Annotated in this window: 49 protein-coding genes (2 of these 49 running past the window's edge); 20 read left to right on the plus strand and 29 right to left on the minus strand. The window is 40.5% G+C overall.

The features are described 5' to 3' along the window. A protein-coding gene (locus tag J8M01_RS08065) for a S9 family peptidase (protein WP_211057655.1) crosses the window boundary here: on the minus strand, positions 1 to 973 show its 5' end (the start). 1,199 nt of this gene lie to the left of the window's left edge; 973 of the gene's 2,172 nt are visible here — the first part of the coding sequence; its start codon is at positions 971 to 973; the stop codon falls past the left edge of the window. 237 nt (positions 974 to 1,210) lie between these two features. Between J8M01_RS08065 and J8M01_RS08070 the strand changes: the two genes are divergently transcribed. Further along, entirely contained in the window at positions 1,211 to 1,681 is a 471-nt protein-coding gene (locus J8M01_RS08070) for a nuclear transport factor 2 family protein (RefSeq protein WP_211057656.1), read from the plus strand. A gap of 22 nt (positions 1,682 to 1,703) precedes the next feature. On the opposite strand, the gene J8M01_RS08075 is transcribed toward J8M01_RS08070, so the two are convergent. After that, entirely contained in the window at positions 1,704 to 2,282 is a 579-nt protein-coding gene (locus tag J8M01_RS08075) for a MarR family transcriptional regulator (protein ID WP_210995214.1), read from the minus strand. Positions 2,283 to 2,396: 114 nt separating this feature from the next. On the opposite strand from J8M01_RS08075, the gene J8M01_RS08080 reads away from it, so the two are divergent. After that, on the plus strand, positions 2,397 to 2,987 hold the full coding sequence (locus J8M01_RS08080) for a carboxymuconolactone decarboxylase family protein (protein WP_192509770.1): 591 nt from the start codon (positions 2,397 to 2,399) through the stop codon (positions 2,985 to 2,987). 163 nt (positions 2,988 to 3,150) lie between these two features. Here J8M01_RS08080 and ltaE read toward each other — a convergent pair whose 3' ends face one another. Together ltaE and J8M01_RS08090 are read right to left on the minus strand one after the other, a co-directional pair. Continuing rightward, positions 3,151 to 4,161, minus strand: a complete 1,011-nt coding sequence (ltaE, locus tag J8M01_RS08085) for a low-specificity L-threonine aldolase (RefSeq protein WP_348771885.1) — start codon at positions 4,159 to 4,161, stop codon at positions 3,151 to 3,153. A gap of 531 nt (positions 4,162 to 4,692) precedes the next feature. Beyond that, positions 4,693 to 5,565: a hypothetical protein gene (locus J8M01_RS08090; RefSeq protein ID WP_211057657.1), complete on the minus strand. Its 873-nt coding sequence runs from the start codon at positions 5,563 to 5,565 to the stop codon at positions 4,693 to 4,695. 212 nt (positions 5,566 to 5,777) lie between these two features. On the opposite strand from J8M01_RS08090, the gene J8M01_RS08095 reads away from it, so the two are divergent. After that, on the plus strand, positions 5,778 to 6,191 hold the full coding sequence (locus tag J8M01_RS08095) for a VOC family protein (RefSeq protein WP_210995211.1): 414 nt from the start codon (positions 5,778 to 5,780) through the stop codon (positions 6,189 to 6,191). Positions 6,192 to 6,262: 71 nt separating this feature from the next. Here J8M01_RS08095 and J8M01_RS08100 read toward each other — a convergent pair whose 3' ends face one another. From J8M01_RS08100 to J8M01_RS08115, 4 genes are all read right to left on the minus strand, one after another. Then, positions 6,263 to 6,934 carry a type 1 glutamine amidotransferase domain-containing protein gene (locus J8M01_RS08100; protein ID WP_210995210.1) on the minus strand — a complete coding sequence of 224 codons (672 nt, stop codon included), beginning with the start codon at positions 6,932 to 6,934 and terminating at the stop codon, positions 6,263 to 6,265. Between the two features lie 207 nt (positions 6,935 to 7,141). Beyond that, the gene (locus J8M01_RS08105; RefSeq protein WP_211057658.1) at positions 7,142 to 8,464 is read right to left on the minus strand and encodes an amidohydrolase family protein; all 1,323 of its coding nucleotides are present in this window, start codon (positions 8,462 to 8,464) and stop codon (positions 7,142 to 7,144) included. A 189-nt stretch (positions 8,465 to 8,653) separates the two neighbouring features. Continuing rightward, positions 8,654 to 10,066, minus strand: coding sequence for an alanine/glycine:cation symporter family protein (locus tag J8M01_RS08110; protein WP_210995208.1), 1,413 nt, complete (start codon positions 10,064 to 10,066; stop codon positions 8,654 to 8,656). Between the two features lie 187 nt (positions 10,067 to 10,253). Then, complete coding sequence (locus J8M01_RS08115) at positions 10,254 to 11,171, minus strand: arginine deiminase-related protein (RefSeq protein ID WP_211057659.1); 918 nt, start codon at positions 11,169 to 11,171, stop codon at positions 10,254 to 10,256. Positions 11,172 to 11,440: 269 nt separating this feature from the next. Here J8M01_RS08115 and J8M01_RS08120 point away from each other — a divergent pair, with 269 nt between their 5' ends. Continuing rightward, positions 11,441 to 11,872: an Lrp/AsnC family transcriptional regulator gene (locus tag J8M01_RS08120; RefSeq protein ID WP_192509761.1), complete on the plus strand. Its 432-nt coding sequence runs from the start codon at positions 11,441 to 11,443 to the stop codon at positions 11,870 to 11,872. Positions 11,873 to 11,934: 62 nt separating this feature from the next. Here the strand turns inward: J8M01_RS08120 and J8M01_RS08125 are convergent, their stop codons facing one another. The 3 genes from J8M01_RS08125 to J8M01_RS08135 all read right to left on the minus strand — a co-directional run bounded on the left by J8M01_RS08125 (position 11,935) and on the right by J8M01_RS08135 (position 14,048). Then, positions 11,935 to 12,414 (minus strand): VOC family protein, encoded by a 480-nt coding sequence (locus tag J8M01_RS08125; protein WP_210995206.1) that lies wholly within the window; start codon positions 12,412 to 12,414, stop codon positions 11,935 to 11,937. 2 nt (positions 12,415 to 12,416) lie between these two features. After that, a complete protein-coding gene (locus J8M01_RS08130; RefSeq protein ID WP_211057693.1) occupies positions 12,417 to 13,283 on the minus strand; it encodes a DUF417 family protein in 867 nt (288 codons plus the stop codon). Between the two features lie 108 nt (positions 13,284 to 13,391). After that, complete coding sequence (locus J8M01_RS08135) at positions 13,392 to 14,048, minus strand: GNAT family N-acetyltransferase (protein ID WP_192509759.1); 657 nt, start codon at positions 14,046 to 14,048, stop codon at positions 13,392 to 13,394. 286 nt (positions 14,049 to 14,334) lie between these two features. Here J8M01_RS08135 and J8M01_RS08140 point away from each other — a divergent pair, with 286 nt between their 5' ends. Together J8M01_RS08140 and J8M01_RS08145 are read left to right on the plus strand one after the other, a co-directional pair. Continuing rightward, a complete protein-coding gene (locus J8M01_RS08140) occupies positions 14,335 to 15,690 on the plus strand; it encodes a hypothetical protein (RefSeq protein WP_211057660.1) in 1,356 nt (451 codons plus the stop codon). Between the two features lie 209 nt (positions 15,691 to 15,899). Beyond that, a complete protein-coding gene (locus tag J8M01_RS08145; RefSeq protein WP_211057661.1) occupies positions 15,900 to 25,361 on the plus strand; it encodes an Ig-like domain-containing protein in 9,462 nt (3,153 codons plus the stop codon). A 362-nt stretch (positions 25,362 to 25,723) separates the two neighbouring features. Here the strand turns inward: J8M01_RS08145 and J8M01_RS08150 are convergent, their stop codons facing one another. The 4 genes from J8M01_RS08150 to J8M01_RS08165 form a co-directional block, all read right to left on the minus strand. After that, positions 25,724 to 25,975, minus strand: a complete 252-nt coding sequence (locus J8M01_RS08150; RefSeq protein WP_192509756.1) for a DUF2999 domain-containing protein — start codon at positions 25,973 to 25,975, stop codon at positions 25,724 to 25,726. A gap of 130 nt (positions 25,976 to 26,105) precedes the next feature. Continuing rightward, positions 26,106 to 26,735: a LysE family translocator gene (locus J8M01_RS08155; RefSeq protein WP_247671063.1), complete on the minus strand. Its 630-nt coding sequence runs from the start codon at positions 26,733 to 26,735 to the stop codon at positions 26,106 to 26,108. Then, positions 26,719 to 27,759, minus strand: a complete 1,041-nt coding sequence (locus J8M01_RS08160; RefSeq protein ID WP_211057662.1) for a S41 family peptidase — start codon at positions 27,757 to 27,759, stop codon at positions 26,719 to 26,721. Before J8M01_RS08160 ends, J8M01_RS08155 begins: the two co-directional genes overlap by 17 nt. A gap of 379 nt (positions 27,760 to 28,138) precedes the next feature. Beyond that, positions 28,139 to 28,720: a GNAT family protein gene (locus J8M01_RS08165; RefSeq protein WP_192509754.1), complete on the minus strand. Its 582-nt coding sequence runs from the start codon at positions 28,718 to 28,720 to the stop codon at positions 28,139 to 28,141. Between the two features lie 155 nt (positions 28,721 to 28,875). Between J8M01_RS08165 and J8M01_RS08170 the strand changes: the two genes are divergently transcribed. Then, complete coding sequence (locus J8M01_RS08170) at positions 28,876 to 29,883, plus strand: hypothetical protein (protein WP_211057663.1); 1,008 nt, start codon at positions 28,876 to 28,878, stop codon at positions 29,881 to 29,883. A gap of 134 nt (positions 29,884 to 30,017) precedes the next feature. Here the strand turns inward: J8M01_RS08170 and J8M01_RS08175 are convergent, their stop codons facing one another. Further along, positions 30,018 to 31,970, minus strand: a complete 1,953-nt coding sequence (locus J8M01_RS08175; protein WP_247671070.1) for an alpha-amylase family protein — start codon at positions 31,968 to 31,970, stop codon at positions 30,018 to 30,020. A 186-nt stretch (positions 31,971 to 32,156) separates the two neighbouring features. Then, on the minus strand, positions 32,157 to 32,498 hold the full coding sequence (locus tag J8M01_RS08180) for a helix-turn-helix domain-containing protein (RefSeq protein ID WP_192509751.1): 342 nt from the start codon (positions 32,496 to 32,498) through the stop codon (positions 32,157 to 32,159). A gap of 121 nt (positions 32,499 to 32,619) precedes the next feature. Here J8M01_RS08180 and J8M01_RS08185 point away from each other — a divergent pair, with 121 nt between their 5' ends. Both J8M01_RS08185 and J8M01_RS08190 read left to right on the plus strand, forming a co-directional pair. Continuing rightward, positions 32,620 to 33,384: an SDR family oxidoreductase gene (locus tag J8M01_RS08185; protein WP_211057665.1), complete on the plus strand. Its 765-nt coding sequence runs from the start codon at positions 32,620 to 32,622 to the stop codon at positions 33,382 to 33,384. An 8-nt stretch (positions 33,385 to 33,392) separates the two neighbouring features. After that, a complete protein-coding gene (locus J8M01_RS08190; RefSeq protein ID WP_211057666.1) occupies positions 33,393 to 34,061 on the plus strand; it encodes a cupin domain-containing protein in 669 nt (222 codons plus the stop codon). A gap of 298 nt (positions 34,062 to 34,359) precedes the next feature. Here J8M01_RS08190 and J8M01_RS08195 read toward each other — a convergent pair whose 3' ends face one another. Then, positions 34,360 to 34,557, minus strand: a complete 198-nt coding sequence (locus tag J8M01_RS08195; RefSeq protein ID WP_211057694.1) for a hypothetical protein — start codon at positions 34,555 to 34,557, stop codon at positions 34,360 to 34,362. On the opposite strand from J8M01_RS08195, the gene J8M01_RS08200 reads away from it, so the two are divergent. After that, the gene (locus J8M01_RS08200) at positions 34,509 to 35,417 is read left to right on the plus strand and encodes a histone deacetylase (protein ID WP_192509748.1); all 909 of its coding nucleotides are present in this window, start codon (positions 34,509 to 34,511) and stop codon (positions 35,415 to 35,417) included. The genes J8M01_RS08195 and J8M01_RS08200 overlap by 49 nt on opposite strands. Positions 35,418 to 35,453: 36 nt before the next feature. Here J8M01_RS08200 and J8M01_RS08205 read toward each other — a convergent pair whose 3' ends face one another. Continuing rightward, positions 35,454 to 36,188, minus strand: coding sequence for a transporter substrate-binding domain-containing protein (locus tag J8M01_RS08205; RefSeq protein WP_348772730.1), 735 nt, complete (start codon positions 36,186 to 36,188; stop codon positions 35,454 to 35,456). Positions 36,189 to 36,317: 129 nt separating this feature from the next. On the opposite strand from J8M01_RS08205, the gene J8M01_RS08210 reads away from it, so the two are divergent. Then, positions 36,318 to 37,175: a tetratricopeptide repeat protein gene (locus J8M01_RS08210; RefSeq protein ID WP_192509746.1), complete on the plus strand. Its 858-nt coding sequence runs from the start codon at positions 36,318 to 36,320 to the stop codon at positions 37,173 to 37,175. A 110-nt stretch (positions 37,176 to 37,285) separates the two neighbouring features. Here the strand turns inward: J8M01_RS08210 and J8M01_RS08215 are convergent, their stop codons facing one another. From J8M01_RS08215 to J8M01_RS08240, 6 genes are all read right to left on the minus strand, one after another. Further along, positions 37,286 to 37,603, minus strand: a complete 318-nt coding sequence (locus tag J8M01_RS08215; RefSeq protein WP_192509745.1) for a hypothetical protein — start codon at positions 37,601 to 37,603, stop codon at positions 37,286 to 37,288. A gap of 31 nt (positions 37,604 to 37,634) precedes the next feature. Then, complete coding sequence (locus J8M01_RS08220; RefSeq protein WP_225738541.1) at positions 37,635 to 37,997, minus strand: nuclear transport factor 2 family protein; 363 nt, start codon at positions 37,995 to 37,997, stop codon at positions 37,635 to 37,637. A 156-nt stretch (positions 37,998 to 38,153) separates the two neighbouring features. Further along, positions 38,154 to 38,894 (minus strand): ferredoxin--NADP reductase, encoded by a 741-nt coding sequence (locus J8M01_RS08225; protein WP_211057667.1) that lies wholly within the window; start codon positions 38,892 to 38,894, stop codon positions 38,154 to 38,156. A 56-nt stretch (positions 38,895 to 38,950) separates the two neighbouring features. Continuing rightward, on the minus strand, positions 38,951 to 39,934 hold the full coding sequence (locus J8M01_RS08230; RefSeq protein ID WP_211057668.1) for a hypothetical protein: 984 nt from the start codon (positions 39,932 to 39,934) through the stop codon (positions 38,951 to 38,953). A 242-nt stretch (positions 39,935 to 40,176) separates the two neighbouring features. Beyond that, positions 40,177 to 40,878: a purine-nucleoside phosphorylase gene (deoD, locus tag J8M01_RS08235; protein ID WP_192509741.1), complete on the minus strand. Its 702-nt coding sequence runs from the start codon at positions 40,876 to 40,878 to the stop codon at positions 40,177 to 40,179. Positions 40,879 to 40,893: 15 nt separating this feature from the next. Beyond that, a complete protein-coding gene (locus J8M01_RS08240) occupies positions 40,894 to 42,108 on the minus strand; it encodes a phosphopentomutase (protein WP_211057669.1) in 1,215 nt (404 codons plus the stop codon). Between the two features lie 305 nt (positions 42,109 to 42,413). Here J8M01_RS08240 and udk point away from each other — a divergent pair, with 305 nt between their 5' ends. Then, positions 42,414 to 43,043 carry a uridine kinase gene (gene udk / locus J8M01_RS08245; protein WP_192509739.1) on the plus strand — a complete coding sequence of 210 codons (630 nt, stop codon included), beginning with the start codon at positions 42,414 to 42,416 and terminating at the stop codon, positions 43,041 to 43,043. Between the two features lie 16 nt (positions 43,044 to 43,059). Further along, positions 43,060 to 44,283 (plus strand): NupC/NupG family nucleoside CNT transporter, encoded by a 1,224-nt coding sequence (locus J8M01_RS08250; RefSeq protein ID WP_192509738.1) that lies wholly within the window; start codon positions 43,060 to 43,062, stop codon positions 44,281 to 44,283. Positions 44,284 to 44,404: 121 nt separating this feature from the next. Here the strand turns inward: J8M01_RS08250 and J8M01_RS08255 are convergent, their stop codons facing one another. Next, positions 44,405 to 45,295, minus strand: coding sequence for a DMT family transporter (locus tag J8M01_RS08255; protein ID WP_211057670.1), 891 nt, complete (start codon positions 45,293 to 45,295; stop codon positions 44,405 to 44,407). Between the two features lie 689 nt (positions 45,296 to 45,984). Here J8M01_RS08255 and J8M01_RS08260 point away from each other — a divergent pair. Beyond that, entirely contained in the window at positions 45,985 to 46,260 is a 276-nt protein-coding gene (locus J8M01_RS08260; protein ID WP_211057671.1) for a hypothetical protein, read from the plus strand. 8 nt (positions 46,261 to 46,268) lie between these two features. Here J8M01_RS08260 and J8M01_RS08265 read toward each other — a convergent pair whose 3' ends face one another. After that, entirely contained in the window at positions 46,269 to 47,468 is a 1,200-nt protein-coding gene (locus tag J8M01_RS08265; protein ID WP_348772731.1) for an RsmB/NOP family class I SAM-dependent RNA methyltransferase, read from the minus strand. 185 nt (positions 47,469 to 47,653) lie between these two features. Between J8M01_RS08265 and J8M01_RS08270 the strand changes: the two genes are divergently transcribed. Continuing rightward, positions 47,654 to 49,033, plus strand: coding sequence for a VCBS repeat-containing protein (locus J8M01_RS08270; RefSeq protein ID WP_211057672.1), 1,380 nt, complete (start codon positions 47,654 to 47,656; stop codon positions 49,031 to 49,033). 52 nt (positions 49,034 to 49,085) lie between these two features. Here the strand turns inward: J8M01_RS08270 and J8M01_RS08275 are convergent, their stop codons facing one another. Beyond that, complete coding sequence (locus J8M01_RS08275) at positions 49,086 to 50,531, minus strand: chitinase (protein WP_211057673.1); 1,446 nt, start codon at positions 50,529 to 50,531, stop codon at positions 49,086 to 49,088. Positions 50,532 to 50,817: 286 nt separating this feature from the next. Between J8M01_RS08275 and J8M01_RS08280 the strand changes: the two genes are divergently transcribed. The 5 genes from J8M01_RS08280 (at position 50,818) to J8M01_RS08300 (ending at position 56,249) form a co-directional block, all read left to right on the plus strand. Beyond that, positions 50,818 to 51,375, plus strand: a complete 558-nt coding sequence (locus tag J8M01_RS08280) for a GNAT family N-acetyltransferase (RefSeq protein ID WP_211057674.1) — start codon at positions 50,818 to 50,820, stop codon at positions 51,373 to 51,375. Between the two features lie 15 nt (positions 51,376 to 51,390). Beyond that, a complete protein-coding gene (locus J8M01_RS08285; protein ID WP_211057675.1) occupies positions 51,391 to 52,725 on the plus strand; it encodes an FAD-dependent oxidoreductase in 1,335 nt (444 codons plus the stop codon). A gap of 260 nt (positions 52,726 to 52,985) precedes the next feature. Further along, complete coding sequence (locus J8M01_RS08290; protein ID WP_211057676.1) at positions 52,986 to 54,107, plus strand: PAS domain-containing sensor histidine kinase; 1,122 nt, start codon at positions 52,986 to 52,988, stop codon at positions 54,105 to 54,107. After that, the gene (locus tag J8M01_RS08295; RefSeq protein WP_211057677.1) at positions 54,104 to 54,520 is read left to right on the plus strand and encodes a response regulator; all 417 of its coding nucleotides are present in this window, start codon (positions 54,104 to 54,106) and stop codon (positions 54,518 to 54,520) included. The genes J8M01_RS08290 and J8M01_RS08295 overlap by 4 nt, the downstream gene beginning before the upstream one ends. 7 nt (positions 54,521 to 54,527) lie before the next feature. Beyond that, positions 54,528 to 56,249 (plus strand): GGDEF domain-containing response regulator, encoded by a 1,722-nt coding sequence (locus J8M01_RS08300; RefSeq protein WP_192509729.1) that lies wholly within the window; start codon positions 54,528 to 54,530, stop codon positions 56,247 to 56,249. Here the strand turns inward: J8M01_RS08300 and J8M01_RS08305 are convergent. Next, positions 56,233 to 57,671: the 3' portion of a diguanylate cyclase gene (locus J8M01_RS08305; RefSeq protein WP_211057678.1), read on the minus strand. The gene runs 1,528 nt beyond the window's last position; only the last 1,439 of its 2,967 coding nucleotides appear in the window; its start codon lies off the right edge, out of view; it ends in the stop codon at positions 56,233 to 56,235. The genes J8M01_RS08300 and J8M01_RS08305 overlap by 17 nt on opposite strands.

Below are 57,671 nucleotides of genomic sequence, written 5' to 3' on the forward strand. Positions count from 1 at the left end.
TCGTCGAAATATAAAACCAGTCTTTTAATTTTGCAATACTATACTCAAGCCCTTTCTCTCTCTCAATGAAGCGCTGAGGCTGTGCTTTGGCATTATTCGCATCAATAATTGATACACCTTTAGATTCAGTGCTTGAATGGTGAATGTATACATACTCCCCACCTTTACTTTTACTTATGTACGTATAATAAGTATTGTCTTTTTCATTATATACCAACTCATCTGCGCTTTGCGGTGTACCGAGTGTATGCCTGAATACCTGAGTACCAAGTAACGAAACGGGATCTTTTTTCACATAGTAGAGCGTTTTATCATCATTGCCCCACACAACCCCACCCTGGACACCGGTAAGTTCGTCGCTAAGTGTATTACCAGTCACCAAGTTTTTTACCCGAATCGTATAGATACGCCGGCTTAACGTATCTTCTGAATAGGCCAATAGGTCACCATTTGTGCTGATTGAAAAGTCCGCTATATTATAATAATTGTGACCTTGCGCATGTATGTTCATATCAAACAGTAACTTCGCATCCTTTCCCGACACGTTGTCACTTCTATAGAGTGACGGGTACTCTTGCTCACCGAGTGTTTCTGTAAAATAGAAGAATTTACCGTCTTTCACCGGTACTGAACGCTTATCCTTAACCATGCGGCTTTTTATTTCATTGAATAGTGTATTTTGTAGCGCTTGTGTCGAATTTAAGATTGAATCACTATAAGTATTCTCACGCTCTAAATGAGCAAGTACTTTTGGATCACTGCGAGAATCATCTCGTAACCAATGGTAATTATCTTGCATCACATAGCCATGAATTTTAGTCTCATGTGCTATTTTTTTCGCAATAGGAGGTGCAACCGCAGTCACGCTATCATTTGCTTTTGATACAGTGTGAGAAACGGTAGAACTCTCACAGCCCGTAAGCGCTAATACGATACTTGACGATATAAAGCTGGTAAGAATAAGCTTTTTCATATTCCTTTACTCTTTTTATTATAAATTAGATAGATTAGTAATATACCGTAGACTTAACCATATGTCCTGCCAGCAATCTAAAATATGATGTTCCCTATCTCATCGACTTAGAAACGATAGCCTTATTCCATTTTAAAATATGATGATATTTCACATTTCATCTATTCTTTTACGATATTCTGATCTGTATTGGCGATATAATTCGTTGATATTCCATATTTAACTGTAAGGAAAGTCATGCTTAGAACTTTATTCATATGTTCCTTAGCCATAGTGCTGGGTGGATGCCAAATTAGTCAAAAAGACATAAATGTCACACTCTGTGAAGACGTACTCATGAAGTACCCCCAGTACAGAGATAAAGGCCCAGTGCGTGATTATCAAGCACTGTTCACAGAGGATGCGACCTTTGCGGTACCAAAATTAAATATCTCATTACAAGGAAGTGACGCCATTGCTAGCCGTGTCAGAAGCGCCCTTATCACAAAGAAAAGTATTCATATGATCACCAGTATGAATATTACACCTAGTTCAAAAAATAGTCTCACTGCTCAGTCTCATTTTATTTTATACCTTACTAGCCTTGAAGACCGCACTCAGCCTATGAAGGTCTTTAACGGCCGTTATGAAGACCAATTAGTTATAAAGTCAGGTCAATGCTATATACAACGAAGAAATGTGTTAATAGATCGGGTTGATACCCTTTAATCACTACACATTATGAGGTGGTTCATGAGGTGGTTCTTTTGTGCCAACGGATCACCTCTTTTTGATCTCTGGTAATGGTTTTTCCTTGTGCTTCGATGTCTTTTGCAGTGTCAGCCAAAACTTGTTCTGCTTGCAGCTCCAGTTTTTCTAATAGCAGTAATAGCGTCATTTGCTCTTCGCTGGTTAAATTGGCTGTTAAACGGGTTGTTCTTTGTTCAAGATGACAAGTGATTTTTTTATAAACATCAGTGCCTAAGTCGCTTAATTTGACCAATTTAGACCGTTGATTTTCCGTTTTTTTCTCTTCATCTAAATAGTGTAATTTTAATAAGCAATTAATTGCTCGATTAACCGAGTAAGGATCTAACCTAGATTGATAGGCAATATCTGCAGCATTAATCGGTCCATAAGAGCCAATATTCAAAAGTACTCTTATCTCTCGCGTTTCTAATTCAGTAAACTGTTTAATAGCAGCATCTCTATCAATGGCCAACAAATTACTTGCCACTGCAACTCGATACGGTAAGTGATTATATAAATCATATGGCTTTGTAATACCTGCATTTAATGTAAATGCCGCTTTTCGCATTTTATTGCTCATTTAAAACCCTTTTACACCAAAATTACTCACACTGTAACTTTGCTAGACAAAATCACCAAGACACCTTACTATTTATGTTGCATATGCAACATAAAAACAAAACAGGATCTTATTATGGCGTTAGTTACCCCCCTTTCACAAGATGAAAACCAAGAAGTGCGTGAGTTAGCTAAGTTTTTTAATGAAACGCTAGGGTTTTGCCCAAACAGTGTTTTAACCATGCAAATTCGCCCCGCTATTGCAAAAGCATTTATCACCTTGAATATGGCCGTAATGGAAAACGGCGGCAGAGTCACTGCTGAACAAAAACGACTTATTGGCTATATCACCAGTGCCAATACAGGTTGTAGATACTGTGAGGCACACACAATACTAGCCGCAAAGCGCTACGGTGGTTCAGAAGAGCGACTAAATAATATTTGGCAATTCCGAGAAAGTGAGCTGTATACAAGTGCAGAGAAAGCCGCTTTTGAATTCGCACTCGCCGCATCCAGTGTGCCTAATGCTGTTGATAATATTATTGAAGCTGAATTGAAAAAGTACTGGGATGAAGGCGAAATTGTTGAAATTTTGGGTGTTATTTCACTCTTTGGTTATTTAAACCGCTGGAATGATACCATGGCGACTACCTTAGAGACAGGCGCTATTTCAGCAGGGAAAACATATTTAACACACAATGATTGGCAGGTGAACAAACACCAATAATATTTCAATGATGTAAGTCTTCGACCTCTATGTATGCGGCAGTCGGTGTGCCGTCTAACGACGGAAAATACAACTGAGTCGCACGCTTTGGGGATTTGCTCCCAACTCGTGCGACTATCACAACTCATATCGAATTAACACAACCCTGCGTATTATGTCTAAATCAAGTTAGATATTTTTTAAGATGTGTTATCAATGTATCAATATCTTCTCGTGTAATGTCCTTATGCGTAACAAGTCGCATGCCTATGTATGCTGAAGTTATCAAAATCCCTTGGTCAGCGAGCGACTGCGTTACAAAATTCATGTCAACGTGCGCTGCAACATCAACATAAACAATATTTGTTTCTACTTTATAAGCTTCAGTGCTTAAACCCGAAATACCATTAATTTCACGTGCCAAATACCCTGCATTATCGTGATCTTCAATCAACCGCTCAACGTTATTCATCAATGCAAACTGACCCGCAGCCGCCAAGATACCAGCCTGGCGCATACCGCCCCCAAGCATCTTTCTAATTCGTCGAGCTTTAGCAATAAATGTTTTATTACCCAATAACACGGACCCTATTGGTGCACCTAGTCCTTTTGATAAACACACGGTCATTGAATCAAAATGCTGACTAATTTCTTTAATATCAACTTTTAAAGCAGTCGCTGCATTGTACACTCGCGCCCCATCTAAATGTAGGATGAGCTGGTTTTGTTGACAAAACTCTTGTGCTTGTTTCAAATAATCAAGGCTTAAAACTTTACCGCCAATGGTATTTTCCAAACTCAACACCTTTGTTCGTGCAAAATGAAAATCGTCAGCCTTAATCGCGCTGGATAGCTTATTAAAACATAGGCTGCCATCCGCTTCATTTTCAATCGGTTGCGGCTGAATAGAGCCTAATACGGCGGCACCACCGGCCTCATATTTGTAATTGTGCGCATTTTGCCCACATAAATACTCATCACCTCGCTCACAATGAGCCATCAGTGCCAAAAGATTAGCTTGTGTACCAGAGCTAGAAAACAATGCAGCCTCAAAGCCGTGACGTTTAGCGGCGTATGCCTCTAACGCATTAACAGTAGGGTCATCTCCATAAACATCATCCCCCAGCTCTGCGTCAAACATGGCTTTTTTCATTGCTTTACATGGTCTTGTCACTGTATCTGAGCGAAAATCTATATTCACAATCATTCCCCGTATTTTTCCAAACGAGTTCTCAAAAAACTCAATCTATTAATATCTAATAATTCGTTATACTTTTCTTATGGGTTTTAACAGACTATTGGTGCAAAAGAGCCTTTTTCGAATGCCCGCTGATATCAAACCCTTTGATATATCATCCATATCGCGTTTTATACGTGAATATCAGTCACCGAATTCAGCTCTGACAATAGCTGTTTCTAACCAGTAACCCAACACAATATCCACTGCGCGAACCTATGCTTCGGCCAACTGTTTTGGCTTTGCTAGCGCTTGTTCACTCTGCGTAACCGGTTTATTAAGCCGCACTTAAATATCAAAAATTCACTCCGCAGTTACACACTCAGCCTTTCTAAAAGCCACAATACCCTCAACGATTGCGGACTTCCTCAATGATGTACTGCCCGCACCCGAGTCCGTGATTTCATTCTTCAATGTATGTTTAACATCAACGAATTACAAGTTGCTAGCTTCATACCAGCCATTCTTTTCCCGCTTTCAGCTGAAATTTTACACCGTATTTATCGCTTTTTTTGTATGCTGAACTACATAATAGGGAAGTAATATGACGAAACACTGCGAGGTAATGTAAACTGCCCAATTGATATATCTAACTTGTGGAAAAAAGCCCTCTCCCTGTGCACCATAAATCCAATATTGACCGATAATTGCATCTGCTAATGCCGCGAGCAATAAGCCACACACCACACACCATAAACCAGTCGACATGTTTTTTACACCGACTGAATAAATCATCATCATTGCACTGACCGCCACAGCTGTAATAACAATCGAATGTAAAGCCGTTAGCACCGAAATATATAAACCTGTTTCGGGTAAATACATAGACATAAAAGCGCTTCCACCTACCACGATTGCAACAATAGCCAATATGTACAATTTAAAATGATGGCCTATATGATATAAACCAGAATGGCTATGGATTACACTTTCTTGAGTTTTTTTTCTACTTAATGCTTCGAAATGATTTATCGCGGAAAAAACTGCCATTATTAACAATATGTACCCAGGTGCAAAAAACCACACAGAATCAGCAAGGTAATCGTGCTTAATGATTTCACCATGACGATAAAATTGCTCTCGAAGGTTAAAGTTAATCACATCTCCTACCATACATAAACTCAACGAGGCTAAGCTAAAGTTTGCAATTTTACGCAGTTTTTTACTATCCGACTGCAAATAAACCCAACGCCTTATCATCACACTTACAAACAGCAATAACATTAACGTCGTTATTTCAAAGCCAAATACTAAGTGTCGACCATCACCAACCACACTCCACTGACCAAATAAAGCACCGACTGTATCTATCATTGCAATACACCAAGCAACTATTAGTACTAAACCCACAAAAATCAGCATATCCCTACCTTATTTCACTTTTCACCGTCTACACACAAAATTAGTACTTTACCTTAAGTTAACTTGAGGTATTAAAGTAACCCTAAGCATTAAATCAACCCAAGGAAAAATCAATGAATAACATCAAGCGGCTAAACGACAATACATCGAGCTTTATGCAAAAGCTACAACACCTCATTGTTTCAACAATGAAAAATAAATAAGGACAACCCATGCATTTAGAACATATTAATTTAGTTGTCAGTGATTTACCTCGTGCTTTGGCGTTTTACCAAGCCGCCTTTCCACATTGGAGAGTCAGATGTTCTGGGTCTGGCGACTGGAACGGTCAACCCAGAAATTGGCTACATTTGGGTGACGATAATAATTACATTGCACTCAGCGACCATGGCGCCACTAAAGGACGAGACTTAAGCGGATATCAAGTGGGGTTAGCTCATTTTGCCTATGTCGTAAATAACTTAGATCACTTGGTAACACGGATGAATGCTGCTGGGTTTAATGTCGACTCAGGCAGCAATACTCACCCTTACAGAAAAAATGCCTACTTTATCGACCCTGATGGTTTTGAAATAGAGTTCGTCGAATATAGCAGTGATTTACCCAATGAACGAAATAGCGATTAACTGTTCAGTCGAATGCAAAAGCAGAAACAAGAGCCAGAGTACGGCTATTCTGGCTCATAATAACAAGCAGCTTACGATAAATACTTCACGAGCACTTCACCCACTGCATGCGCACTCGCTGGGTTTTGCCCCGTTATAACCCGCTTATCTTCAACAACAAATGACTGCCACGGCTGCTTTTTACTATACTGCACCGCATTACGTGCTAGCGCATCCTCGAGTAAAAATGGAATATCATCAATTGTGCCAAAATCCACTTCTTCTTCGCGCGTAAACCCTGTCACAGACACTGACGAAAGCAATGACTCTCCATTGCTCAAAGTAATAGGTAATAAGCCAGCTGGCCCATGACAAACCGAGGCTATTATTCCGCCACTTTCATAATGTTGGGCACTTATTGCAGCAACCGTTTTATCTTCAAATAAATCACTTAATAACCCAAACCCACCTGGGTAGAAAATAGCATCGTATGCGTTGATATCAATTTCACTTGCCGTCAATGTATTGTCAACTTTGCTATTAAACTGGTTATTATTTAAAATCTGCTGGTTTACTTCGTCACCATCTGGTTCGACACCATACAGAGGCGCACTCCCGCCCTTAATTGAGGCTATGTCATATTCAATACCTGCAGCCAATAACGCGCTCACAACATGAGTTAACTCTGGTGCGTATGTCCCATTAGCTTGTGCTGTACTACCAAGTGTTGCGTGGTTCGTGACAAATATCATTACTTTTTTCATTGTTTGTTCTCGTTAATCATTTAAATAGCGGCTTGCTAGCAAGTGTTGCGTGGTTCGTGACAAATATCATTACTTTTTTCATTGTTTGTTCTCGTTAATCATTTAAATAGCGGCTTGCTAGCAAGTGTAGACGAAAAAACAGTATCGATAATATAGGTTAAGCGCAAAGCACTTTTGCTATACAGCAACAATCGCTTTAATCAGGCACTATTCTTTATATACAATACCCGCCTTCATAACAAATGGCACTTGCTGTAATGCCCGAATATCGTGCTCGGGGTTTTTATTCAGAGCAATAATATCTGCATTCATTCCCGTATTTAAGCGACCTAAATTATGCTCTTGACCCAATAACTTTGCAGCCGACACGGTTGCACTCACCAGCACTTGCTTTTCAGACATACCATATGCAACCATGAGCTCAGCTTCTTTAGCATTAGTTCCGTGACGTGATACACCCGAGTCTGTACCAAAGGCAATATTAATTTTGTGTTTTAAAGCTTTCTGAAAAGCTTCTTTCATCACAGGTGCTACTTGCTTTACTTTATCAACAATGGCTGCAGGCATTTTCGGGTTACTTTTGGCTTCTTCGGTCACGGTCGCTCCAGCCAATAAAGTAGGCACTAAATAGGTACCATGTTGTTTAAACAACTCAATTGACGCTTTGTTGAGATAAGAGCCATGTTCAATGGAGTTAACGCCCGCCTTAATTGCGGCATTGATCCCCTCGGTACCATGCGCATGTGCTGTTACTTTGCGGCCTAAACTATGTGCCGTTGTCACAATCGCAGCAAGTTCATCATCTGTTAATTGCTGTTTAACACCTGCTGCTGTATTACTTAAGACTCCCCCCGTCGCTGTAACTTTAATAACATCAGCACCACTTTTTACAACCGAACGCACCGCCCGACGACAATCGTCCGCACCATTACATATACCTAATCCGCCAGTCACCAGTTGGTTGATGTCATGGCGGTAGCCATGTAAATCACCATGACCACCCGTAGCTGATATAAAATCCCCAGCAGCAAAAATTCTTGGACCAATTATTCGGTGATTATCTACCGCACGTTTTAATGCGAATATCACTTTATGCGGCCCACCTAAATCCCGTACCGATGTAAAACCCGCTTCCAGTGTATTCGACAAGTTAGGAATAGCACGAAGTGCTTGATCGGTCGCATATTCAGTGACCCACTGGTGTGGGTTTGCTGCTGGGTTGCGTTCAAAAGCCAGATGTACATGCATATCTATTAGTCCAGGCATGACATATTTGTCTTTTAAGTCATATACTTTTGCATTTGGCGCATTGAGTGACTGGGGCGTACGGTAACCATCGTATACAGCAGCAACTTTACCACTGTCGATCACCAGAGTTTGCTTCGAACGTGAAGGCTCTAATGGGTCAATAAGCGCTTGCCCAGCATAAATAATGGTGTCAACGTTCGCATTAACACAACTTGACACAATTAACACACTGACGGTGAGTAAGTGCTTAATAGTCTGTTTAGTTCTTTTTGTTTTTTTCATCAATAATCAACTGAAACGCTCGAAGAGTAACCATTTGATAACATAACTTGAAGAGCAATGACATAAAATATGCGACTATTTCACAAGCGTGCTCGTTAAAAGTAAAAGCATGCTGTATATATGCTCATTAAACTTCCAAGCTAAAATCTATAATCTGTCTTGTTTCAGATTCGATATCCACACTCCCTCTTACTCTTTTGACCAAACTCCTAGTTCACACTTTCCTTGCACGTTAACCTCAGCGTCACTGAATTTGGGCTCTTTTCCTTGCGCTCGCTGTTTATGATAATCCTTATTGACCGCAATCACGGTTGGGGTCAATTGAACAATGGCAAAAATATTCACTAACGTCATTAAGCCCAAAGCCATATCAGCTAAGCTCCACACTTCTTTTAACGTTGCGGTTGCGCCCCAGAGCATCATTAATAAATACAACGATGTATACAGCCCACGACCCACTCTATTATCTAACTTAAACAGGTGTAAGTTACTTTCTGCGTAAGCAAAATTAGCCACAACAGACGTAAATGCAAATAATGTAATGGCTGCGGCAACAAAATACACGCCACCTGTAGCAAGGTGTGCGGTCATGGCGCTTTGTGTCAAACGGATCCCTTCCATTTCTCCACTGATGTTAATATCGGCCAATAAAATGATCACCGCTGTACAACTACACAACACAATAGTATCTAAAAAAACCCCTAACATTTGAATATAGCCTTGGGTTACAGGGTGATTCGGCACTGGACTAGCGCTACCAGATGCATGGGGAACACTGCCTGCTCCGGCTTCGTTTGAATATAACCCTCTCTGTATGCCATTTTTTATCGCAGCGCCCATTGCGCCTGCACCAGCCTCTTGTAAGCCGAACGCCGAGAGTATTATCTCTTTGAGCATCGCAGGCACGTCGCTGATATTCACCGCGGTAATAATCACAGCCATAGAAACGAATAGAATGCCCATAATTGGTACTACTCGCTCGGCAAACCTTGCGATTGCTTTCAGCCCGCCAAGAATAATAGATCCAGCCAGTATGGTGATCACTATACCTGAATATAGTTCGGGTATATCAAATGCGAAACGCAGCGCATCCGTAATTGTATTCGTCTGCATCGCACTAAAACTAAAGCCATAACCTAAAAATAAACACACAGCAAAGCTCACGGCTAACCAGCGCTTGTTCAACCCCAGTTGAATATAATAAGCAGGTCCCCCTCTAAACTCACCTTGACTATCTCTGACCTTATACACTTGCCCGAGTACGCTTTCCGCAAACCCAGTGGCCATACCCAGTATCGCAATCACCCACATCCAAAAAATGGCACCACTGCCACCCAATGATATTGCAACGGCAACCCCAGCTAAATTACCAGTGCCAACCCGAGCTGAAAGCCCTGTACAAAGCGCTTGAAATGAACTTATACCTTCTTTTTCAGCCTTATTACTGCCTCGTAGCAAAGAAAACATATGACGAAACTGGCGAATTTGTATCACGTTTAGTTTGTATGAAAACCATACACCGGCAAAGAGTAAGACATAAATCAATACTTGACCGTGTCCCCACAAAACACCATTCACTGTACCTACAAATTGTTCAAACATAATGCCCTCTTTGTTAACGCTATTTCATACGTGTTATAATAGTTATCCCAAGGTTCTGCATTTCTGAATTAAAGTTCTATCTTCACCTTATTATTGTTATATCACATGCGCTCATACTCAGGTCAAATTGCAATATACATGCAACACTTAACAATGAGAGAGCGGCTAACAAAATTTTACATCCACCTTAATTAAATTTCTTACTTGGTAAATGCACACCAGCAACCATACACCTAACAGAGCCACCTGCAGATTCTACCGTTGAGATATCAAATGGTAATAATTCCACAAACTCTTCAAGTACTTCGATTTGTTCTAAGCTCAATGCTGAAAATGCCGTTTGTGATAATGCTAATATCTTATTGTTTCGCCCTTGTAGCTCTATGGCGTTTCCACAGAACTGATTGACTTGCGTATTACTTAATTTAATCACTTTTAAGTTATTATTACGAAAATGCGCGAGTAGCCTTGGTTGCTGGTGCTTTGGTACCATATCTAGTCCAACCATCACGAATTGATCCGCAACACACATCACCACATTAGTATGATAAACGGGTACTTTATTTACGTCATATGCATTAAAAATGACAGGCTCAACCGCTAACTCCGTACATACCTGTTCAACGAGTTCTCGGTTACTTCTTTTTGATTCAACCACATAAGCAGCACTATTATTATGATCTAGTACCATCGAACCCGTGCCTTCTAAAAACACCTCTCGGTTGACTCTATTACTATAGTCAATCGTTTGCTTTACTTCATAGTGTTCTGAGAGGTAATCTAAAACATCTTGACGGATCTCTAAGCGGCGGTTTTCTGCATACATAGGATACACAACCACTGAACCATTACTATGGGTCGAAAACCAATTATTAGGGAACACTGAGTCTGGTGTTTTATCCGATTCGTCTTCAAACAAATGTACCATCACGCCCGCAGCCATTAACTGTTCAGCAACACGTGTAACCTCAAGATAGGCTTGTTTAGCCACATCACGACCCTTTGTACATATTTGGAAAGTATTATCCATCATGGTTTGAGGGTTTGACGTAAAATGATGAGGTCTCATCATCACTACTGCATTCGGTGCATGTACTTTATTCATATTAAAACTCCTGTTCCGACCAAATCGTTAACTTTCGTATACTGATGCAGAACACCATTATTAACTCTTTGAAACTTAAGCTGCCTTATCACACTTTCAGACAATGCAGTGACTCTTCGTCACGCTAGAGTGATTATCTTAGCGTGATCAATTGCTATAAGAAATGGCAATAAAATGCACAAATAATAATATTTTTATACAAATTGCTAGATATAAATACAAAAAGTGCTAATTTGATCACCTACTCACATAAAATATAGCGACGAATCATGACGCCATATATTTACGACTCTCTTGATAAACAATTGATCATTGCCTTAAGAAATAATGGCAGAGCAAGCATATCTGAGCTGGCAAGCCAGCTAAAAGTGTCGAGGGGCACTATACAAAATCGCTTAGATAGACTAATTGGCAGTGGTGCGATTTTAGGCTTTACGATTCGCATGCATGAACAACTTGAAACAGATTCAATTAAAGCCATTATGATGATAGAAGTCGTAGGCAAGTCTACGAGCCAGGTTGTTCAGCAACTTAAAGGGATCCCCGCACTTGTTAAAATACATACAACGAACGGGGCTTGGGATCTGATTGCTGAAATGAATACACCTAACCTAACAGAATTCGATAGAATACTGCGGCAAGTACGGGAGTTGGAAGGAGTATTAAATAGTGAAACAAGCATAATGCTTACAAGTATGTAGTAACCATTATGCATATTCAATAATAAAGATAACCGTGCATATGTCGCAGCGCTAATAAAGCGTTATTTGCCACTACGAACAATAAACTCAAGCCTATTTCCACTGGGTTCACGGATCATCATATGTTGGGTTGGCCCTTTACCTAAAAGCTCTGGCGCAAATTCTATTTTCATATTTTTTAATGTTTTAAAACGTTCATGTAACGCATTTAATTGGGCAACTGAGCCTACATTAAATGCTAGATGATGTAGCCCTACATTATTTTTGCGGTTAAACGGTTGCATTGATAAAGGTGCTACTACCTGCCAAAGTGTAACCATAACATGCTCATTAGATAAAAAATAAGCGGGGTAAGTTGTGTCATGTCCATTGACCTTAAAACCTAACTGGTCGACAAAAAACGCTTTAGACAGCTCAAGGTCAGATACCGTTAACCCTACATGATTAACGCCGCCAATCGCTATCGGATCACTCTTTGCAAATACTGCTCCGGTAAAAAAATTTAAACCGATCAATACTATCAATATTAAGTTTGTCTTCATTGTTACGCCTCAACTTGCTGTGGCACAAATATCGATTTATCCAAGCTGATACTGTATTGTGTGATAACAGCAAGGTTGCCAATAAACCATAAATCCTTAATCACAAATTGCCCTAAACCGCTTAAAAGTGTTGCAGAACTGAACGCACCTTCTGCCGTTAATAAGAAGGTTTGCGTCATAACAAACACCGCACCGGCCCCAACCACCGCTATAAATACAACTCGAGGGGCTTTCATCCAGATCGCAAAACCCAAAACAGTGGCAAACAACACATCATAAGCCCCTATTGCATTTGACGCACCTTGCACAGTAAATATGGCATATAACCAAGACATAAAGGGTGATGTTTCAACCAATGAAACAATGCCATTTGCTTCAAATTCAAAAAACTTCATCGCTCCTATCCAGTACAAAACTAACGCGACAGGTAAAAAATTCAACAATGCATGTTGACGAAGACTCATTGCATCATATTTGCATAGGTACACAGCAAGCGGGAGCAACGCCGCATATTTTATTATTCCCTGGCCAGAACCAATAATAGGAAAGCCACCAAGGCTCGCTATCCAGCGTGTTTCGCTAAATAGTGTGAACAAAGGGACTAACGCAAGAATAGCAACAATGGTGAGCAATACACTGCGTAAAACGGGCTCTCTCGCAGCAAAAATAACTAATAGTGCACCGACTAGAAACACAATTCCGGTCAAAATGCTTAACAATGGCGTATCAACCCACTCAGTCAACAAATAAAAGTTAAATGTATGTGTAATGGCATTCGCATTGCTACCCAAAAAGAATGAAAACCCCAATAGGGTAAAGCTAATTAATAATGTAATACGCACTATATTACTGGTTTGATTGTTCGTCATCATCGACCTCGGCATCTAATTAATAACCAAAAGACCGAGATTGTGATAATTACTATTCAATAGTTATTAATTTAGTCTCAAATTAATACTTAAAATGTCATTTGACGATTAACCTACCACACTCATTAGCAGTGTAGCAGCAGGAAATAAACCTTTACTACTCCCCATATTAGTCATAGATTTAATCCAAAACATCAATGGCTTGGCAGTTTCTTGTTCATCACCATGCTCTCGCCAATCCATAATACAAATATGATTTGCCAGTGGTTTATAACCAAAGTGCTGCCACATGCCATCTAGTGGTTGATATGAATGAGGTCTTTTCAAATGATTTGCTTCACGTACAACAGTCGCTAGCGCAATATAATTGTAAGAACACAATTGGCTAACAAACTGCTCTGCCAATTTAAACATTGTCGTTGCATAACCATTGCCACGATAACGTGGATACATTAAAACCTCGCTAAAATAGAATGTCGAGGCCAATGGGTACATGCTATTAACAAACGGACGTCGCACAGCCGGTTGTTCATGGGCCAAAGGTAATCCTGTTAATCCTCCAACAATTTTTCCTTGGTCTTTCATTACCACCATAAAACTTTGCTTGGTATTCGCAAATTTACGAAGGTACTCAACTTCATAACTTACACATCCGCCATATAAGTATGGATATTCAGCAAAAATGTCGATCCTGAGCCGCGCAATTTCATCAATTGCATTCGTAATCTCATCGCCTGTTAATATGTCGAATGTATGCTGTGTCATAGCCTGTTACTCTGATGATTTTTCTCTATCATAAAATGTAAATGTGGAATAACTATGGACTAAAACAGGCGAATGAAGTTTGCGCGTGACCTTTTGATAAGTCACGAGTGTTTAGTGAAATAAATAAACACATTTATGAACTTTTTCATTTTTATTCCTCATATACTGCCTTAATCAGTTTCTATTAATTCATATAAAACAAAAATTTATACTATTGAATTAAGCAAAACATTTGCGGTACAATCTGTACCGTTATTATGGAATTTAATTTTTCAAAGGATATGAGATGAAACGACTCACACTCGTGTGTGCGGTAAGTACTGCCTGTTTATTAACTGCCTGTGGCGACTCGTCAAAGAGTAATATCAATGATACTAACTCGTCTACTAATACAACAATACCTGTAAACGCGGCCCCATCACCAACCCCGGTTTCTAAATACGGCATCAGTTTTAATACAGTAATTGAAAATGACTGTGGCGTTGCGCCTATTGCAAGTAGCTTAGTTTTTCATAACGAGCAAGGTCAAGCCATTGAAACACCAGTGATAAAACCAGACGGTCTGTTTCAATATAGTAGACCTGCTGATACCCATTATATTTCTATCATTGCAACGCAAACTGATAGCAATAATGAAAAGCAAACTGAAATCATCACCATCAATAATGTGGACGATATCGCGAGTGACTTAGCATTGGGCACAGTGACCTTTAAAGGGTATCAAAGCTGTGACTGTGACGCTGTGAATTTTGATGTTAGTGAATTAGCCGTAACCAATTCAGACTACACATTAACTGGGTTTTCTGACAATATCATTTTAGCAAATAGTCCAGCGGAATTAACACTTTGTGCAAACTCACTACAAGAGAAACTCCTATTTATTAAAAATGCTAATACAGGTGATGTACGTGGCGGGATGTTTTCACTCACTGACGGTAATCACATTGTACAAAGCGATGCTGACTTCACCTCAACAGGCGTCGTAGTCAATACGACACAACACACACAAGCCAACGAATACGTTTTAATATCAACCAACCCTGCCGATCTTGTTACGCGAGAGCAATCTAGATACGCACGATTCTCCGATACACCACTGTATATTTTCCCGGATATTGTTAAACAAAATTACATCACCTCATATTTAGAGCAAACCTCATCTCAAGCGGGCATATCCGTGACGATTGCATCATTTGTCACCAATACAATTGATGATACTGGCACCTATAACACACTTTCCCACATTCAAGGCTCTTATGAGCTGGCCGCAGCATTTGCTGAATTTGGTAACTCATTTAATGACGCCTCACAATCTGTAACATATGACTTTGGTAATGCTGATCAAAGAATAAATGAAGTCACGGTTACCCTGAGGTGGCAAGACCAATTTAATGGTAATGTCAGCTGGGCAGTCAGGGGCAAGACGCAAGCAAACATTGCTGCCGATTTATCATTTGGTAACTACCTCAATGAAAGTACCGCACAACTCAGTAACCCGTCACTGAGCGTGACACTCGCCGCTCACCAATTTAACGGTGATTTTGCCACACTACAAAGGCTAAGAACCGAACCGCTATCAAGCAATGAAATAAGAGACTTGCTCGCACAGTCAGCCTTTTTAAACATTACAGCAAGCCAATGACTCATTTGCGTGGTTAAACACCCCCGACTTTGAAAAAGTATTTTAGGCACACTGACTTATTCGACATAAGCCATTGTGTCTTCTTTCATACAAATAATTATAAAAACAGTGTACTAGGTTACGTACCCTGCACTAACAAGCTTTGATTTAACACCATGGAGTACTGATTTAATCACCCAGTACGCATTGAAGTAATAGAAAGGACTATTATGACTATAAAACGATGGGAGTGGTTAGCTGCTCTATTTGCTCGACCTTACGCATTTACTTATGCGAAGACAAAAAATAAAGTTAATACCACTATACCGACTTTACTGGCTGCTCTGTGCGTGCTTTTTTTTACTCAATCAGCAAAAGCGATAGAATGCCACAATGTATATGTAGAGGGGTTTCAACTCCGATGCGCAAACTACTCAATGGTTAACAATAACCTTTTTAGTGTGACATACCATCAAGCAGACTCCTCTTCTAACACAGCTCAATTAGTCTATGTTAGTAACCCAGGTTACATCGTTGAGGAAGTCCCTCAGTACGTTACCAAAGGTGAGACGTATACCCTTACTAATAACTTATCCACCCAATCTCCAAAACAAACCATTACAATTACGTGGAGGGAAGGGAGCACAAATGGCTTTGACGTACCTATTTTAAGTCATAATCCAAATACCGACGCCGAGTTCCATTTAAGTAGTAAACAATTACATATAAATGATTATCAAGGCCTCGACGTTATCAGTGAGGCTCCATATCATAGTATAAGGCTCGAAGACAACGCATACGATAATCACCTATTTAAATTAGAGTATGGCTCACGTATCCGATTCAATGATCAACCAAATATCACACTTGGAGAGTATAAAATTAGTGTGACATTTGAGAATCTCAATGAGCCTTCTCTTAATGTAACAAAACAATTTACCATTGAAGTAGTTGATCATGTGACACTCTCTGGTCGACCCAAGAGCAGCGTTTATCAAAACCAAACATATAGTTTTAGCCCGACAATTAGTCACTCAGATCACCTTGACCCAAACGAGTACAGTTTTCATATTGAAAACAAACCCACCTGGGCCACATTCGATACCAGACTGGGGATGTTACAAGGTACTCCGACAGAAGATGATCTCGGTGCTACTGAAGAGATCCATATTTATGTTACCGATGGTAAAGCGCGTTATTTGGTCGAGCCTTTTACAATCACTGTGCTCCCATTTAATTACTCGCAAAAAGTCAATTACTTACACTATAATAGCCTTTATACTGGCAGGGAGTTTTCGCTATTTCCACATCATATCGAAAATACAGACAACGACCCTTTAACATATCAGTTATTAAAAGCGCCACAATGGATGGAAGTTAACCCTGCCTCTGGCGAACTGTTTGGTATTCCTGAAGCGAATAGCGATATAGACCTACTTGAAACAGAAACGATTGACGTGACTATTGCGGTGTCTGACGGTGAAAATACCTACCAAACATCTCACACACTCTATATTACCAAACTAGACGATGCAGAACTCATACTGCCGTTAACAGGCAACCTCTCTTATTCATCAAGCACGTACAACTTTGATATCGATGAAAGCCAGGGGTTATTAAGTCATTTTAACATCAGTAATGAGCTAAAAGATCGACTTTCAGTCACAGTTATCAATGCTGACCTCCTCTGTCAGAACCATGGTCTTCTCGTAGGAAGTAATGGCGTAATTATTTTGAATAACTACTCTAACAACACATTCACGTGTCAATTTCAGTTTATCATTCAGGACTTTAATCAGGCATCAAAAGTACATACCGCGAATCTTACTTTTACTCCTGGTTCAGTGCCACCGCTCATCAACTGGGATAGCGTATTTATAGAGGAAGACCAAACAACGACCATAGATGTCCTTGCCAATGACGTTATAGGTGATAAATCTTCGGCGAAAAGTACATTAAAAATAACTTCGGCACCTCAGCTAGGTGATGCAGAGGTGATTGATGGCCAGATTAAATATACTCCACACCCAAATATGTTTGGCCAAGACACCTTAAGCTATAGTTTTGATAGCCCATTTCATGGTGTCACTGGTCCAGTAACTATTGATATTAATTTCAATAACGACGTACCGACAGTGACGCCCCATACAGCTCAATTAATTGAAGATGACGTATCACAGTCAATTTCATTACGCGCTTTAGCTTCTGACATAGAAGACGGCGTACCCGCAGGTGCTATTAGTATTATCAGTTCGCCAACAAAAGGCGCTATGAGCTTTAACTTACAAGATGAGTCTATTGTTTATACGCCAAGAGCAAATGAAACCGGTATTGATACACTTTCATTCACAGTAACAGATAACTTTGGTGCCGTATCTGAGCCTGGTATTATCACATTTGATATCGAGGCCGTTAATGATACACCCATCGCCCAAAGCGATACGTTAAACACACTTGAAGATACGGTTAAAGAACTCAATATTTTAGAAAACGACTCTGATATTGAAGATGAAACGTTTACCGCCGAAAACATCACCCTTGAAGATCAAGGCCAAGGTGCTGGCATCTATCCGCTTGCGAATGTAACCGTCACTCCTGCGGGCAACCTCTTGGTTAACCCAACACCTAATGCAAGTGGCACGTTTTCATTTACCTATATGGTCACTGATAGTGGTGGTAATACCTCACAACCCGCCACCGTCAATGTACTCATTGAGGCAGTAAATGACGTACCAAGCGCAGACTCTAAAAAAGTCGAGGCTATTGAAGAGCAGCCAATAGCCATAACGTTAACAGCAAGCGACATCGAGCAATCTCCTTTAACGTACAAAATTATTTCTGTGCCAAAAAGTGGTAACCTGACAATTATTAATGATGTGGTAACTTATACGGGCAACCTAAACTTTTCTGGTGCTGATAGCTTTACCTACGCGGCATTTGACCAAACTTCATGGTCAACACCAGCCACCGTTAATATCAACGTTGCCAATGTTCAAGATTTACCATTAATCTCTGGCTCACCAGCAACCAATGTTAAACAAGGTCAACTGTATGACTTTACGCCTACAGCCAGCGATGTTGATAACGATGCCTTAAGCTTCACGATTAATAACATGCCTTCTTGGCTAAGCTTTAATGCCTCAACAGGTCAGCTAGTAGGAACACCGAGCAATGATGATGTCAATACATACACAAATATTGCAATTAAGGTGTTTGACGGCACTGGATATACTGCGCTAACTCCATTTTCAATAGAAGTTATTAACGTTAATGATGCTCCTACATTAACAGGTACGCCAGCCGCTTCAATCAATGAAGATGCGCTATATAGCTTCACACCGTCACTTACTGATGTAGATTTGGATGACTCACACACTTTTTCTATTGAAAATGCACCAATGTGGGCAACCTTTAATACCACATCAGGCGTGCTTAGCGGCACACCAACAAACAAGCATGTTGGTAGCACTGACAATGTTATCATTAGCGTGACAGATAAAGCCGGTGAAAAAGCAACATTACCCGCCTTTAATATTACAGTGAAAAACGTCAACGATGCGCCACAATTAACCGGTACGCCGTCATCAAGTGTAGCGCAAGACAGTACGTATACTTTTACACCAACACTCACCGATGTTGATAAAAGTGACTCACACACGTTTGCTATTCAAAACAGACCTGAATGGGCGACCTTTAATACTGAGTCAGGCACATTAACTGGCACCCCTCTCAATAAACACGTTGGTGGCACTGAAAATATTACCATTAGTGTGACAGATAAAGCAGGTGAAAAAGCAACATTACCCGCCTTTGATATTACAGTGGAAAACATCAATGATGCGCCACAATTAACCGGTGTGCCGTCATCGAATGTGGCACAAGACAGCGTATATACTTTCACACCAACGCTCGTTGATGTTGATAAAAGTGACTCACATACGTTTGCTATTTTAAATAAACCCGAATGGGCGAGCTTTAATTCTGAGTCAGGTACATTAACGGGTACCCCACTCAATAAACACGTTGGTAGCACTGACAATATTATCATTAGCGTGACAGATAAAGCCGGTGAAAAAGCGACTTTACCCACCTTTAGTATTACAGTATCAAACACCAATGATGCACCACAGTTAACAGGTACGCCGCCATCAAGTGTAGCGCAAGACAGTGCGTATACTTTTACACCCGCACTTAGCGATATTGATGTTGATGACTCACATACTTTTGCTATTCAAAACAGACCTGAATGGGCGACCTTTAATACTGAGTCAGGCACATTAAATGGCACGCCGCTTAATGAACATGTTGGTAGATCTGATAATATTATTATCAGTGTGGCTGACAAAGGAGGGGCAACAGCAACACTGCCTGCTTTTGCTATTGAAGTAACTAATATCAACGATGCGCCAGCCCTTACTGGTGCTCCTTTACTCGAAGTCGAGCAAAACAATATATATAACTTCGAACCGACATTAACAGACCCAGACCTTGAAGACATACACACTTTTTCAATAGAAAATAAACCAACTTGGATCACCTTTGATGAAATCTCTGGCGCGCTGACGGGAATACCTGTCGATAACGATGTAGGAACTTTCGAAAACATCATCATCAGTGTCAAAGATAATGTAGCAGGTAGCCTATCAGTGAGCTTGGCACCGTTTAGTATTACAGTCATTAACAGCCCTGACATTCCCTCAGCTGAACCTTTTCAATTTACGTTGAATGAAGGCGAAGCACTGACCATTGGGAAAGTAAACGGTTTGCTTAGTACTGCCACTGATGTGGATTTAGACTCTGGCGATACACTTATTGCAATATTAAGAGAGTCTGTAAAATACGGTACGCTTACTCTCAATGAAAGCGGTGCATTTATCTATGAACATGATGGGTCTGAAACACTCGAAGATACATTTACATATCGAGTGAAAGACAGTACAAATCTTGTATCAACAACTCAAACCGTGACACTCACGATTAACCCTATTGATGATGCGCCAATAGCTAAAAATGATGAAGCGAGCACACAAGAAGATACGCCCGTTACCTTCTCTCTCATTGACAATGATACTGATGCAGAACAAAAGCTTGTCGCGGCTTCTGCCAGGCTTGTGACAGAGCCTAAATTTGGCTCAGTGTCTATCATCAATGGTAGTGCCACCTACACACCAAATAAACACGCTAATGGGCCTGATTCATTTACTTACACCGTGTCTGATTCCACCCCACTAACCTCTGAACCTGCAACGGTCAATATTGCAGTTGCCGCCGTAAACGATGCGCCAAAAGCAGTCAACATCTCTAAAATGACGGATGAAGATACAGACTTAGTCATCTCGATAGACGATATTCGCACCCAAGCAAGCGACATCGAAGACACTAATCCAACAGGTGACGTTAAGCTTACCTCTGAGCCGACACATGGTGCAGTGACTCTGAACCAAGCTGATGGCACATTAACTTACATACCTAATCTCAATGTGGTAGCGACCGACACCTTTAAGTACACCATTGCCGACAGCAACGAAGAAGTGTCTAACGAAGCGACAATTAGCATCAATATTGGCGCAATTAATGACAGACCCGTTGTTGAAAATGACAGTGCACAAACCGATGAGGATACCCCATTAACATTAGACATATTACATAATGACTCTGATGTTGAAGACCAAGGTTTTAACGGGGCAAACATTACCCTGGAGGACCAAGGCAAAGGGGAAGGCGTGTTTGACCTTGCTAGTGTTACCGTGAATGCCGATGGGCAGCTACATATAGCACCCGCTAAAGATGCCGTTGGAGAACTGACCTTTACCTATGTGCTAACAGATAGTGAAGCATTGGCATCAGTACCAGCTACTGTGAAAGTGACCATTAAACCAGTTAATGACGCACCAGTGGCTGAAAACAACACTGCAACCGTTCAAGAAGATGGGTCATTTGAAATTAACATTTTAGGTAATGATACTGACGTAGATGCGAATGATAAGTTAGATGTAGCAAGTGTAACTTTAACTGATGCAGCCAGTTCTGGTACAGTGGTTATATCAGCTACTGGCACCGCGACCTACACACCTAATGAAAACTTCTCAGGTTCTGATAGCTTTACCTATACAATCAAAGACATTGCTGGTGCTATTTCAAATAAAGCAGAAGTCTTGGTAACAGTTGAAGCGGTAAATGATGCACCAGTAGCAACACCAAGTGCGATGACTGTTGTCGAAGACGGTAGTATCGACATTACACTAACAGGAACAGACATTGAAAAGTCTGCGCTAACTTACAAAATTAGCACTACACCTAGTAACGGGGTACTCACACCAGTAAGCGGTGCAGTGTGGTCATATACGCCAACAGCAAACTTTAATGGCACTGACAGCATTGCATTTATCGCCAATGACGGGGAGCTAGACTCTGCGCCGGCACAAATAGCAATCACGATCACAGCGATAAACGATGCACCCAACGCGCAAAATGTATCAGCAACTACGGATGAAGAAACCCCAATTTCGATAACACTCAATGGCAGTGATATTGATGGTGACAACCTTAGCTTTATTATTATCAATCAACCAAGCAATGGCTCTGCGACACTGTCTGGTGGGCAAGTAAACTACATTCCAAATGATGATTTTACTGGTACTGATAGTTTTAATTACCAAGCAAATGATGGTTCGCTCACATCTAACAGTGCTGTTGCCAATATTCAGATAAATAACGTGAATGATGCGCCAAACATTACAGGCACACCTGCGACCACAGTTCGTCAAGGTAATACCTATACCTTTACACCAAGTGCAACTGATATTGATAGTACACAGCTGAGCTACATCATAGTCAATAAGCCGATATGGGCTAATTTTGATAGTACAACGGGTACTTTATCAGGCACCCCTGCTCGCGGTGATGTCGGTACTAGTAACAACATTTCTATCACAGTCAGTGACCAAGAACTCACCGCTTCTTTGCCAGCCTTTGCCATTGAGGTGAGTTTTACCAATACACCACCACGCGCACAAGCACAAACCATATCGGTACAGGAAGATGGTACAACGAGCTTTATACCTGCTATCAACGATATCGACGGTGATGCGTTAAATGTAGAAATTGTTACTCAACCAAATGCTGGCACTGCGTCTGTACAAGGGAATACCCTCACATATACACCGAATGCCAACTACAATGGAGAAGATACACTCACCTATATTGTTGATGATGGCACCGACAAATCATCAGAAGCGCGTATTGCTATTAATGTTGTTTCTGTGAACGATATGCCACAAGCAAACCCTGACACATTCACATTTGACGGCAACGATGCCAATCGCTACGTACTTGATGTGTTAAGTAACGATACTGACCTCGATGAGCAGCCACTCACTATCGTTGGTGCACAGACATCGATCGGCAGTGTTGTGGTTGAAAACAATCAATTGGTATATCAAGCACCAACCCAAGCTTCAACCACTGTGACTATTCACTATGTGATTGTGGACCCTGAGCAAGCACGTAGTGCATCAAGTGCAACGTTAAACATTACCTCACAGCAAACGGGCTTACCTGTAATTGCCGCCCCAGCTGATATTTCAGTGGATGCAACGGGCTTATTCACTAAGGTAGAACTGGGTATCGCCACCGCGACCGATAGTCAAGGCAATACACTTGCAGTGTCATTGGTCACTAATAAGCGCATATTTACCCCAGGTAAACACCTTGTTTATTGGCAAACCCAAGATAGCAAAGCACGCATGGCTATGGCATCTCATACCGTCACGGTAAACCCAATTGTATCTATTGATCAGGGTTTTACCGTCAGTGAAGGCAGCAGTAATACCATAAGTGTTCAGCTAAATGGTGATGCCCCTAGCTACCCAGTCACCATACCGTATACAGTCTCAGGCTCTGCGTCTGCCGCAGATCACACCTTAGAAAATGGTGAAATCGTTATTGCTTCTGGCCGTTCCGGCTTAATCACATTCGATGTTATTCAGGACGATCTGCAAGAAAAAGGCGAAGCAATTCTTATTACGTTAGGTAATGAAGTGAATGCAAATTCATCAAGTAATACAGCCACTATATCTATCGAAGAAGGAAATATCGCCCCGCAAATCACCACAACAATCTCGCAACAAGGCGAAAACCGTACCCTCGTCGCAGCTGATCAGGGTGAAGTCTCACTCTTAGCAACTGTGTCTGATGCTAATGCCGATGATGTATTACAAGTATCATGGGCAAGTACAGACCCTCGCCTTCACAATACCAGTGGGACAGATAAAGAGTTTACCTTCTCGCCAGAAAAGCTACCTGCGGGTAATTATACTATTACTGCAAGCGTGACAGATAACGCAACGCCAGCACTGACAACTTCTCAAGATGTATATTTTGAAATCATTGCACAACTGGCTACGCTCACATCGCAAGACAGCGATGGTGATATGATCCCAGATAACGAAGAAGGCTATGCCGATTCTGATGGCGACGGGATCCCTGATTATCTAGATGCGATTTCACAACTGAATGTGTTACAAGGCAGTGCTGGTAATTCAACTGCCCATTTGATTGAAGCTCAACCTGGTACATCTTTGCGTAAAGGCACATCTGTTGCGCAAAATAGTTCCGGTGGCGCGCAACTATTAAGCTCAGAATTACCCAGTGACGATACGGCACAAAATGTAGGTGGTTTATATGACTTTATTGCCTCTGGCCTAATGAATGCTGGTGATGTATTTACCATTGTGCTGCCTCAATATGAGCAGGTGCCTTTAAATGCTATCTATCGCAAATACAAAAATGGCGAATGGGTCAACTTCACGCTCGGTGACGGAAACACGGTGATGTCAGCTCAAGGCGAATCAGGCTATTGTCCTGCAGCAAGCAGTAGCCAATGGCATGAAGGACTTAACCCTGGTCACTGGTGTATTAAACTACAAATTGTCGATGGTGGTCCTAACGATGATGATGGCCTCGCGAATAAATCAGTGGTTGATCCAAGCGGTATGGCTATCGTACTCAATGGCAATTCATTGCCCGTTACCACCGAAGACACCTTCACAGTCACTGCAGGTAAGCGCACTCAGCTAGATGTACTCAGCAATGATAGCGATGCTGATGGTGATGTATTGTCTATTGTTAATGTCACTAGCGATATTGGTACGGTTGAGCTCAATGGCAACGACATATACTTTACGCCACCCAATAACTTTGCAGGGCTTGCACAACTAACGTACATGATTGGAGACACGCAAGGAGGGTCTGCAACCGGTCATGCCAGTATCACCATCGTGATGAACAGTGCACCGATAGCAACGCGAGACACAGCGAGCACCAAAGACAATCAAACACTGGAAATTGATGTACTCGCCAATGACCATGATGTTGACGGAGATACTCTAACAGTCACAGCGGCAAGTGTTGATGAAGGCTCTGTGCGTATTACGTCAGGTAATACACTGAGTTTTGTGCCTACCAAAGGTTTTGCGGGAAATGCCACTATCTTATATACAATTTCTGATAACGCCGGTGCCACAGCCAACGGGGAGGTTATTGTGACCGTCACACTCAGCCCCACTGAAACACCGACAAAACCAACACCCGATACACTGCCTGAGAAGGTAAAAAAGTCATCAGGCTCATTTAACCTATTATTACTCATATTACTGAGCCTAATTATGAGGCGCAATAAACACCTCTTTTAATACATACACATCTTATAGATGCGTTAAAAGCCAGCTCAATTGCTGGCTTTTTTATCACTTATCAGCACAGCGATTCGTTAACCTCTAAATGTTCTCAATTCATGAACAACCAGAAACGCACGGAGTCTGTTACGTTAATTTACGAGCTGTGTCAGTAAAAAAGTTACACAATCCCGCCAACACAATTGTATTGAGTAATGTGATGTACGTTTATGGTTAACGTTGAATCGCGAATAACATGCGATTAAATACAATACGGAGGCTGAGAAAAGTGACGTGAGCAGTTTTATGTGTAAGGGCAACAGAAACGCGAATAGGTAAACGAGCGAGGGATTTTTCCATCGCTCTTAAATTTAGTTAAATTATTGATTAAGCTTTGCTTTTGCTTCTTCAACTTTCGAAAAATCTAAACCGAGTTCATCAACCGCTTCTTTGATAAGCGCTGGATTTTGCATAACCAACCCCATGAGCTGCTGCAGCTTTTCCGGTGGGATCCCAAGCTGTGATACAACCCCCATCGCCATCAACGGATTTTCTGTCAGCGTTTGAAATAGTTCGCTTATTTTTTCATCACTAATATTATGTTCTTTCAAAATCGCAATAATTGGGTTCATTAAACTACCTTAATTAAATAGAGTTATCGGGCCAAAGCTCACTATCTATTTTTTTTGTAAGCCAAGTGCATCAAAGCATAGACCCTATTAATAGTGGCAAATTTTACAAATTCAAGTAAACATCTGCTCTCTACTTTTGACGCATCAATGCAACAGCTAGCCCTGACACCAAAAATACCACCCCAGCACCCATATTTAGTCCTGACATAATAGTGGGACTTTTCTGTAACCAATAACGCAATCGCGATGCGCTCATACCCATAAGACTAAATCCAACCGTAGTCAATAGCGCAAACCAAAGCCCATATCCCATCATTTGGCCTGTCACAGACCCCAAATCTGGGTTGACAAATTGAGGTATAAAAGCCAGCACAAATAATCCTGGTTTTGGGTTCAGTGCAGCCGATAAGAACCCAGTCCAGAATATCGAGCGCAAGGATTGTTTGGCTACAGGGTCAAAGTTAAATAAATGTCGGTGACGTAACACTTTTACACCCAACCAAATAAGATAGCTCGCACCTACCAATTTCACGATATAAAAAGCCACAATAGACGTTTGCAGTAGCAGCGTTAATCCTAATGTAGCCGTACAGACATGAAAAAGTATGCCAGTACCCGACGCAATACCAGAGACAACAGCAGCCCGCTTTCCTTGACTGAGCCCCCGTCCTATTGCTAATAAATTATCAGGCCCAGGTGAGCAAACAAGCAACAAACAAGCGATGGAATAAGCTAACACAATCTCAACTGGAAACATCATTCTCTCCTATTATTTTAAAACTTGTTTGCTTAAGTGCAGACTTAATATCACTCATTTCATGTGGATTTTTTTGTGTCAACGCGAGTTGTTCTAGCGCTTTTTTGTATGCATACTCTAACGCTTTATCAGCAGTTATACTGTGATCTGGCTGCACCCCTTTACCTTCCCAGTTTGTATTTGTTATTGGGTTAATTGCCATAGCAACGGGCATAGCTACATGTATATCATCGCCAATATCAACAAATCGCCATGGATTTGCACCGCCCTTCGTACTCTCGCCAATGATTATGGCACGCCCTAAATGTTTGAAATTGTATGCAAACTCCTCAGCAGCAGAAAATGTCGCATTGCTCGTTAAGATATAAATAGGCAAAGAAGGGCGTTTTTTTCCTTCAATAGCAACCGTCCAATACTCACTAGTTTGGTCTGTGTCACGAGAGTAAAAGCTGTTTAAATGCGTTTTTTTATCAAGAAAATAACTACTTATTTGTTGAACCATTGCAGCATCTCCACCGCCATTTTCACGTAAATCAATTATCAAACTATCTACATCACTCAACAGTGTCATAATGGCATGTACTTTTTGTTTACTTTCCTGCGTTACATTTGCAAAGCCCCAAAATGCCATAACACCGACATTCCCTGGTAGAATTTCAATTCGATTGAATCCAAAATTTTTGCGTTCTAATTGCGTAAACCAAGACTCATATGGCGCTTTTTTTGCTTCAATGGCATCCTGTGTATTCGGTTTATGAGACACACCAAGATGTTTATCAAACGCTTGCAATCGAGTATTAAGTATCGGCAGCAATTCTGATGCACTCTTTGCCTTTGTAAAGTCCTCCGACTGTGTAAAGTGTGTTAAATGACTCATTATTGCGGGAATATTCTGCTGCAAAACGTAAAACTCTTCTATGTGCTTTTTCAGTTCATTAACCAATTGATGCTTATCCACTGCACTGGCAATAGCAGATGTAGATATTATTTGTATCAACAACATCACGGGAACTACAAAATACTTCATATAACCTCTATGCTCATTATCCTTCATACAGAGCAAACATAGACTGACCAATATTCGGTTTAGTTCCCATAAAGTTAAGTTGTTATTTTCTAAAAAACGTCAAAAGGGTCAACTTTATAATACTTCGTCTACTCAAGCGTCATTACAACAATAAACACACAAAATACACCCGAGGCCAACAATCATCTATTGCCTGTTTCAGCATGTACAGCCCTCTTATAGTTCCCTAAAATCATATCAAATAACGCGCTCAATCAGGCCCAGATATACGTTTACTTTTTATCATCACTCTGCCCACTGATTTCCATCATTTCAGGGGCTGCATTGAGCCTACCTGTCTGTGGAGCAATCGTTATAATTTGCTAAATAAATTGATTGGCTAGCTAGCCAGCTTATATTCAAGGTTATTTCGCACAGCAGGCCATTCACTGGCAATAACGGAGTACACTGCGGTGTCTCTAAGTGAGCCATCTTTCATTATTTTATGAGCACGTAACACACCATCCAATTTCGCGCCTAAACGTTCAATCGCAGTACGTGAACGGTGATTCAAAAAGTGGGTTTTAAATTCAATTGCAATGGCATTATGTTGTTCAAATAAATTTTTCAATAATAACAACTTAGTTTCAGTATTTACGGGACTGCGCCTGGCTGAATCTGCATACCAAGTATATCCGATAGCAGCCCGCTTATTATTTTTATCCACCTCATAATAACGGGTAGTTCCTACAATTATATTTGTTCGTTTATCTACCACCACATAAGCTATATTTCCCTGCTTAGCCTGCTCCAGCGCATCTGTTACATACTTTCCCATATCATCTGGATGCGGTACGTTCGCATACCAAAGCCGCCAATGCTCACCGTCCCTTACCGCTTGCTTTAACGCCTCGCAATGTTGCAAGTCAATTGGAACTAATTGTACATACGTGCCTTCTAGTGGTTGGTTTTTTATCCACATATTCTATACTCACCCTCTTTAGGATATACTTTCAGTAAATATATATTATCAATATTATATATTGTTTATTAAAGGTATTTAATATATTCCTTTACTTGCCAGTTATAGAATACTATTGCACAATATAGCGAAATGCAGCGCTTTAGGAGCTTGTCGTGGTACTCATTTCATCTTTGTTTTTTGTTGCTGCTTTGAATACCGCTTCCGATTTACCCAACATCAACGGGTTTAAAGAACGTACCGATAAAGACCCACTTTATATCTCAACTCAATTTGAAAAATACAACGCCTTGCCCCCCAGTCTAGGTGCATTTACATTCTATAAAAATATATTAATTGCTGCTGTGAAACACAACGTTCCAGACATCGCAGTGAAGGTTAGCAAACGTTTAAGTCAACCTGAATGGCAAGAATTCCCCGAAAATAAGCCGTACCACTTACTCAACAATTTAGGGATTTTATACAGAAAAAATCGCTTCTACAGCAAAGCACTACTCGCTTATCAATGCGGTTTAGATTTCGCTGTAAATAACCCAAATGAACAAGTTAAAATACTGCTCAACATGTATTCATCTCAGTTAAAACTCGGCATGCATGACGAAGCTCTATCATCACTTAAACAGGCTGAGTCAATGGCCAGTGCACACCGCGATAAACAACGTATCAAGCAAAAAAAAGCCAGTTTACATTTAGATGCAGGTCAGTATGAATTAGCGCAACGCTATTTTATTCAACTATTTAGAGACGACAGCTTAAGAGGCACTCCAGAAAATGCTGTTAGAGCTGGCCTGAACCTGCTTGATAGCCTTGTTTTACAAAGGAAGTATCAGCAATTTTGGCGCTACCATAACTCGGTAAAACAAGCTATTTTTGACTTAAAAAAAGAGAACTTTCACTATTTCTACCATTACTTAATCATGGAGGCGGTCGTCACCGCAAAAATGCTCCCCAGTGAAGTGCAATTTTCACGTGTGGCTTATGCGCTAGAGAGAGCCATTTTCTTATACCCATATGGTTTAAAAGACTCGTTACAAAAGTATTTGGAAATTATCGATGTGCCTTGGGTTACAGAACACGTTGCACCTTATGCGAAAATGGATCTCAATGCAGTAAAATTAAAGCCGGTCCCTGATAGTTTACTGGACCAGCTATGTAAGCATTAACCTTCTTTACTTGGATTGCGTTAAAGAGGTGTTTTAGCGCAGTCATGTCACGCAAAAATATATGCAAATAAGCAATCACCAGTCTACTTACATATATTCTGTGGGTCATAATCTAATACACCATGTCTATTCTTTTAAAAATCGGCATGGATAGCTGAACTATTGCCAAACTCGAACACATTTATTTGACCACACTGAGCAAAGTGATTATTACTCATATAAGGAGCGCCTGCTTGGTTAATGTCTCCCTCCCAACCTTGCCCATTATTTATGTATGCTTTCACTTCAAACCAACCATTTACCGAAGACGAGCAGTCCATTTGAACATCCAACATCCAATAATGCGGGCCATAGCCATTCAGCACACTTTCACCGTATCCATCTACTTCAACTGTACGCTTAACACCCCAATTATTTGGCCATTTATTGATTGTCCAATCTAAAGCGGTCCCCGCAGCACTGGTATTTTGCCCTGATTGCGCACCATGCCAATCCAAGTAACTATCACCAACCTTCCAGCTTTGCGTGGTGGTATTACGTAAATTATTATGTGCCATTGGCAATGCACACTTAAATGGCTCAACATCACAATCTCGCCCAATACTCTTGCCATACGTATGGTCAATACCGCCTCTAATAAATACATCTTGACCTGTGGTGGTCTGTGCCTTAATAAAAACAACAGTGCGTTGCATTGGTGAAGAGGTAGGTCCATTAACAATTTTACTATGATGATGCACAGCAACTGCATCCATAGATGAGACTGAAATAACGCTCATACCTTGCTCGTTAACCACCAGAGACTTACCGGTACAGCTGCTTTTATCAGCGCTGAGCATACCCGTTAATACATCACAATAAACACCTTTACTTAAACCTGTTTGTAATGTTTGCTGTAATAAATTTGTCTCTTTGTTAATCGCAACAAACCCTTCAGCACCACGTGAGAAAGCAATTTGATTGTTACCGTTATCCCACCAGTTATTAACTTGCCATGCACCTGTTGTATTGTTTCTAAAATTTACGGCTCCAGAAATCAATGTTTTCCTGTGCTCACACTGCCATTGCTGCGCGAAACAATTCAACTGCGTACCTTGATGAACTGGTACATTAGGACCGCCTGCATCAGTGTCTCCATAAAATTCGAAACTCGACATAACTTTTGGGTACCCGTAGGGGTATGTGAGCATAAACACATTTGCCAACTCATATAACTTACCATCAGCAAATGTGACAACATTTCCGGCTCCACCATGACCACGTTGATTGTCATGATTGTCGACGAATACCACGGCTTTATAACTTGGCATCATCCCCCACGCTTCGCCAAAGTTACTCAGCCATGCCAATTTGCCATTTTTGAAAGTATCTCCCAATTTAGTCGAATACTTAAACTCTGTAACAAGTCCATTGTTAAAGTATTCACTGGCACTGACCGCTTCCCCTCCTTGATCAATCACTTCTTGGAAAACAAGCGGTGCGCCCGTAACTTGGGCTAATATAGTTGCAATGTCTTGTGCCGGCATATGTTTACTTGCATCTAATCTAAACCCAGCGACACCCGCCTCAACGAGGCTATTCAGATAACCAGACAATTGTGACTGTACATAAGACGAGTCAGTATCCAAGTCAGTCAAACTGACCAATTCACAGTTTTGCACTCGCCATGCATTATTAGCATAATCCTCTCCATTAATTGCGCAGGTAGTATGGAAATCTTGCGGACTGTAAGTTGGAAAGTTCTTATAAGAGAATGTTGAACCCGCAACGCCCTGCCCACTTCCTGCGGCCATATGATTGATCACAGTGTCCACATAAATATCAACGCCAGCTTGTTTGCAACGTTGCACCATGTCTTTAAATTGTTGTTCGCTTCCTCCTCGGCTCTGTAGCTGATAGCTCACGGGTTGATAACGCGTCCACCATTGCTCACCAATAATATGCTCATTCGGTGGAGAAACTTGTACGGCGGCAAAGCCTTTCGGGCCTAAAAATGTTTCACACTCCTGAGCTATGTCAGGCCATGACCATTCAAATAAATGAACAAAGGTTGTTGGTTGGGCATTCACAGTAGCGGTCAAACTCATCAGTGTTGCACCACTGATAAGTAACCACTGCGCGGCTTTTAATCGGATACTATTAGGTAAGACCGTTTTTAGTAATGTTGTCATAATAGGCTCTTTTGTTGTCGTTTATTTATTTACAAACCGATAACAATGTAGAGCAAGAACTACATATATCCTATTGAATACGTATGCAATAGATTAAATACACTATCCTAATTTATCGATCTCTCCTTGCAACTGGGTTAACGAATCGAGTATAGGTAAAAACTTATGCCCTAGTTCAGTCACCTTATACTCAACCCTAGGCGGGATCTCGGGATAACTTATTTTCTGCAACAACCCAAACTCAATATTGCGCTTGAGACATTGATTCAGTACTTTGGTTGAAAGCCCATCAGTCACTCTCACCATTTCTCCAGGGCGATTAACACCCAAAGCCAGTAATTGATATACCGTCAAGGACCACTTACAACCAACAATCGTCTCAACCATACGTGCAGATTGCTGCGGCCCAATAATTCGTTCAATTTTTTTCTCTTTATTAATCATAAATATGTACCAACAAGTGCCTAGATCACCTAAATGTGCTTACTGTTTTCAAATATCATGCCCCCGTATTCTATCGTTGAAACGGCGCGATTGTCGCGCAGATATTTTAATCGGAGTTGATATGTTATTTTCAAAATCAGGTTTCGCAATGATTGTGGGTGGAAGCAGTGGAATTGGACTGGCAACAGCGCAGCAGCTTATTAACAACCATGTTCGGGTGGTTATCATCGGTAAAAACACAGAGAAAGTGAACGATGCTATTGCATTACTCAACTCACCAAAAGCCGAGGGGCTCGTCGCAGACCTTTGCAAAAAAGCAGATAGGGACAGAGTTGAAAAATATATTAACAACCATGAAGACGCCGTATCATACCTCGTCAATTCGGCGGGTTACTTTAACCCCAAACCATTTGTTGAGCATTCAGAAGAAGATTATGAGCACTATATGACACTCAATAAAAGCATATTTTTTATCACTCAAGCTGCGGTCTCTCGAATGAAACAGGCACGCAGAGGTGCCATCGTTAATATTGGTTCAATGTGGGCACATCAAGCCATAAAAGCAACCCCTTCTTCCGCTTATTCCATGGCAAAAGCAGGGCTTCATTCCCTAACACAGCATCTAGCCATTGAACTTGCTGAACATAATATACGCGTCAATGCAGTCGCACCTGCTGTTGTGAAAACCCCTATTTATAATCATTTTATTAAACCTGAACAATTAAGCACCACGCTTGCCAGCTTTGATAACTTCCATCCATTAGGTCGAATTGGTACACCTGAAGATATCGCCAATAGTGTCATGTACCTTCTTTCCCAACAAAGTAACTGGGTAACAGGCACTATACTCAACATAGATGGCGGAGTTATGGCCGGCAGAAATTAGGAAGTACCATGTATCCAAATACGAGCAACTTAAACCTCGACTTTTCAAAACGAGTTACCATTAATACTGCACAGCAACCTTGGCTTCCAAGTCCTTTAAACGGTGTTGAACGAAAACCGTTAGCAAGAGAACATGCAGAGTCAGGCCATATCACCAGTATTGTACGCTACAAAGCAGGTGCGTCATTTACAGAACATGTGCACCCTTTTGGTGAAGAAATATTGGTACTTGAAGGGACCTTTTCTGATGAACATGGTGATTACCCCGCTGGCAGCTACCTTCGCAACCCACCAGGCAGTAAACATACACCATTTAGTAAAAACGGCTGTACTCTTTTTGTTAAGTTAAATCAATTTTGCAAACACGATACCCAATCATTGCGTATAAATAGCAACGCTAAACGATGGCACCCTGGACAAGGGAATTTACAAGTACTGCCTTTACACTCTTTTGAGACCTCACATACCGCGTTAGTTAAATGGCCAGCGAATGAAATGTTTGTACTTCATAAACACTATGGTGGCGAAGAGGTACTGGTATTAAGCGGGCAATTAAAAGATGAACACGGCAGTTACCCTATAGGTACCTGGATAAGAAACCCACACTGTTCTCAACACCAACCTTTTGTTGAAGAAGACACAGTGATTTTTGTTAAAACCGGCCATTTACCGAGTTAAAAATAGCATTTTCCCTAAATACAAAATGCTCGTATCACTAACACAAATGGCGGGACCTCACGTAATGAGGGTTTGAATAAGGATATTCTCGTGCTTCTTTTGAAAAAACGTTATGATAACGGCACTGGTTAGGGGCTGTTGATCTTTCAGGTTCATTTTTGCAGCAGTTTGATTGGATTTCGCACAAGGCAGAGGCTGCGTAGCATGGTTATTCCATGTGAGTCAGCCGATAACACAGTAGAAAAGCCAATCAAGCGCTGCCTACCGGTTCTGTTGAGTACTCCTTTCTCTTTGTTGCTTAATATTCGCTTAGATTACTAGGCCACATATTAAGCGCCGCGATAAAAGCATGCTCAAAGAGAACAAAAATAGAACCGCAAAGGTCAACAGCCCCTAATATTTGTTTATTATTTTTATTGAAATAACGGCTTCTTAGCTCAAAATACCATGACCTTAAATCCCAACCTACCTTTGGTTTATCATCCAAACTATTCATTCAGTTTCGATCCAAAGCACCGCTTTGTTATGAGCAAATTTGCTAACTTATATCAATATATTTATCAGCAAGGCTTAATTAACAATAATTTATATAAGCCTGATATTGGTACCCCCAGTGCATTAGAATTAGTTCATTGCGAATTATATCTTTGGGATCTATGGCACAATCAACTATGCGAAAAGTCGATGCGCCGAATTGGGTTACCTTGGTCTGAGGCATTAATGAACAGAACATTCACTGCACCTTTAGGCACATTAAAAGCAGCAGAACTTGCGCTTGAAAGTGGCATAGCGTGTCATTTAGCTGGGGGGACACATCACGCACATTATGATTTCGGTTCTGGATTTTGTATGGTGAATGACCTCGCTTTCACAGCAACTACTCTTATCAATAATAAGCAGGTCAATAATGTACTGATTTTCGATTTAGATGTACATCAAGGAGATGGTACAGCAGCATTGCTAAAACATAACCCATATGTATTTACCTGCTCTATCCACTGTGAAAAAAACTTTCCATTTCGCAAACATCCCAGCGACCTAGATGTCGGGCTCGTCAATAACTTAACTGATAGCGCTTACTTAAACATTGTTAAAGAGACCTTGGATGGACTAATTACCGATATCAACCCAGATATCGTATTATATGATGCCGGTGTTGATGTATGGGAGCATGATGGACTAGGAAAATTAGATATTAGCTGGCAAGGACTGGAAAAACGTGATGCCTTAGTTTTGAAAACATGCCAACAAGCAGGGATCCCTGTCAGTACAGTTATCGGTGGAGGCTACGACAGAGATCATCTTAGGTTAGCTAAACGTCACGCTATTGTGATAGAGCAAGCAGCCAAACTATAATAATAACTTCCCCACAATCAAATAGTTAATGGAGTCCTATGGCCCAATACTGCGTAAATTATGTCGCGCCAGTGCGGCCCTTACTTGCTCAACTAATTCCATATCAGAACTTGGGCTGAACGCGAGACATGCTCGATTATTATTTGTGTTTGTCACTTCCAAAGCAATCTCTATTTGATCAAATGACACCCCCAATTTTTTCATGCTTTCAAAAGCCGTATACTCCGTCGTCATAATTAAGTCTGTGTAACCCGCTAATAACTTTCTTGGGCTTGAACTTGGGTCCGCAGTAATATCAATATTCTTGCCATTTTCAAACCCATTTTTTATTAAAAACTCATTAGATACACTGCCCCTTACCACAGAAATTAGGTGTTTTTTCGCATCATCCAATGAGTTTAACTGAATATCTTTACGAGTTTTGAGTTTGAAGAGATACTCTTTCACTGGCTGTAATAGTGGGCATGCCCATAAAAAAGACGGTTCCCTTTCCGGTGTCCGGTATATAGAGTAAATCATGGTGTTTTTTTTCGTTTTTGCCAGCTTCATGGACCGGGCCCATGGGTAACTTCTTATTTCGTAACTTATATTTGCATCTGCTAAGATTTCACGTACTTTGTGTGTGGCACGTCCATCTATTTCGCCTTTTGCGTTGGTGAAATTATACGGAACCCACTCTTCAGTAACGACCTGTAATTGAACTTCATTTGCATTGGCAAAAAAACAACATAACCCAATCAATACTATTCTTAGCATTACACCGATACTCACACAAAGTTCTTACTAATTATGGGCTTTAATAACCATTAATGCAAAGAGCATATCTCGCTAATTCACTTCTTTGCAATTTACATATAAGTCATGCACCATACACAAACCTTGCATACTCTGGCTAACTTTATGATGAAATATATCTTTGCCACTTTACTTTTATTTTGTAACCTATGTTTAGCACAACAAGATACAAATAAGGCATCGCATGACAATAACCTTAAACAAGTTCAACAGCCCATGTATCAACCCCTAATTGAGCGTTATATCTTAGACGAACTCAAATCAGTACGCCAAGATCAACAGCAATTACGAGAAGATGTCACAAAACAAGTGACGCATTCACAATTAGATGCCGCAGACAGAGCGCTTACATACACAACTGACACAGTAAACAATATTTTATTTATTATAACTGCCACGGCATCTATTTTGATGTTGGTTGGTTGGAACTCTTTAAGAGACATAAAAAGTAAAGTGGAAGACATCGTCAATCGACGTGTTGGCGATATCACCGATGAATATGAGCAACGCTTACAAGTACTTGAAGATAAGTTAAAAGCTCGTTCAGAAGAGATACTGAGTAACCACAAGAAGATTACCATAACCAATGAGGTTCACTCTTTATGGATGAGAGCCAATCTTGAAAGTGATATGAGTTCCAAAATAGAAATATATGACGAAATACTAAAAAGAAAACCAGATGAAGTAGAAGCTATCGCTTATAAAGCCGATGCGCTATTAGAACTTGGCCAGACGGGTGTTGCCATTCAACTGTGTAACCAAGCATTAGAGTTAGATAACGACTACGGATATGCATTTTGGCAACGTGCGTGCGCTTATGCAATGCTACATCAACATAGTGATGCCTTAGCTGATATACGTATGGCCCTAGAGTATGCACCAAACCTAAAGAATGAGCTATCAAATGAAGCTGCTTTCACCAGCCTACATGATAATGATGACTTCAAAAATTTGAGTATATAAAAGACGTGTATAAATAATGATTAAGCGATACTAAGGAAAGGGTTAATTCTCTCTGAGCTACACTGCATATCTAAATCGGCTAGTGCAAGGTGCTGCTAGCCGAGTCGTTATCATAACCGGTCTAGATAAGCATCAATAGCATGTGACAATAACTCATCAATCTGTTCTTCAAAATCACTTTTATCTTTATCAAATTTATCAAGAAAAGCCATTACTTGCGCATCCGATAAATTTTTATTACCAATTTTATATTCTCTTTCCGGTAGTGCTTTGTCATACCGAGGAACAAAGCCAAACTGTGCATAAACTGGTGCCTTTATTTTTTTTTGTGCAAACTCACAAAAGCCTTCCACAAAGTCAATACCAGTTGGCCCCAAACACCCTGGTTCCACCCGATACAATAAACTTAATCTTTTATCCTGACTCATAACAACATACCTTGCATAATCATATTACTTGCTATTTAAAAAATACGACTTTACGTATTTTTCCATCGTCAATCTGATAACTGGTTACAAACTCTGAATACTTATCAACCTTTCCTGCATCATTAAAACATACCTGTGACGATTCATGGTCAATAACAATATTTCCGTGGATGATACGCTTAAGTGATGTAGACTTGAGGCATTTCGTTTTTTTAAACATAAGACCGTAGCGTTCAATCAATTTCTTTTTTCCAGTAAACATTAACGTTTGTGGATACATATAAAACGCAACATCCTCTGCGTACAAATCAAGGAAGGCTTCAATATTCCTATCATTGTAGGCCAAGATCAATTTATCAACAACTTGTGATGCTCCGCGCTCTTGCTCTGTCATGACTGACTGAAGAGGCCTCGTATCATTTTCTAATGCGGGATTAGCACTACATAAAAACGTAAATAGAACAAAAAAGAGACTAATAATGTATTTCATGATAATCAAGTAAGGTACAAACTTTTGTTAACATAACAGACATATAAAAAATTTTAAAGCCTACCAATACTGTTCGACTGTTATATGTCCAGATTCTGCTCTACGATGTCGTTTGAAGCCTTTATCAAGCAACAATTGAGTCGTATCTTTGACCATTTGAGGGTTCCCACAAATCATAAAATGGCTGTTCTTATTGAGTTGATTCATTCCGCAATGCTTTATTAACGCACCGGAACTAAGTAAATCAGTTACGCGTCCTTGTAAACCTTGCTCTGGCTTTTCTCGTGTAATTGCCGGTACGTAAGTAAACTGTTTAAACAATGACGCAGTGGCTAAAATACAGTCTTGGTAAGTTAAGTCGGTATTATGCCTGACCCCATGTACCAAAATCACACGTTCGTACCGCTCCCACAATTTGCCATCTGCAATGATAGATAGGAATGGTCCGATAGCTGTACCTGTACTAAGCATCCATAAAACCTCTGCTTTTGGCGTCTCTTCTAACGTAAAAAACCCATGAGCAACCGCTTCAACCTCAACTGTGTCACCAATATCTAACGTCGCTAAATGTGATGATAATCGACCATCAGGTACTTCTATTAAGTAAAACTCTAATAAAGGGTCATTGGGGGAGTTTACAAATGAATAGGCCCTAGCAACACGTCTCCCTTCAACATTTAATGCCAACTTTGTAAATTGGCCTGCAATAAATGGCTTTATGCCTGCTGCTACCTTGATGCTAAAAAGACTCGGTGTCCACCAGTTAAACTCAACTATTTTGCCCGTAACCCATTGTGCCATTGTCATCCCCACATATCATATTTACATTCATAACCATGGCATAAATAAAGTCAAAGTCAAAACGATCCACACCAAGGTTTACCAAGCTTCTCTGGTAAGCTATACGATTTAAACTTCATGCTTGCGCCTTTCGGATAAAGATCTCTTGCCTTAATCAAAAGTAGATGGGCTTTTATCACGTCTTCATACCCAAGTTCAACAAACTTGACTACATGGTTTTCTATCCATTGCTGGTGCTCAGTACTTAATGTCTGAGATTCCAAGGCATATGCGATAATGTCAAGCCACTGTAAATAATCCAAAATTCGTGGGTAATATAGACGAGCCGCCTTGTCTAAATCACCTCTATAACGATTGAAAACAGTGAGGTTTTTTACCGCTAACGCAGCACCTAATATGTTACCTGTGACACCCGTTTTAGATACTTTATCCCCCATTTTAGTATACAGTTCATGGGCTTGCTCATAACTATGTAAAGCAGTTTGAAAATTACCTATCGATTGCTGAATGTTGCCATGAACAACACTGTATCCCGCTTTTACTTTGTCTGACAATTGGTTACTGTTAACGCTCTCGATAAGCTGAAAAGCCAAAGCAGGCTGATATGATAAACGATATACAATCGACTGATTCACTTTTAATTGCGCAAGTTCAATATCATTAGATGCAAATTTAAAAGCACATTGATAATGTATTTTGGCTTGTTCTAGCTGTCCATTGAGGCGATATGCAACGCCAATACTAGAAAGTAATTGTAACTTATTCCCATCTGAGTAAGCGCTTAAAGCTGGCGCGCGCATTTTTTCAATAATGTTTAAGAACATAGGCCAGTCGTCAGCGCGAGACGCTGCGGTTAACGCACTATAGTATAACAAAGCTATCCGATTACTCGTTTCACCTTGATAGCGCATCAGCAAACGGGGAAATTCAACCAATGCATGTTTGGGGTTATTAACCGCCAGGCGTTTGAAATCATTAAGTTCAGTAATTGAAATGGGCAGCATCAACAATGTTGACAAAGCCACTGACGTAATTGTCATGCCTACACCTGAGTATTATGGTGGTCAGACAATAATAGACTTGAATGAATACAATATGAATATACCCTCTTACATTATTATTCATAAAGTGTGACAAATGATATTTAGTCGAAAAAAAAACCGCACTAGGTGCGGCTTTTTGGGTGTGATTCGCTTTGTTTTAGGCGTGTCTCCAAAACTCTGCGATTACGTTACCAAGGAACGGTTTTGCTTAATAAGTTATCTTACTAAGCTAAATTTTTTTATACAGATTCTAAAGCGATTTTTACCATTTCATTGAAGGTACTTTGACGCTCTTCGGCTGGCGTTGCTTCACCAGTAATGACATGGTCACTTACCGTAAATAAAGCCATCGCTTTAGCACCATATTCAGCGGCTACACCATACATACCAGCCGTTTCCATATCGACAGCCATAATACCAAGCTTATCTAACTCTTGATAAAATGAGTCATCAGCCTGATAGAACGTGTCAGTCGTAAAGACGTTACCAACTTTGGCTTCAATACCCAATTTTCGAGCTGAATTAATGCCATTTTCGAGTAATCCAAAGTCAGCAATTGCAGCAAAATCATAACCTCGTACACGAGTACGGTTTACGTTAGAATCCGTGCTAGCACCTTGTGCAAATATCACATCACGGATTTTTATATCCTGACTAATTCCGCCACAAGTACCTATTCTAATAAGGTTTTTTACACCGTAACTCACAATAAGCTCACGCGCATAAATTGACATCGACGGGATCCCCATGCCTGAGCCCATGATGCTCACAGGTTTACCATTATATGTCCCTGTAAAACCAAACATGTTACGAACACCAGTCACCTGGCGCGCATCTTCTAAAAAGTGCTCTGCAATGTACTTAGCGCGAAGTGGATCACCTGGCATTAATACCGTTTCAGCAAAATCACCACTATTTGCGTTAATATGAGGAGTGCTCATCACCTATTTCCTTCTTTATGCTTTGTTAAGTGAGGCGATAAAGCCATCACCATACTCAAGCGCAGATAAATTAAACCACTGGGCAAGTGTTTGACCTATGTCTGCAAAACTTTGTCTTTCTCCTAACGGAGTATTATTCATACCTTTAGCATAAGCCAATACTGGCACATATTCGCGAGTATGATCAGTTCCTGGTGCCGTTGGATCACAACCATGGTCAGCTGTAATTATCAACAAGTCATTGGTACCAAGTTTTTCTAGTATAGTTGGTAAATAATCATCGAACTGCTTTAGCGCTTCGGCATATCCGACCGGCTTACGTCGATGACCAAACTTTTCATCAAAGTCCACTAGATTTGTAAAAATTAAACTGTGATCAGGCGCTGAATCCATTAATTCAGATGTTTTTTCTAGTAAATTCATCAATCCAGGTGCTTTATGCTTCTGAGTAATACCTTGATGTGCATAAATATCTGCAATTTTACCTATGCTGATCACTTCACCACCGTCTGCAGCCAACTTATCTAGTAAGGTGGGAGCTGGAGGCAATACTGAGTAATCTCTACGATTACCAGTACGAATAAAGTCGGCACTCGAAGTGCCTATAAACGGCCGCGCTATCACTCGTCCTATATTCATTTCATCAAGCAGTGCCCGTGCGATGTCACATACCTGATAAAGCTTGTCAAGACCGAACGATTGCTCATGAGCGGCTATTTGAAAAACGCTGTCAACTGAGGTGTAACAAATTGGCATGCCCGTTTTCACATGCTCTTCACCCAATTGCTCTAAAATAGTTGTGCCTGATGCGTAGCAATTTCCTAAAATGCCTGGAATATTTGCTCGCTTACACAATTCATCAATAAACGTCTGCGGAAAACAAGGCGTGGTATTTGGAAAATACCCCCACTCAAATAACACAGGTACTCCCGCCATTTCCCAATGACCAGAAGGTGTATCTTTACCGCTTGAAAGCTCTTTTGCATAACCCCAAGCGGCTTCAGGAGCCTGACGCTCTGCAACATCACATGTTTGCTTACCAGCCGCTTCACATGCATCAACCAATCCTAACCTTGTCAAGTTAGGTAACGGCAGTGCTTTACCTGTTTCTTGTTTATACGCTTTTAAAAGGTGAGCAAGTGTATTTGAACCTACATCGCCAAATTTTTCTGCATCTGGTGCAGCACCCACGCCTAGGCTATCTGCCATTAGTATGATTGCTCTTGCCATATCTCACCTCTTTAATAAACTGACTGAGTAAATTTAAAATGCGTCACTATGCTTGTCACGCTCTCAGTGATTGCTACTTTATTGTTGCACTGCAATAATTTACAGGACATAAGTCCGCTGTCATAAAAGCATAACAAAATTCATAAACTTCATGACGCGTCTTGTTTTGTCTCACAGGACAAAAGTCCTGTTTTGTCTTTGATAAAGTCGCTAAATTTGCAACCTAAGCGAAGCAAAAGAGATTAATCGTGTCTTTTTTGCTATTGTGATCTTCCAACGTTAACGACAGCTGGGTGTGAACTTTAGTGACACGAACAATTATAGCTATTGCTGGCGCATCTGCGTCTGGCAAATCTCTCTTTACACAAACAATTTATAATGAATTGGTTAATGAATTAGAATCAGGCGCCATTGCAATTATAGAAGAAGACGCTTATTACAAAGATCAATCGCATCTTCCGTTTGAACATAGAACTCAAACAAATTATGACCATCCAGATGCGTTTGAACATGATTTACTACGTCAACATTTAGAGCAACTAAGACGAGGCGAGTCTATAGAGGTGCCGACGTACGACTATGCTCAACATACACGCAGCAGCGAAACTCGCACTGTAATACCTGCAAAAATATTGATTATTGAAGGTATTTTGTTACTTAGTGATTCAGCACTTAGTGAAGAATTCGATATTAAGGTGTTTATTGATACACCATTAGATATTTGTCTACTGCGCCGAATGCAACGAGACATCGAGCAGCGCGGTAGAAGCTTGCCGTCAGTGGTTGAACAGTACCAAGCGACGGTAAGACCTATGTTTTATCAGTTTATTGAGCCTTCTAAGCACAATGCTGACTTGGTAGTTACCCGTGGCGGTATGAATCGCGTTGCGATTGATATAATTAAAAGTAAAATAAAATATTTACTGCAAGAATAAAACGGGACTTTCTGGCATGACAACAATAATGAGCTTGGTCGGCATGTTTATGCTGCTTAGCGTTGCATACGGTTTTTCAACCGACCGTAGTGCAATCAACAAAAGAACTGTCGGTATTGCATTTGCTATGCAAATACTTATCGGTGGATTTATCTTGTTTGTAGAAGCAGGCAAGAACGTATTAGCAAGTATTTCATCTGGTGTATCTGCAGTTATAGGCTACGCAAATGATGGGATCGGATTTCTCTTCGGCTCTCTTGCCGATAAAGAAGCGCTTGGTTTTATTTTTGCAGTTCAAGTATTACCAGTAATTGTCTTCTTCTCTGCGTTGGTTGCGGTGTTATACCACATTGGCATTATGGAGTGGATGATTAAGATTTTGGGCGGCGGCATGCAAAAACTGCTGAAAACATCACGTCCTGAATCACTGTCAGCTACAGCTAATATATTTGTGGGTCAAACTGAAGCCCCATTAATTGTAAAACCATTTATACCGAGCATGACAAAATCGGAGTTGTTTGCGGTAATGGTTGGCGGATTGGCCACAGTTGCAGGCTCCGTAATGGCAGGTTATGTGGCGATTGGTGTCGAGTTAAAATACTTAATTGCAGCCAGCTTCATGGCAGCGCCTGGTGGTTTCTTAATGGCTAAAATGATCGTGCCAGAAACTGAAACGCCAAAAGAGAATTTAGCCGATGTGAATGCAAATGAAGACAAGCCAGTTAATGTCATTGATGCAGCGGCAGGCGGAGCCTCAAGCGGTATGCATTTAGCATTAAACGTTGGCGCTATGTTGTTAGCATTTGTGGCTTTAATTGCTTTGTTAAATGGGTTATTGGGCAACATTGGGAGTTTGTTTGACCACCCAACATTAACATTACAAGAAATTTTAGGTTACATCTTTGCTCCCGTCGCTTGGTTAATCGGCGTACCGTGGCATGAAGCTGTAACAGCCGGTAGTTTTATCGGCCAGAAGTTGGTAGTTAACGAATTTGTTGCTTACCTAGACTTTATGAATTATCGAGATACGTTAAGTGAACATACACAGGCGATTGTCACATTCGCGTTATGTGGATTTGCTAACTTATCATCGATTGCTATCTTACTAGGCGGACTCGGCGGTATGGCGCCAAGTCGAAGAAAGGATATCGCACGCTTAGGGCTCAGGGCGGTTTTAGCAGGGTCAATGGCTAACCTAATGAGCGCCGCAATTGCAGGGTTTTTCCTCTCGCTAGCTTAGAAACTTAACGAGATAAACTGACACAGTTGCAAAACAATTGGTTGATAGCCTTAAGGGGTTAAGGCTATCACACTAACTTGAACGATACTTCACCAAAGGGCCGCAAGGCCCTTTTATCGTTTTACCGAAAACACAGCTTAAACATCACACCTTTGCACACCTGCTGAGATAATCCAGTCACTAACCCAACCCCCACTAATATGAATGCGCCACCAATGAACGTATACATAGTTAATGCTTCATCAAGTACTAAATATCCCCATAACACACCAAACAATGGGATCAAGAATGTCACCGACAAAGCCGACTGTGCCCCCATAGCGTTTATTAGTTTAAAATAAAGAATATAGGCTGCGCCAGTACAGATAAGACCAAGAAGGAGTACTGACCAGACAACTTGCGTGTCAGTCTTGATATTATAGGGAAACATGAATATAAATGGGATGATGAGTATGGCAGCGCCCCAAAGACTGCCATGTGCATTGTTTAATGCCCCCACATTCGCCGACGCTTTAGTATAATGCGACGCGATGGCGTAACTCAAAGTTGCACCAAGTGTGGCAAAGGTCGGTAAATAAGATACATCTTGCTGGTCATTAAGATCAACCCCAACTAAAACCGAAACCCCAATTAAGCCAAATACACACCCAAACAAGCTTGCTTTAGCGACTCCCTCTTTACACAATATATAGCCAATACATACCCCCCAGAAAGGGGCCGTAGCATTCAATATAGCCAGCGTAGATACTTCAATTGTCTGCGCCGCATATGCAAAAAGCAAAAAAGGCAATGCAGAATTAAACCAGCCTAAAATAAGGTAGTGCTTTTTCCTCTTCCAAAGCTGCGGTTGCTGCTTTAAAGTTATCCCCACAGCAGATAAAAAAATAGCCCCCAATAATACACGAAATTCCATTAACATCACTGGCCCAAATGCTGGGACCGCAATGCGTATAAACAAAAAAGAGCCGCCCCATATAGCCGCTAATAATAGTAAACCACCTACATTCTTCATATGCCACTTCCAAACATTCTTTTCGTACACTATGGCAGCGACTCTCCCAATGTTCTCGCCACTATTGGTACTGCAACAACGTGAAGCTATTTTTTTATAAAAAGAATGAACGATATTTTTCAAAAATTGAGACTGTTAATTCACAATAAGCAAGTCAATATCATTGGCTTATTTGACATATCCTCACACACTTAAATTATTGTTAATAAATAAACAATACAATTATTGAATGATTGCACTTCGTTTAAAGCCTTATATACAGATGCTTTTTATCGCCACTTGCCTAATCTCGCCAATTAACGCAAATATTCACTCACTGCTGCATATGACTCCGAACTTTTAGCATAACATTCTGCTACTGGGACATTGCTAGGAGCAAGTATGCAACAAGCTATATCCTCATTTGTGCTCACGACTCTTGCGCTTTTTGGAAGTCCGAGCCCATATCCCTATTTGCATCTGTTACTCGTTTTGGTTACAGACAAAGCCAGCCCTTTTTATTGAGCATTCTTGTTGGGTTCTTACTTGCAATGATCGCCGTGAGGATTGGGCTTAATACATTTCTCAAGCAAACGCATTCTATGCCCCCTGCGTTATTTTTATTATGTGGTAGCGACTGATTGTTCATCGCTGTCAAACTTTGGCGCAATAGCCCTGATCTACTAAAACACAGCAAGGTGCCAAGTTTTTTGTATGGTTTGCTACTCAATATTTTTAACCCAAAGGCTTACGCATCTTTGATCACCATTCTTACACCCGTGGTGATCCCGATAAAATCAACTAAAGAACAGCCCTTTGGCATAATACTGCTTGTGCTACTATGTTTAGCGGTTGTGGCGCATATTGATGCGGCATGGTTACTGGCAGGTGCAAAATTGGGGATGCTACTCAAAAGCCACCTACAGGTGCGGTGGCTCAATAATCTCTGCTCAATCGCTACCGTCGCATCGATACTAATGACATAATAAGGCTGCTATGAAATTCGTTCCATTGCGGCCATATAAAACCCATCATATTCGGAAGTATACCCTGGTAATAAAGTCTGCTCTTCAATGAGTTTAAAAGCTTTATTTTCAGCTAAAAACTGGGTTACTTGTAGTTGGTTTTCACTCGGTAATATAGAGCAAGTGGCATATACTAATCGCCCACCAATTTTACACATTTGGCTGTATCGCTGTAATATTTCACTTTGTAATGTGATCAAATTATCTACACTATTACTATTAAGATGCCATTTTGCATCTGGATTACGACGCAGCACACCAATACCCGAGCAGGGTACATCCAACAAAACACGATCAAACTTTTCTTTCAGTCGCTTTATTGTCTTACTATTTTTAATTAAACGGGTTTCAAGCGTGTGTACGCCAGCTCGCTTTGCCCGCTTTTTCAGCGTATCTAACTTATGTTGCTGAATATCCATCGACAATATATAACCTTTATTTTGCATTAATGCAGCAATATGTAAGCTTTTCCCACCAGCACCTGCGCATGCATCGACCACCCGTTGTCCCGGTTTAACATCCAATAACAAAGCTACTTTTTGTGAACCCGCATCCTGCATTTCAAACCACCCACTTTGAAATGCATTGGTCTTAAATAATGGACCATACTGTGTTACTTCAAGTCCGGCCTCCGGCAGCACTTGGGTCTCTATATTTGATTTGCTCAACGTCTGTCTCAGCGTATTGCTATCGACCTTTAAAGTATTAGTGCGCAAATAAGTTTTAGCCGACTGATTTAGAGCTTGCGCCACGGTTGTCCATTGTTCGCCTAACTCATCTAAGCCTTTTTGCCAAAGCCAATCGGGGTATGAGTATTGCTGTGCATCGGTAGCTTGCGCCAAGTTCTGCTTGAGTTGCTCGCTAGAAACTCGGACCACTTCCGGCCACTCAGGCAATACCACACCGTCGAGTAGTTTCATAGCTACCCAAAGCTGCCAAGCATAGAACTCTACATTCTGGCTTTGGGTACTTCCCAGCGCGCAATCTAATTTACGACGAAACCGCAGTACATTATAAACATCCGTAACATAACGTTCTTTACTTTTTAAGTCCCAAAAAGGATGCTGAGCAAGCGTTTGCTCAATCACTTTGTCAGCATATTGCTGGTGTGAGAACATGTGTATCAAGCTAGCAATAATAGCTTCAACAGATTGACGGTCAGCGTGCACTGAAGACCCCTAACTAAAATAAAATCCAGACGTAATTGTAACTTTTTTTAAGTTTCACAGCGAGCTTACTTCTAAACAATCGAATTCGCTTTGTAACAGCTTCTTACAAGTATTGAATTGTTTGCCGTTAAAATTTAGCCAATACTATAAACACAATAACAATAATTATCTTCGTAGTGAGAATCATGACACGCTTAATACTTACCGCTACTGCAGCCTTGGTCAGCTCAAGCTTATTCGCCTCCCAACCTATTGCAATAAAAACCTCGAAGCCATTAGTGAGTACTCAATCTGAAATACTTTATGCCTTCAATAATGAAGCTAAACAGCTTGCTGTTATTGATGTTAAAAATAACACCAGTCATGAATTATCAATACCCAAACATGCCATTGGTTTTGATTATGCAACATCAGCAAATCATACTCACCCCCAAGCCTGGGTGTTAACCCCTGATGGTATCGTTAGTAGCCACAAAGATAGCTACAAAACATTGATTTCAGCCCAATCCCTCTTTACTCACTTAAAAGTAAGGAGTTTCAATAAAGTAGATTTTGTTTTAGACGCCAATGACGATGGATTAAGTGATATCATGCTACCCGGTATTAGTCACTCCACGCTATATATTCAGTCAAAAACAGGGACTTTCGATGCCCATCCGTTTACTAAACAATCCGATTTATCTGGGTACTTTAAAGGTAGTCGACTCGAAGTCGAAATTGAATTAAACCCTGCGCCTCAAGTCATTGATCTTAATCAGGATGGTAAACTCGATTTATTGTTTCATACCCGATATCAAGTACAAGTACTGTATGCAACCGATACTGGATACGCCAAACAATTATCAAACTTAACGCTCCCAGTGCAACTCGGTCAATTAGAAGGCGGCGGTAAACGCAGAATTTACGCATTAAAAGACATCAATAATGATGGGTTTGTTGATTTAGTAACCCGTCAGGCACCGCGTACCAAAGGTATGGACGCTATTAAAGTGGATACCAGTTATGCTCTTTACCAGGGAAAGCCCGGTGGCCAATTCGAAACAAGCTTAGTGGCACTACCAACAACTAATGGCACAGGGCAATTAAGGTTTGAACACGACTTTAATGGTGATGGAAAAATTGAATTGCAAAAACTACAAGCTGATATTGGTTTTGGCACTATCGCGGCAATGGCTTTGGGCGGAGGCAGTACAGACATAGATATTGACGTTGGATTTTACCAGCAACATAATCAATATTTCCCACCAGAGCCAACTTTAGAAAAAGAAGTTGAAATGGAAATTAATATGAACGGCGACGATAGAATAATCTCTTTATTTATTGGTGATGTAAACGGTGATGGAAAACATGATGCAATTCTGCGTAGCTCTAGCAGGACACTCAGTATTTTTCACGGTAAAGAAGACTCTTTACTGAGTAAAAAACGTACCAGAATAAAACATAAACTCCCAAAAAATAGCAATGATATCCTACTGGTCGACATTAATTCTGATGGCAAAGATGACTTCGTATTTAAATTTACCGATAAAGAAGGTAATAACACGGTTCAAACCCTCTTAAACTAATGCCTATCTCAATAAGCCGATACGAAGTTATCGGCTTATTGATGTTACTACCTTAAGGGATTGCTTTAATAAACTTCCAAGGACCTTTATTTCGCTCAGGTATATTTCCTTTGGTCCACCACTTAGCCTCATAAATTGCTTTTTCGTGACTGACCTGCTCACCTTTTAGGTATACCTTATTTACGTTCCAAGCTGCAACACCGTCAACAGGCGGTACATCTACCGGAGGCTCGATATGCGGCACCACTCGCACTTCTGGCCAGCCTATATGCGACCCATAATAATTAGTAACACACTTATTATAATCACCTGCTTTTAACGCAGAATAAGCAGTTTGATATCCAACGAGCTTACACTCAAACGAGAAGCCTCCAGGCCTATCGGCATGATAAGTCCAGTTTCCATCCCAGTTAGTAAACAATACATCCGTCGCACCATCTAAATTCAAGCTGCCATACGGCATTTGCTGCCAACAGGTGTTTTCTTCATCCGCTTCGATAGGAATATTATAATGGTTTGCTAACCCTTCCCAATAACGAATACGGTTGACCGGCTGCCCTTTATTTTTATTTTGTTCACCACATTCAATACCGCCATTTATAACATTGATGGTAGTGCCAAACCCATAGCCAATTCCAGCAGCAAGCTCTCTTTGCGAAGGAGCCCAAGTTCGGTCGATTACATGCAACATCGCAGGCTTTGGAGCTTGAGGGGTCAAGAAAAACCATACCGCAGAAGCCAAGTTTAGCCATGAATCAGCTACCAAACCTGGATTATTCAGTAATACGGTTGCATCTCCGTCATACATCACTTCAGAAAAGGCCCCGTAGTTAAAATGGTACGATAACTGCTTTGCGCCTCGTCCAAAGTAACCTTGACCCTGTGCGCAGGGCCACCGTTGATTTTGCCAATCATTTTGGCCACAACCTGTAGTATAACCCGGCTGTCCTTCTGACCACCCCATCTCTCTGACATGCACAAGTGCTTGCTGCCACTCTTCCAGTCCTTGAGGATTATCTGACACATTATCTTTTGCTATATGGCCGCCAGTTTCTTGAGCAAAGTGGGCAAATGCAGTTACAATGGACTTTTCACATATTTTGTCTGCATCCCTACCATCTGAATAATCTCCACAAAATGCAGGAAACTTACCTATCGCTCTTAAAAATCGAGTATATGTGTATTCAGGCGCTGCCATTGCGGTTAAAAAGTTCCACTGTGATTGCGGGAATACGCGTTCTACACGTTTAACATTCACTGGATTTCCAGCCCGATTTGGCACAATTGCTTCTACGATATCATTGCTTCTTGTTTCAAGCGCTTTCGCCCAAACATCGTACATAGGATCGATTGTTAGTCTGTTTTCAGCTGAGGTTAATTCTGTACCAGAGACAATATAACCCGTCGGATTTTGTGGATCAGGCTTGATTGTCATAGCGTTCGTATTTGTTGCCATCGCTATATTTACAGCCAAAGCCGTTAAAATTAATTTATGCATTTTTTTATTTCCCTTTTGTCATGTTGTTTTGCATGTACCCAACTTGAGAAAGATACAAGCAATTTACATTATTAACACAATGACATCGCTGTCAATAAGCCAATATCATTGTGCATGGTAAGAAAGACCTACCAAAAGGGAGCAGAACTGTTAAAAAGTCGTGTAATCAGCTGATTCAGTTATAAAAATTAAAAATTAAAAAAATTCACAATTATCATAAATTTATTAAAGATTTATTATTCATTTAGCAGTATGGTTAATAAATGCAGTTTGAAGGGTCCTAATTATGATCATTACTCCAATCACACATAAACACTATGAAGACGTGATCACATTGGCAAACTTAGTCCATGGAGAAAACTATTTAGATCGGCTGGGACTAGAAAAGATGTGTGATATGGGAACCAAGCACGGTATCAATGCCTGCTTCGTCGCACTCGATGACAATGAGCAATTACTTGGCTTTAGAACCAGCTATTCAGCACAACAGTGGACAATTGATAAATGGTGCACCCCTAAAGAATGGCCGGTTTTACCCTCTCAAATGGCTTATTTTAAATGTATTGCCGTTTCACCGACTGCGCAAGGGCAAGGAATTGGACCGAAACTACTCCAAGCATCAGTAAACGCACTGCGCCAACAAGGAGCCCTTGCGGGTGTTGCACATTTGTGGAAACAAAGCCCAGGTAATGGGGCAATTAAGTACTTCACAAAAGCAGGAGGGCAACTTGTCGCAGTTCACGATGAAAGATGGCTAGAGAATTGTCTCGTCGACAACTATTATTGCACTATTTGCGGTAACCAATGTCAATGTCAAGCAGCTGAAATGACTTTACTGTTTTAATTGGTATCTAGAAATATGCCAAAGTATTATGATCCGCTCACTCATGCCAATTGCCAAGGTCAGCCTTTTGCGCAAAGTTATTGGACAAGTACGATATCTCTTCCTGATGCATTATCACCTCCTACAACGCCACAAACATTTGAAGTTGCCATTGTTGGAGGCGGCTTTAGTGGGTTACTCACCGCATACTATTTGGCGTCGCACTACAATATTAGCTGCTGTGTTCTAGAAGCCAATCAAGTTGGTTTTGGTGCAAGTGGCCGAAATGCGGGGTTTGTTTTGAAAGGAGCAGGTCGATTGAGCTACCCACACATTGCTAAAAAGTGGGGAATGCAAACATGTAAAGATATTTATAGTGAATATTCTAATGCCGTTTCGCGCGTTGCCAGTCTAATAAATCAACACGCTATACAATGTGACAAGCAACAAAATGGCTACCTAAAGGTTGCGCATAATATCAAAGCCATGCATAACCTCAATGAGCAAGCCCTGTTTATGCAAAAATTAGGGGATTCTGCCCAGTTTTTAACATCATCCCAACTACAAAACCACTACATGCGTAATGTGCAAGCCTACGGCGCAATGCGATTGACCGATGGATTCGGTGTTAATCCACTCAAATTGGTGCTGGGGTATAGAGAAATGGCGCTAAACGCAGGTGTGAAAATTTACGAGCATAGTTTGGTACAAGATACCAAAAAACAAAATGAGTCATACACGCTCTATATTAATGACATCCCAATTACCGCGAAGAATATTATATATACCGGTAACGCATACAATAATAAGCTCACACATTCTGACATCAATAATCGTTATCTGCCAATTCTCAGCAGTATCATGGTCACCCGAGCGCTGACAGAAAGTGAGCTTGCTCAAACAGGTTTAAAAACACATCAAGTCACTATGGATACCCGGACACTTAAGTATTATTATCGCCTTTTACCCGATAACCGAATACTATTTGGTGGACGCGGCGCTGTTTTTGCGGCGCAACAGCATGACTCTAAATATTTGAATGGCCTTAAAAAAGGACTAGCAGCTTGCTTCCCATGCCTTAAAAATATTAACCACGATTACTATTGGAGTGGATTTATAGCCGCCACATTTGATGACATGCCCCATGTATACTTTAATCAAAACATAGGCTATATACTAGGGTATTGCGGTGCAGGGGTGAGCTTCAGTGCACAAGCTGCATTTCGCCTCGCACAACAAATTGCTGGATACCACCCCCCTAATTTACCTATGTATAAAACACCTGTCCCCTATTTTCCATTTCCGCAATTTAGACGGTTCACTCAAATGGCCTATTATCAATATGCTTCATTGCTTGACTCAATTAAGTAGCCTGCTTCACTTAATTCGAGCTAAGTCTTTTACTACAAAAAACACACCCATTACTTATGACTCCTAAACAATAGCAATAGCTATCATTCCCAGTCTCTTTTAGCTATTGATCTACTGTTCATTCCGACAACATGCCATCTGTCGCATTTTCACATAATTATCATCGTACATTTTTGAGTTTTAATAAAAACAGGCTATACATAAAGATATGGCGCGTAAACTCGATATTCTACACTCTTTTAACTCTAAGGAATTGAGGTATGGAAGAAAAAACAGAATTAACATCCACACTACTTGATACAACGCCGTACGACCAAAACGAGTTTAATGACCTCTTATTTGAGAATATACCGGGCTATGCATTTGTCAAAGATGAACACTATAAAATCGTGAAAGCCAACGCCGCCTTTCTTTCTATGTATCCGGAAAACTCTAGGGATAAAGTGATTGGTTATACCACTGTTGAAGACTACCAACCTGATGAAGCAGAGCAATTTCTAGCTATGGATAAAAAAGCACTTATCGATGGCTATAGTGAAACGATTGAAACAATTAATTTCCCTGACAATGGCGTAAGAACATTGCTCACCCGGAAAAAACGATTTTTAGGCACAGACGGCAGCCCCTATATTTTAGGTATTTGCACAGACATTACTGAAAGAGAACATTTAATAAAGCAATTAAAGAAATCAAATCAAGATTTGGATCAATTTGCTTACATTGCTTCTCATGATTTAAGAGCCCCATTAAATGCCATTGCAAAACTCGCATCATGGATAGATGAAGATTACAAAGATGAATTACCATCCGGCGCTATTGAACATTTTAGTCTAATCAAAAATAGAATTGATAGAATGACTTGCCTCCTTAACGACATGTTAACTTACTCTCGAGTCAACCAAACACCAATAATTACCGAAGAGTTTTCTCTTAAAGAGCTCGTGTTTGAGCAGTTTGAGATGATGAGCGTAGACCATGCTTTTAACGTGACTTGTAAAGATTTAACTATTTCAATGCAAAAAGATGCCATAACGATTGTTTTGCGAAATTTACTCAGTAATGCCATCAAACACCATCATCTCGACAGCGGTAGTATTGATGTTGATATTTCTGAAAATAGAGGATTTTATACCATTATAGTCAGCGATGATGGACCTGGAATAGACTCACAGTATCATGCGAAAGTTTTCGAAATGTTTCAAACCTTAAAGCCCAGAGATCAACAAGAAGGTTCTGGCATTGGACTTTCTATCTGTAAAAAGATAGTACGCAATTACGGGGGGGATATTTCAATCCGCAATAACGACGTAGGCACATCTTTTATTATTTCATGGCCTTCAGTCTCTGTGCTTAAGCATACTGCCTTTGGAGTGCACGCATGAATCATGATCTTAACGTTTTACTCGTTGAAGACGACGATATTGATTACATGAGTATTGTTCGCAGTTTCAAAAAGCGTAAAATTCTCAACCCCATCACTCGTGCTATTGATGGCGTTCATGCACTTGAATTGCTCCAAACAGAAAAAATTAAAAAGCCGTTTATCATCTTACTTGATTTACAAATGCCACGTATGAATGGCCTTGAATTCTTAGCTGCGGTTAGAGACAACCAGCAATTAAGTGACTCCGTTATATTCGTGCTCACGACATCAAGCAATGAGCAAGATATAGTCCAAAGCTATCAAAAACATGTCGCTGGGTATTTTATAAAAGATGATATCAGCACACAATTTCTAGATGTGATTGATGTACTTGATGGCTATTGGCGAATTCTGAAACTTCCTAAAGCGTAGGTGTTGCATGAATATACTCCTCATTGATGATGATATCGTTGATATAAAATCGATACAACGCTCCATTAGTGCCGAACACAGTGGTTACATGCTCACTGAGGCCAACACAGCAGAGCAAGCACTCAACCTAATCGAAAATGACAATTTTGATGTTATTTTGTTAGACTACATGATGCCTAAAATGAATGGCATTGAAATGTTACTTGAATTAAAGCGTCGATCTTGGCTCAATAAAATGGCTGTAGTGATGATTAGTAATGAGCATTCCGAGTCAATCATCCTCAAAAGTATCGATGCCGGCGCACAAGACTTCTTGTTAAAGTCAGAGGTCACTGCTGGTCAGCTAAAACGTGCCCTATTACAAGCCAAGAAGCGCTTTGAATTAGAAAAAAAGCTTGTTGACAGCTATCAGCAAGTGAAAGAACTCGCAGAGAATGACCATTTAACTGGTTTATACAACCGTTATTATTTTGGTGAAGCCCTGCAGCGGTCAATTATTGCAAATCGAACTTACCGTGCAAACTTGGCAGTAATGCAATTAGATTTAGACAACTTCAAAAATATAAACGATAGCTTCGGCCATGATATTGGCAACACATTATTGCAAGAGATGGCAGTACGATTTAAAGGTATTTTAAAGCAAAATGATCTTGTGGCGCGCATTGGTGGTGATGAGTTTGCATTTATTCTCACTTCCTTTAGCTCGCCTTTGTATATTGAACGTATTGCCCAGCGTATTCTCACACTTGTTACTCACCCCGTTATAATTGAGCAACGCCATATTCATGTCACAGGCAGTATAGGTATCGCACTTCATCCCCTTAATGGGCATACCGCTGAAGACCTAATGCGCTATGCAGATATTGCCATGTATCGAGCAAAACAGCTTGGGAAAAATAAAGCCTGTTTATTCGAAGATAATATGGAAAGAGACTTCCAACGAAAGTATCGTATCGAAATAGGATTACGTCATGCCAATGAGCACGGCGATTTGGCCATGCATTATCAACCCATTGTTGATACAAAAACTCGTCAAGTTATTTCATGTGAAGCGTTAATTCGATGGCCAAATGCGAAGATAGCAACTAACCCGCAAGAGTTTATGAATATTGCAGAAGAGTCTAGGCTCATTAATAGCTTAGGTCGCTGGATTATTGAAACAGCCATCATTGAACAAACCACAATAAGCAAAAAATTAGGTTATGAAATCATCATGACCATCAATTTATCTCCGTTACAATTACGCGATCATGATTTGCCTGCATTTATCCAGGATTGCTTAACTAAACACAGCTCAAAAGGTGAGAATATCGTCTTTGAACTCACGGAAACAGCACTGCTCGAATCTGATAACTCTGTCCATCACAGTGTGAGTGCAATCAAAGAGCTTGGATGTTTAATTGCCTTAGATGATTTTGGTACCGGATACTCATCGATTTCTCATTTACTCACCTTCCCAATAGATATAGTGAAACTAGACAAATCGCTGCTTGATAAAGTGCACGTACTCCCTAGGTACTATCATATTCTTAAAGGGCTGAGTCATATGCTGCACCAATTACGGATCTCCGTCGTGGCTGAAGGTGTTGAGTCCGCACAACAAGTAGCGATATGTTCTGAATTGAATATTGAGCGAATTCAAGGGTACTATTTTTCGAAGCCCATGGCGCAATGTAGTCTATATGTGACAATTCAAGATTTAAACAAACGCGCTAGTAATCTGAACTAACCAACATTATATTACATGGCTTATCAATAAGTTTATTAATTTGTTCGATAGGCAAAGGCTTATAAAAATAGCTCCCCAGTAAATAGTCGCACCCCATCGCTTCTAATAAAGTTGCTTGATATGATGTTGCAACAGTGACTGCCGTGCACTTTAAGTTCACACTTTTAGCTAATTTTATCAGCGTGTAAGCAAGTACTTCATTATGCTGCTCAGTCTCCATTTGTGAGGTTAAACCAGCACCAATCGTGACCGAGTCTAAAGGGACTATATTCAGAAAATCTAACGATATACTGTTGACTCCAAACTCTCTGACATCTAATCGAATATTAAGGTTTTTTAATTTATTTATGGCACTGATTGTTATTTTATTATCATGGAAAAATACAGACTCCTTAAAGCTCAACACAATTTTCTCAACCGCTATGTTTAAAGACTCCAAGGTTTGTTCTATCGCTAAATAAAACTCTGAGCTGACCAAGTGCCTATCATCAACTCGAATGGTGATATCTTTTAGTGTCTCCCCCCTTATGCCCGATAATGTTTTATTTAACCCTAAAAACCACTTACGGCTCAATTTAGAAAACACCCCTTGCTTTTGTGCCAAAGTAAATACATCTGCACTTTCACACTGAGGTAACACACTAGAGAAATCATAACCAATAATTATTCCTTGAATACTGTGATCAACCGCTTTTATCAAAGGTGTAATATAAAATATTTCATTAAAATTAATACTCGGATCTGAAATAAAGTCACTCAATGACATATAATTAAAGGTCTTGATATCTACAGATTGACTATAAAAGCTCAATCTATTGCGACCTTGCGATTTTGAATGGTACATTGCTTCATCTGCATTTTTCAGCAACAATTCGGGCGCTGTCCCATCATCGGGAAACAGACAGACCCCAATACTTACTGAGACCGAAACCGCTTTTTTGTTCACTATAATCGGCTCAGATATTGCTGTATTAAGCTTTTCATACACTTGTGAAATTGCTTGTCTATCAACAACATCATGTAGTAGCAATAGAAACTCGTCGCCGCCGATGCGCGCAGCCGTATCACTTGATCTTAGAATAGTATTTAGTTTTTTCCCGATGGTCTGCAAAATGACATCACCAGTATCATGACCGTGCGTATCATTAATTTTTTTGAAATTGTCCACATCTACGAAAGCAACTGCAAATGCTTGTGGTACCCTAGTGTGCTTACTACATGCTTGATGCAAGCGATCGAGTGCTAACGTTCTATTTGGCAGACCCGTTAATGAGTCATGCTGAGCAAGGTAAGCCATCCTATCATTACTTGCAACCAACTCAGTTACATCCTGAAATACCATTACTACACCTTGTAACTCCCCTTTTGAACTGACGATTGGCGTCGTGGTATCTTGGATACTATATTGTACGCCCGTCTTGC

Origin of the sequence: Pseudoalteromonas sp. MMG005, from assembly GCF_018101015.1 — a bacterium.
Classification (GTDB): domain Bacteria; phylum Pseudomonadota; class Gammaproteobacteria; order Enterobacterales; family Alteromonadaceae; genus Pseudoalteromonas; species Pseudoalteromonas aurantia.

Excerpts from the sequence above, each read along its gene's own strand:
- J8M01_RS08070 (WP_211057656.1), top strand. The coding sequence starts at position 1,211 with ATGCTTAGAACTTTATTCATATGTTCCTTAGCCATAGTGCTGGGTGGA.
- J8M01_RS08075 (WP_210995214.1), bottom strand. The coding sequence starts at position 2,282 with ATGAGCAATAAAATGCGAAAAGCGGCATTTACATTAAATGCAGGTATT.
- J8M01_RS08080 (WP_192509770.1), top strand. The coding sequence starts at position 2,397 with ATGGCGTTAGTTACCCCCCTTTCACAAGATGAAAACCAAGAAGTGCGT.
- J8M01_RS08090 (WP_211057657.1), bottom strand. The coding sequence starts at position 5,565 with ATGCTGATTTTTGTGGGTTTAGTACTAATAGTTGCTTGGTGTATTGCA.
- J8M01_RS08095 (WP_210995211.1), top strand. The coding sequence starts at position 5,778 with ATGCATTTAGAACATATTAATTTAGTTGTCAGTGATTTACCTCGTGCT.
- J8M01_RS08100 (WP_210995210.1), bottom strand. The coding sequence starts at position 6,934 with ATGAAAAAAGTAATGATATTTGTCACGAACCACGCAACACTTGGTAGT.
- J8M01_RS08105 (WP_211057658.1), bottom strand. The coding sequence starts at position 8,464 with ATGAAAAAAACAAAAAGAACTAAACAGACTATTAAGCACTTACTCACC.
- J8M01_RS08110 (WP_210995208.1), bottom strand. The coding sequence starts at position 10,066 with ATGTTTGAACAATTTGTAGGTACAGTGAATGGTGTTTTGTGGGGACAC.
- J8M01_RS08115 (WP_211057659.1), bottom strand. The coding sequence starts at position 11,171 with ATGAATAAAGTACATGCACCGAATGCAGTAGTGATGATGAGACCTCAT.
- J8M01_RS08120 (WP_192509761.1), top strand. The coding sequence starts at position 11,441 with ATGACGCCATATATTTACGACTCTCTTGATAAACAATTGATCATTGCC.
- J8M01_RS08125 (WP_210995206.1), bottom strand. The coding sequence starts at position 12,414 with ATGAAGACAAACTTAATATTGATAGTATTGATCGGTTTAAATTTTTTT.
- J8M01_RS08130 (WP_211057693.1), bottom strand. The coding sequence starts at position 13,283 with ATGACGAACAATCAAACCAGTAATATAGTGCGTATTACATTATTAATT.
- J8M01_RS08135 (WP_192509759.1), bottom strand. The coding sequence starts at position 14,048 with ATGACACAGCATACATTCGACATATTAACAGGCGATGAGATTACGAAT.
- J8M01_RS08140 (WP_211057660.1), top strand. The coding sequence starts at position 14,335 with ATGAAACGACTCACACTCGTGTGTGCGGTAAGTACTGCCTGTTTATTA.
- J8M01_RS08145 (WP_211057661.1), top strand. The coding sequence starts at position 15,900 with ATGACTATAAAACGATGGGAGTGGTTAGCTGCTCTATTTGCTCGACCT.
- J8M01_RS08150 (WP_192509756.1), bottom strand. The coding sequence starts at position 25,975 with ATGAACCCAATTATTGCGATTTTGAAAGAACATAATATTAGTGATGAA.
- J8M01_RS08155 (WP_247671063.1), bottom strand. The coding sequence starts at position 26,735 with ATGATGTTTCCAGTTGAGATTGTGTTAGCTTATTCCATCGCTTGTTTG.
- J8M01_RS08160 (WP_211057662.1), bottom strand. The coding sequence starts at position 27,759 with ATGAAGTATTTTGTAGTTCCCGTGATGTTGTTGATACAAATAATATCT.
- J8M01_RS08165 (WP_192509754.1), bottom strand. The coding sequence starts at position 28,720 with ATGTGGATAAAAAACCAACCACTAGAAGGCACGTATGTACAATTAGTT.
- J8M01_RS08175 (WP_247671070.1), bottom strand. The coding sequence starts at position 31,970 with ATGAGTTTGACCGCTACTGTGAATGCCCAACCAACAACCTTTGTTCAT.
- J8M01_RS08180 (WP_192509751.1), bottom strand. The coding sequence starts at position 32,498 with ATGATTAATAAAGAGAAAAAAATTGAACGAATTATTGGGCCGCAGCAA.
- J8M01_RS08185 (WP_211057665.1), top strand. The coding sequence starts at position 32,620 with ATGTTATTTTCAAAATCAGGTTTCGCAATGATTGTGGGTGGAAGCAGT.
- J8M01_RS08190 (WP_211057666.1), top strand. The coding sequence starts at position 33,393 with ATGTATCCAAATACGAGCAACTTAAACCTCGACTTTTCAAAACGAGTT.
- J8M01_RS08200 (WP_192509748.1), top strand. The coding sequence starts at position 34,509 with ATGACCTTAAATCCCAACCTACCTTTGGTTTATCATCCAAACTATTCA.
- J8M01_RS08195 (WP_211057694.1), bottom strand. The coding sequence starts at position 34,557 with ATGAATAGTTTGGATGATAAACCAAAGGTAGGTTGGGATTTAAGGTCA.
- J8M01_RS08210 (WP_192509746.1), top strand. The coding sequence starts at position 36,318 with ATGATGAAATATATCTTTGCCACTTTACTTTTATTTTGTAACCTATGT.
- J8M01_RS08215 (WP_192509745.1), bottom strand. The coding sequence starts at position 37,603 with ATGAGTCAGGATAAAAGATTAAGTTTATTGTATCGGGTGGAACCAGGG.
- J8M01_RS08220 (WP_225738541.1), bottom strand. The coding sequence starts at position 37,997 with ATGACAGAGCAAGAGCGCGGAGCATCACAAGTTGTTGATAAATTGATC.
- J8M01_RS08225 (WP_211057667.1), bottom strand. The coding sequence starts at position 38,894 with ATGGCACAATGGGTTACGGGCAAAATAGTTGAGTTTAACTGGTGGACA.
- J8M01_RS08230 (WP_211057668.1), bottom strand. The coding sequence starts at position 39,934 with ATGACAATTACGTCAGTGGCTTTGTCAACATTGTTGATGCTGCCCATT.
- deoD (WP_192509741.1), bottom strand. The coding sequence starts at position 40,878 with ATGAGCACTCCTCATATTAACGCAAATAGTGGTGATTTTGCTGAAACG.
- J8M01_RS08240 (WP_211057669.1), bottom strand. The coding sequence starts at position 42,108 with ATGGCAAGAGCAATCATACTAATGGCAGATAGCCTAGGCGTGGGTGCT.
- J8M01_RS08250 (WP_192509738.1), top strand. The coding sequence starts at position 43,060 with ATGACAACAATAATGAGCTTGGTCGGCATGTTTATGCTGCTTAGCGTT.
- J8M01_RS08255 (WP_211057670.1), bottom strand. The coding sequence starts at position 45,295 with ATGAAGAATGTAGGTGGTTTACTATTATTAGCGGCTATATGGGGCGGC.
- J8M01_RS08270 (WP_211057672.1), top strand. The coding sequence starts at position 47,654 with ATGACACGCTTAATACTTACCGCTACTGCAGCCTTGGTCAGCTCAAGC.
- J8M01_RS08275 (WP_211057673.1), bottom strand. The coding sequence starts at position 50,531 with ATGCATAAATTAATTTTAACGGCTTTGGCTGTAAATATAGCGATGGCA.
- J8M01_RS08280 (WP_211057674.1), top strand. The coding sequence starts at position 50,818 with ATGATCATTACTCCAATCACACATAAACACTATGAAGACGTGATCACA.
- J8M01_RS08285 (WP_211057675.1), top strand. The coding sequence starts at position 51,391 with ATGCCAAAGTATTATGATCCGCTCACTCATGCCAATTGCCAAGGTCAG.
- J8M01_RS08290 (WP_211057676.1), top strand. The coding sequence starts at position 52,986 with ATGGAAGAAAAAACAGAATTAACATCCACACTACTTGATACAACGCCG.
- J8M01_RS08295 (WP_211057677.1), top strand. The coding sequence starts at position 54,104 with ATGAATCATGATCTTAACGTTTTACTCGTTGAAGACGACGATATTGAT.
- J8M01_RS08300 (WP_192509729.1), top strand. The coding sequence starts at position 54,528 with ATGAATATACTCCTCATTGATGATGATATCGTTGATATAAAATCGATA.